The organism is Streptomyces longisporus, assembly GCF_039532765.1.
In the GTDB taxonomy this organism is placed as follows: domain Bacteria; phylum Actinomycetota; class Actinomycetes; order Streptomycetales; family Streptomycetaceae; genus Streptomyces; species Streptomyces longisporus.
This window is the reverse complement of the sequence record NZ_BAAASG010000003.1, coordinates 1-57,460: the sequence shown is the minus strand read 5'-3', so window position 1 is coordinate 57,460 and position 57,460 is coordinate 1. Positions and strand designations below refer to the sequence as shown.

At 69.7% G+C, this 57,460-nt stretch carries 49 protein-coding genes (1 of these 49 cut by a window edge); 23 read left to right on the top strand and 26 right to left on the bottom strand.

All coding sequences use genetic code 11. The features are described from left to right. The 6 genes from ABD355_RS06350 to mce all read right to left on the bottom strand — a co-directional run. Positions 1-37, bottom strand: partial view of an ABC transporter ATP-binding protein gene (locus ABD355_RS06350; protein WP_344399095.1) — the start only. 1,178 nt of this gene lie to the left of the window's left edge; the window shows 37 of its 1,215 coding nt (coding positions 1-37); its start codon is at positions 35-37; its stop codon lies beyond the left edge, outside the window. Positions 38-182: 145 nt separating this feature from the next. Continuing rightward, positions 183-953, bottom strand: a complete 771-nt coding sequence (locus ABD355_RS06345) for an ABC transporter permease (protein ID WP_344399094.1) — start codon at positions 951-953, stop codon at positions 183-185. Between the two features lie 2 nt (positions 954-955). Continuing rightward, entirely contained in the window at positions 956-1,981 is a 1,026-nt protein-coding gene (locus ABD355_RS06340) for an ABC transporter ATP-binding protein (RefSeq protein ID WP_344399093.1), read from the bottom strand. 155 nt (positions 1,982-2,136) lie between these two features. Further along, positions 2,137-3,072, bottom strand: coding sequence for a coiled-coil domain-containing protein (locus ABD355_RS06335; RefSeq protein WP_030950047.1), 936 nt, complete (start codon positions 3,070-3,072; stop codon positions 2,137-2,139). Positions 3,073-3,255: 183 nt separating this feature from the next. Further along, positions 3,256-7,134 carry a polarized growth protein Scy gene (gene scy / locus ABD355_RS06330; protein ID WP_344399092.1) on the bottom strand — a complete coding sequence of 1,293 codons (3,879 nt, stop codon included), beginning with the start codon at positions 7,132-7,134 and terminating at the stop codon, positions 3,256-3,258. A 211-nt stretch (positions 7,135-7,345) separates the two neighbouring features. Further along, positions 7,346-7,786 carry a methylmalonyl-CoA epimerase gene (gene mce, locus ABD355_RS06325; protein ID WP_099931336.1) on the bottom strand — a complete coding sequence of 147 codons (441 nt, stop codon included), beginning with the start codon at positions 7,784-7,786 and terminating at the stop codon, positions 7,346-7,348. A 147-nt stretch (positions 7,787-7,933) separates the two neighbouring features. On the opposite strand from mce, the gene ABD355_RS06320 reads away from it, so the two are divergent. The 3 genes from ABD355_RS06320 to ABD355_RS06310 all read left to right on the top strand — a co-directional run bounded on the left by ABD355_RS06320 (position 7,934) and on the right by ABD355_RS06310 (position 11,610). Further along, positions 7,934-9,136: an acetyl-CoA C-acyltransferase gene (locus tag ABD355_RS06320; RefSeq protein ID WP_115905843.1), complete on the top strand. Its 1,203-nt coding sequence runs from the start codon at positions 7,934-7,936 to the stop codon at positions 9,134-9,136. Positions 9,137-9,172: 36 nt separating this feature from the next. Next, the gene (gene meaB / locus ABD355_RS06315) at positions 9,173-10,129 is read left to right on the top strand and encodes a methylmalonyl Co-A mutase-associated GTPase MeaB (protein ID WP_344399091.1); all 957 of its coding nucleotides are present in this window, start codon (positions 9,173-9,175) and stop codon (positions 10,127-10,129) included. 188 nt (positions 10,130-10,317) lie between these two features. Continuing rightward, positions 10,318-11,610, top strand: a complete 1,293-nt coding sequence (locus tag ABD355_RS06310; RefSeq protein ID WP_344399090.1) for an MFS transporter — start codon at positions 10,318-10,320, stop codon at positions 11,608-11,610. An 89-nt stretch (positions 11,611-11,699) separates the two neighbouring features. On the opposite strand, the gene ABD355_RS06305 is transcribed toward ABD355_RS06310, so the two are convergent. The 4 genes from ABD355_RS06305 to ABD355_RS06290 all read right to left on the bottom strand — a co-directional run bounded on the left by ABD355_RS06305 (position 11,700) and on the right by ABD355_RS06290 (position 14,353). After that, positions 11,700-12,176, bottom strand: coding sequence for a MarR family winged helix-turn-helix transcriptional regulator (locus tag ABD355_RS06305; RefSeq protein ID WP_344399089.1), 477 nt, complete (start codon positions 12,174-12,176; stop codon positions 11,700-11,702). Between the two features lie 95 nt (positions 12,177-12,271). After that, positions 12,272-13,072: an AIM24 family protein gene (locus tag ABD355_RS06300; protein ID WP_344399088.1), complete on the bottom strand. Its 801-nt coding sequence runs from the start codon at positions 13,070-13,072 to the stop codon at positions 12,272-12,274. Next, positions 13,069-13,719: an AIM24 family protein gene (locus ABD355_RS06295; RefSeq protein ID WP_344399087.1), complete on the bottom strand. Its 651-nt coding sequence runs from the start codon at positions 13,717-13,719 to the stop codon at positions 13,069-13,071. The genes ABD355_RS06300 and ABD355_RS06295 overlap by 4 nt, the downstream gene beginning before the upstream one ends. A 1-nt stretch (position 13,720) precedes the next feature. Then, positions 13,721-14,353: an AIM24 family protein gene (locus tag ABD355_RS06290; protein ID WP_344399167.1), complete on the bottom strand. Its 633-nt coding sequence runs from the start codon at positions 14,351-14,353 to the stop codon at positions 13,721-13,723. A 160-nt stretch (positions 14,354-14,513) separates the two neighbouring features. Here ABD355_RS06290 and ABD355_RS06285 point away from each other — a divergent pair, with 160 nt between their 5' ends. The 4 genes from ABD355_RS06285 to glxA all read left to right on the top strand — a co-directional run bounded on the left by ABD355_RS06285 (position 14,514) and on the right by glxA (position 19,088). After that, a complete protein-coding gene (locus ABD355_RS06285; RefSeq protein ID WP_115905837.1) occupies positions 14,514-14,858 on the top strand; it encodes a DUF3817 domain-containing protein in 345 nt (114 codons plus the stop codon). Continuing rightward, on the top strand, positions 14,855-15,148 hold the full coding sequence (locus ABD355_RS06280; protein WP_344399086.1) for an MTH1187 family thiamine-binding protein: 294 nt from the start codon (positions 14,855-14,857) through the stop codon (positions 15,146-15,148). The genes ABD355_RS06285 and ABD355_RS06280 overlap by 4 nt, the downstream gene beginning before the upstream one ends. Before the next feature lie 144 nt (positions 15,149-15,292). After that, a complete protein-coding gene (locus tag ABD355_RS06275; RefSeq protein WP_344399085.1) occupies positions 15,293-17,089 on the top strand; it encodes a glycosyltransferase family 2 protein in 1,797 nt (598 codons plus the stop codon). 88 nt (positions 17,090-17,177) lie between these two features. Further along, a complete protein-coding gene (gene glxA, locus ABD355_RS06270; RefSeq protein ID WP_344399166.1) occupies positions 17,178-19,088 on the top strand; it encodes a radical copper oxidase GlxA in 1,911 nt (636 codons plus the stop codon). A 28-nt stretch (positions 19,089-19,116) separates the two neighbouring features. Here the strand turns inward: glxA and ABD355_RS06265 are convergent, their stop codons facing one another. Then, a complete protein-coding gene (locus ABD355_RS06265; protein ID WP_344399084.1) occupies positions 19,117-20,115 on the bottom strand; it encodes a glycoside hydrolase family 6 protein in 999 nt (332 codons plus the stop codon). Positions 20,116-20,455: 340 nt separating this feature from the next. On the opposite strand from ABD355_RS06265, the gene ABD355_RS06260 reads away from it, so the two are divergent. The 4 genes from ABD355_RS06260 (at position 20,456) to ABD355_RS06245 (ending at position 24,248) form a co-directional block, all read left to right on the top strand. Then, positions 20,456-20,965, top strand: a complete 510-nt coding sequence (locus ABD355_RS06260) for a MarR family winged helix-turn-helix transcriptional regulator (protein WP_344399083.1) — start codon at positions 20,456-20,458, stop codon at positions 20,963-20,965. A gap of 43 nt (positions 20,966-21,008) precedes the next feature. Then, a complete protein-coding gene (locus tag ABD355_RS06255; protein ID WP_344399082.1) occupies positions 21,009-21,347 on the top strand; it encodes a DUF3817 domain-containing protein in 339 nt (112 codons plus the stop codon). Between the two features lie 87 nt (positions 21,348-21,434). Beyond that, positions 21,435-23,135: a coenzyme B12-dependent isobutyryl-CoA mutase large subunit gene (gene icmA, locus ABD355_RS06250; RefSeq protein ID WP_344399081.1), complete on the top strand. Its 1,701-nt coding sequence runs from the start codon at positions 21,435-21,437 to the stop codon at positions 23,133-23,135. A gap of 111 nt (positions 23,136-23,246) precedes the next feature. Beyond that, entirely contained in the window at positions 23,247-24,248 is a 1,002-nt protein-coding gene (locus ABD355_RS06245; protein WP_344399080.1) for a trypsin-like serine peptidase, read from the top strand. Positions 24,249-24,285: 37 nt separating this feature from the next. Here the strand turns inward: ABD355_RS06245 and ABD355_RS06240 are convergent, their stop codons facing one another. Then, positions 24,286-24,915, bottom strand: a complete 630-nt coding sequence (locus tag ABD355_RS06240) for a TetR/AcrR family transcriptional regulator (protein WP_344399078.1) — start codon at positions 24,913-24,915, stop codon at positions 24,286-24,288. Positions 24,916-25,174: 259 nt separating this feature from the next. On the opposite strand from ABD355_RS06240, the gene ABD355_RS06235 reads away from it, so the two are divergent. The 4 genes from ABD355_RS06235 (at position 25,175) to ABD355_RS06220 (ending at position 29,424) form a co-directional block, all read left to right on the top strand. Beyond that, on the top strand, positions 25,175-26,155 hold the full coding sequence (locus tag ABD355_RS06235) for a tetratricopeptide repeat protein (protein ID WP_344399077.1): 981 nt from the start codon (positions 25,175-25,177) through the stop codon (positions 26,153-26,155). Between the two features lie 623 nt (positions 26,156-26,778). After that, positions 26,779-27,411, top strand: coding sequence for a DUF6230 family protein (locus ABD355_RS06230; RefSeq protein WP_344399076.1), 633 nt, complete (start codon positions 26,779-26,781; stop codon positions 27,409-27,411). 131 nt (positions 27,412-27,542) lie between these two features. Continuing rightward, on the top strand, positions 27,543-28,100 hold the full coding sequence (locus tag ABD355_RS06225) for a DUF6114 domain-containing protein (RefSeq protein WP_344399075.1): 558 nt from the start codon (positions 27,543-27,545) through the stop codon (positions 28,098-28,100). Next, positions 28,090-29,424 (top strand): hypothetical protein, encoded by a 1,335-nt coding sequence (locus tag ABD355_RS06220; RefSeq protein WP_344399074.1) that lies wholly within the window; start codon positions 28,090-28,092, stop codon positions 29,422-29,424. The genes ABD355_RS06225 and ABD355_RS06220 overlap by 11 nt, the downstream gene beginning before the upstream one ends. A gap of 362 nt (positions 29,425-29,786) precedes the next feature. Here the strand turns inward: ABD355_RS06220 and pyk are convergent, their stop codons facing one another. The 3 genes from pyk to pta form a co-directional block, all read right to left on the bottom strand. After that, a complete protein-coding gene (gene pyk, locus ABD355_RS06215; RefSeq protein WP_344399073.1) occupies positions 29,787-31,217 on the bottom strand; it encodes a pyruvate kinase in 1,431 nt (476 codons plus the stop codon). A gap of 139 nt (positions 31,218-31,356) precedes the next feature. Then, a complete protein-coding gene (locus ABD355_RS06210) occupies positions 31,357-32,562 on the bottom strand; it encodes an acetate kinase (protein ID WP_344399072.1) in 1,206 nt (401 codons plus the stop codon). After that, a complete protein-coding gene (pta, locus tag ABD355_RS06205) occupies positions 32,559-34,649 on the bottom strand; it encodes a phosphate acetyltransferase (protein ID WP_344399071.1) in 2,091 nt (696 codons plus the stop codon). The genes ABD355_RS06210 and pta overlap by 4 nt, the downstream gene beginning before the upstream one ends. 252 nt (positions 34,650-34,901) lie before the next feature. Here pta and ABD355_RS06200 point away from each other — a divergent pair, with 252 nt between their 5' ends. Continuing rightward, positions 34,902-35,927: an ATP-dependent 6-phosphofructokinase gene (locus ABD355_RS06200; RefSeq protein ID WP_344399070.1), complete on the top strand. Its 1,026-nt coding sequence runs from the start codon at positions 34,902-34,904 to the stop codon at positions 35,925-35,927. A gap of 30 nt (positions 35,928-35,957) precedes the next feature. Here the strand turns inward: ABD355_RS06200 and ABD355_RS06195 are convergent, their stop codons facing one another. Next, a complete protein-coding gene (locus ABD355_RS06195) occupies positions 35,958-36,680 on the bottom strand; it encodes a helix-turn-helix domain-containing protein (protein WP_425585706.1) in 723 nt (240 codons plus the stop codon). Positions 36,681-36,867: 187 nt separating this feature from the next. On the opposite strand from ABD355_RS06195, the gene ABD355_RS06190 reads away from it, so the two are divergent. Then, positions 36,868-37,308: a PPOX class F420-dependent oxidoreductase gene (locus ABD355_RS06190; protein ID WP_344399068.1), complete on the top strand. Its 441-nt coding sequence runs from the start codon at positions 36,868-36,870 to the stop codon at positions 37,306-37,308. A 19-nt stretch (positions 37,309-37,327) separates the two neighbouring features. On the opposite strand, the gene ABD355_RS06185 is transcribed toward ABD355_RS06190, so the two are convergent. The 5 genes from ABD355_RS06185 to ABD355_RS06165 all read right to left on the bottom strand — a co-directional run bounded on the left by ABD355_RS06185 (position 37,328) and on the right by ABD355_RS06165 (position 43,194). Then, on the bottom strand, positions 37,328-38,167 hold the full coding sequence (locus ABD355_RS06185; RefSeq protein ID WP_344399067.1) for a carbohydrate ABC transporter permease: 840 nt from the start codon (positions 38,165-38,167) through the stop codon (positions 37,328-37,330). A gap of 8 nt (positions 38,168-38,175) precedes the next feature. Further along, positions 38,176-39,126, bottom strand: a complete 951-nt coding sequence (locus ABD355_RS06180; protein ID WP_344399066.1) for a carbohydrate ABC transporter permease — start codon at positions 39,124-39,126, stop codon at positions 38,176-38,178. A gap of 13 nt (positions 39,127-39,139) precedes the next feature. Next, on the bottom strand, positions 39,140-40,522 hold the full coding sequence (locus ABD355_RS06175) for an extracellular solute-binding protein (protein WP_344399065.1): 1,383 nt from the start codon (positions 40,520-40,522) through the stop codon (positions 39,140-39,142). A gap of 94 nt (positions 40,523-40,616) precedes the next feature. Continuing rightward, positions 40,617-41,327, bottom strand: a complete 711-nt coding sequence (locus ABD355_RS06170; protein ID WP_344399064.1) for a response regulator — start codon at positions 41,325-41,327, stop codon at positions 40,617-40,619. A gap of 217 nt (positions 41,328-41,544) precedes the next feature. After that, on the bottom strand, positions 41,545-43,194 hold the full coding sequence (locus ABD355_RS06165) for a sensor histidine kinase (protein WP_344399063.1): 1,650 nt from the start codon (positions 43,192-43,194) through the stop codon (positions 41,545-41,547). A 218-nt stretch (positions 43,195-43,412) separates the two neighbouring features. On the opposite strand from ABD355_RS06165, the gene ABD355_RS06160 reads away from it, so the two are divergent. Together ABD355_RS06160 and ABD355_RS06155 are read left to right on the top strand one after the other, a co-directional pair. Further along, on the top strand, positions 43,413-44,798 hold the full coding sequence (locus ABD355_RS06160) for a cation:dicarboxylate symporter family transporter (RefSeq protein ID WP_344399062.1): 1,386 nt from the start codon (positions 43,413-43,415) through the stop codon (positions 44,796-44,798). Between the two features lie 242 nt (positions 44,799-45,040). Further along, positions 45,041-45,823, top strand: a complete 783-nt coding sequence (locus tag ABD355_RS06155; protein WP_344399061.1) for a DUF2127 domain-containing protein — start codon at positions 45,041-45,043, stop codon at positions 45,821-45,823. 29 nt (positions 45,824-45,852) lie between these two features. On the opposite strand, the gene ABD355_RS06150 is transcribed toward ABD355_RS06155, so the two are convergent. Further along, complete coding sequence (locus ABD355_RS06150; RefSeq protein ID WP_344399060.1) at positions 45,853-46,293, bottom strand: MarR family winged helix-turn-helix transcriptional regulator; 441 nt, start codon at positions 46,291-46,293, stop codon at positions 45,853-45,855. Between the two features lie 84 nt (positions 46,294-46,377). On the opposite strand from ABD355_RS06150, the gene ABD355_RS06145 reads away from it, so the two are divergent. From ABD355_RS06145 to ABD355_RS06130, 4 genes are all read left to right on the top strand, one after another. Beyond that, the gene (locus ABD355_RS06145; RefSeq protein ID WP_344399059.1) at positions 46,378-47,064 is read left to right on the top strand and encodes a maleylpyruvate isomerase family mycothiol-dependent enzyme; all 687 of its coding nucleotides are present in this window, start codon (positions 46,378-46,380) and stop codon (positions 47,062-47,064) included. A gap of 169 nt (positions 47,065-47,233) precedes the next feature. Next, on the top strand, positions 47,234-47,620 hold the full coding sequence (locus tag ABD355_RS06140; RefSeq protein WP_344399058.1) for a MerR family transcriptional regulator: 387 nt from the start codon (positions 47,234-47,236) through the stop codon (positions 47,618-47,620). Beyond that, a complete protein-coding gene (locus tag ABD355_RS06135; RefSeq protein ID WP_344399057.1) occupies positions 47,617-47,931 on the top strand; it encodes a thioredoxin family protein in 315 nt (104 codons plus the stop codon). Before ABD355_RS06140 ends, ABD355_RS06135 begins: the two co-directional genes overlap by 4 nt. A 156-nt stretch (positions 47,932-48,087) precedes the next feature. Continuing rightward, positions 48,088-50,310, top strand: a complete 2,223-nt coding sequence (locus ABD355_RS06130) for a HelD family protein (protein ID WP_344399165.1) — start codon at positions 48,088-48,090, stop codon at positions 50,308-50,310. Between the two features lie 151 nt (positions 50,311-50,461). Here the strand turns inward: ABD355_RS06130 and glgB are convergent, their stop codons facing one another. The 4 genes from glgB to ABD355_RS06110 all read right to left on the bottom strand — a co-directional run. Further along, on the bottom strand, positions 50,462-53,044 hold the full coding sequence (gene glgB, locus ABD355_RS06125; protein WP_344399056.1) for a 1,4-alpha-glucan branching enzyme: 2,583 nt from the start codon (positions 53,042-53,044) through the stop codon (positions 50,462-50,464). A gap of 33 nt (positions 53,045-53,077) precedes the next feature. Beyond that, positions 53,078-54,466: a maltokinase N-terminal cap-like domain-containing protein gene (locus tag ABD355_RS06120; RefSeq protein ID WP_344399055.1), complete on the bottom strand. Its 1,389-nt coding sequence runs from the start codon at positions 54,464-54,466 to the stop codon at positions 53,078-53,080. A 105-nt stretch (positions 54,467-54,571) separates the two neighbouring features. Continuing rightward, entirely contained in the window at positions 54,572-56,272 is a 1,701-nt protein-coding gene (gene treS, locus ABD355_RS06115) for a maltose alpha-D-glucosyltransferase (protein WP_344399054.1), read from the bottom strand. Continuing rightward, on the bottom strand, positions 56,269-57,460 hold a 1,192-nt coding region (locus ABD355_RS06110; RefSeq protein WP_486388670.1), incomplete at its 5' end, for an alpha-amylase family glycosyl hydrolase. The genes ABD355_RS06110 and treS, both read right to left, overlap by 4 nt.

The following is a 57,460-nucleotide window of genomic DNA, read 5'->3' as shown; positions in this document are numbered from 1 at the left end:
CGCCGTAGCGCTTGGTCAGGCCTACAGCCTCGATCATGCTCCGCACCCATCGAAAGGTTCAGGACAGCGGGGCACACGCCCCCGTAAGGGTTAGGAGGATATCGAGGAGCTGACGGTTCCGCTCAAATGAAAGTAAAGCAATGTGACTCCGCTTCCCCGCGGAGCGATGCCCCGGCGGAGTGCTACGCGTCCCGTCTCTTCAGCAGCACATAGCCGCCCGCGAGGGCCGCGAGCACCCACAGCACCATGATCCCGAGACCGCCCCAGGGCCCGTACGAGGTGTCCTCGTCGATCCGCGGGACCACCTGCATGATCTTGCTGCCGGCCTGGTCCGGCAGGAACCGGCCGATCTTCTTCGTCGCGTCGACATTGCCCAGGATGTTGGAGATCAGGAAGAAGAACGGCATCAGGATGCCCAGCGACAGCATCGGCGAGCGGAGCATGGCGGCGACGCCCATCGAGAACACCGCGATGAGGGTCATGTAGATGCCGCCGCCGATCACGGCGCGCAGCACGTGCGGGTCGCCGATCGAGGCGCGGTGCGCGCCGAGCATCGCCTGCCCGAGGAAGAAGGCGACGAAGCTGGTCGCCAGGGCGACGACGAGCGCGAGGCCGGTCGCCACGGCGATCTTGCTGAACAGGAAGGTGCCGCGCTGCGGTACGGCGGCCAGCGAGGTGCGGATCATGCCGGTGCTGTACTCGTTGGAGACGACGAGCACCCCGAACACGATCATCGCGAGCTGACCGAGGCTCATGCCCGCGAAACTGATGTAGGTCGGGTCGAAGGCCAGCCGGTCCTGCCGGCTCATCCTGTCGAACTCGTGGCCGGTGAGCGCCGAGATCAGCATGCCGAGGGCGATGGTGACGACCACGGCGAGGGAGAGTGTCCACACCGTGGACGCCACCGACCGGATCTTGGTCCACTCGGACCGTACGACCTGCATCGCCGCCATGCTCATCTCCTCTTCCAGTCCTCGCCCCAGTGCTGCCGCTGCGGGGGCGTCTCGAAGGGCGTCTCGTAGCGGTTCTCAAAGGGCGTCCCATAGGGCGTCTCATAGGGGGCATCGAGGGGAGTGTCGGCGTGCGCGTGGTACTCCACCGCCCCCGCGGTCAGCTGCATGAACGCCTCTTCCAGGGAGGCCTGCTGGGGGCTCAGTTCGTGCAGCACGATCTGGTGTTGGGCGGCCAGTTCGCCGATCTGTTCGGCCTTGCCGCCGTCCACCTCGAGCGCCCCGCTGCCGGACTCGATGACGGTGACGCCCTCCTCGTGCAGCACGTCGAGCAGCCGTTCGCGCTGCGGGGAGCGGATCCGGATGTACGAGCGGGAGTTCCGCTCGATGAAGTCGGCCATGGAGGTGTCGGCGAGCAGCCGGCCCTGTCCGATGACGACGAGATGGTCGGCGGTCAGCGCCATCTCGCTCATCAGATGGGAGGAGACGAAGACCGTACGTCCCTGGGCCGCCAGGGACTTCATCAGATTGCGGATCCAGTGGATGCCCTCGGGGTCGAGGCCGTTGACCGGCTCGTCGAACATCAGGATCCGCGGGTCGCCGAGCAGCGCGCCCGCGATCCCGAGCCGCTGCCCCATGCCCAGCGAGAACCCCTTGGCCTTCTTTCTCGCGACCGCCGTGAGGCCCACCGTGTCGAGGACCTCGGCCACCCGTCGGCTCGGGATGCCGTTGCTCTGCGCGAGACACAGCAGATGGTTGAAGGCGCTGCGGCCGCCGTGCATGGCCTTGGCGTCCAGCAGGGCGCCGATGTAGCGCAGCGGGTCCTTGAGGTGGTCGTAGTGCCTGCCGTCGATCCGGACGTCCCCCGCGGTGGGCCGGTCGAGCCCCAGCATCATCCGCATCGTCGTCGACTTGCCGGCGCCGTTCGGCCCGAGGAACCCGGTCACCATGCCGGGTCTGACGGTGAAGGTGAGGTTGTTGACCGCCAGTTTCTCGCCGTACCGCTTGGTCAGGCCCTCGAGCTCGATCATGACGTCACGCTAAGACGGGGGTGCGGGGGCTGCCACTTGAACGGGCTCGGGGCTCGTCGTGCGGACGAGGGCGGCGCCCGTGCCGCCACCGCACCCGACGACGAAGGCCCGTACCTCCGGGGGAGACGGTACGGGCCTTCGAACGTGCTTACTGACTAGCGGGTCTGCTGCGCCGGAACCCCACGGGAGATCGGCTCGTCCTCGGCCGGCGAACCGGCGGCAGCCACTGCCGCACCGGTGAGCGTCGCGAGCATCTCGCGGACGTTCGTCAGCTGGGCGTTGATGCTGTCGCGGCGGTTGGTGAGGGCGGCCAGCTCGCGCTCGGATTCCGAACGGATCCGGTCGGCCTTGGCGTTCGCGTCGGCCACGATGTCCTCGGCCTGGCGCTGGGCCGTCTCCACCGTCTGGCGGGCGCGGCGCTCGGCGTCCGTGCGCAGCTTCTCGGCCTCCAGGCGGAGCTGCTCCGCACGGTGCTCGATCTCCGCGAGGCGCTTCTCGGCCTTGGCCTGACGGGACGCCAGGTCGCGCTCGGACTGCTCGCGGCGCTTGGCGAGGTTCGTCTCGAAGTCGGCGGCGGCCTGGGCGGCCTTGGCGCGGGTCTCCTCGAAGAGGGCGTCGGCCTCCTCGCGCTTCGACTGCGCGTCCTTCTGCGCCTCGGAACGCAGCTGCGAGGCGTCACTCTTGGCCTTCTCGACGATCCGGACGCCCTCGTCCTCAGCCTTGGCCTTGCGCTCCGCAGCGAACGATTCTGCGTCGTTGCGGACCTGCTGGGCCGCCGACTCCGCAAGTTCGCGGTGCTGCTCGGCCGCGCGACGGGCCTCCTCGCGCAGATCCTTGGCCTCTTCCTCGGCGAGGCGGAGGATCTTCTCGACACGCGCGCCGAGACCGGCGTACGACGGCTCTGCGTCGGTTACTTGGGCCTGGGCGTTCTGCGTCTCGAGGTGGAGCTCCTCGATGCGCTTTTCCAGAGCGGTGATGCGGGCGAGAGCGCTGTCACGGTCGGAGACGAGCTTGGAGATTCGTTCGTCCACCTGAGCGCGGTCGTACCCACGCCGCACAAGCTCGAAGCCGTAGGGGGAAGTGTCGCTCATGGGGTTCCTGTCAAATGAGACCGGTGAGGTGATAGGGGGAATCCTAGGGGCCGAAGCGGTGTGTCATCGAGCGGATACGTGTTTGATCTGGAGAATGAGACCCCTTTTGGGTGGCTGACCCTCGGACCACTTGCCAAAAAATTGGTCAAAGGCCCCAGATGGCGCCGCATATGACCCTGTCGATCAGCTGTCCGACGGCTTACCCGAACGGGGGGCGCCGACCGTGGCACCCGCCTTGACGCCACCGTCCTTGCCCGCAGTCGGGGCCTCGAAAGACTCCAACGCCTCCAGGACGTCCTGGACACGGGAGATCTCGGCGTTGATGTCCTCGCGCCGGCGCACCAGGATCTCCAGCTCGCGCTTTCCTTCCTCGACCGTGCGCTTGGCCTCGCGGATCGCCTCGGCCTTGAGCTCCTCGGCCTCCTTCACGAGCGCCGCCTTCTTCTGCTCGGCCTCCTTCAGGAGCCCCTCGGCCTTCTTCACGGCGGCGATACGGACCTTGCCCGCCTCGGAGTTGGCCTCCGAGACCAGCTCCTTGGCCTTCGCCTGCGCCTTGGCCAACTGCTCCTCGGCGGCCTTGATGAGCGCGTCGCAGCGGTCGCCCGCCGACTTCATCGTCTCCGCGGACTCCCGGCGGGCCCGCTCGTGCAGCGCCTCGATCTCAGCGGTGATGCGCTCGCGCAGTTCCTCAGCGCGCTCGCGGATGGAGGTGGCGTCCCGGCGGGCGCCGACGAGCAGTTCGTCCGCGTCGGCACGGGCCTTCTCCACCCGCGCGTTGCCCTCGACCGTCGCCTCCGAGACCAGGCGCTCGGCCTCCTTGCGGGCCGCACCCACCATGGTGTCGGCCTGCGCCTCGGCGTCGGCGGTGGTCTTGTGGGCCTGCTGCTGCGCCTCGGAGAGCAGCTTGTCGGCCTCGGCGGTGGTCTCCGTGATGAGGGTGTCGACCTGCTCGGCCACGTCTTGGCGCCGCTTGTTGGCGTCCTTGCGGGCCTCGTCGAGGGTCCGCTCCGCCTCCTCGCGCGCGGCGTTGACCAGCCGCTCGGCCTCCGCCGCCGCCTCCGCCTTGACCCGCTCCGACTCGCTGCGGATCCGCTCGGCGTGCTGCTGCGCCGCCCCGACCGTGTCGGCGGCCTCGGCACGCAGCCGCTCCGCGTCCCCGGTGGCGTCCGTGATGAGCTTCTCCGCCTTGGCGACCGCCTCGACGCGCACCCGCTCGGCCTCCGCGACCGTCTCGGTGCGCAGTTGGTCGGTGTCCCGGACCGTCTCCGTGGTGAGCCGCTCGGCCTCGGCGCGCGCCTCGGTGATGAGGGCGTCCGCCTGCGCCGCCGCGTCCGAGCGGATGCGGTTGGCGTCCTCTCGGGCGTCCGCCCGGGTGCGCGCCGCCGCCTGGTCGGCCTCGGCGATCGCGTCCGAGGCCTCCGTACGCACCCGCTGCGCGTACTCGGCCGCGTCCGAACGCAGTCGCTCCGACTCCGCGATCGCCTCCGCGACCGTGCGCTCGGCGAGCGACTTGGCGGCGTCGGTCTCCTCGTTCGCCTCGCGCCGGATACGGCTCGCGTCCTCGCTGGCCCGCTCCCGCTCGGCGTAGGCGTCGGAGCGGACCCGGTCCGCCTCCTCCTGCGCCTCGCGCCGGGTACGGTCCGCCGCGTGCTCGGCGGCGCTGCGCAGCCCGGTGATCTCCTCCTGGGCCTGCTCGTGCAGCCCGGCCACCGAGTCCCGCACCTGCTGGGCGTGTTGCTCGGCGCCCGACACCATCTCGGTCGCGCGCCGGTCGGCCTCCTCGACCAGCCGCACGGCCTCGGCCTGCGCCTCCTCCACGCGCTTGCGCGCCGAGGCGAGCAGCTCCTCGCTCTGCTCGCGCGCCCGCTCGCGCTCCTGGTCGGCCTCGGTGCGCGCCGCACCGAGGGTCTCCTCGGCCTCGCGACGGCGCCGGTTGGCCTCCTCCTGCGCGGCGGCCAGCGTCTCGGAGGCCTCGGTGCCGAGCCGCTCGGCGGTGGCCAGCGCCTCCGCCCGCACCCGGTCGGCGCTCTCCTGCGCCTCCGACTTCAGCCGCTCCGCCTCCGCGGCCGCCTCGGACCGCAGGCGTACGGCGATGGCCTCGCCCTCGGCCCGGGACGCGGACGCGTCCGACGCGGCCTCGTTGCGCAGCCGGTCCGCCTCCGCCTCGGCCTGCGCCTGCAGGGTGCGGATCCGCTCGGCGGCCTCGGCGCGCAGCCGCTCGCTCTCCTCGGCGGCCTCGCGGCGGATCCGGGAGGCCTCCTCGCGGGCCTCGGTCAGGGCCTGCTCGGCGGCGGCGAGGCGCTCCTCGGCCTCCGTGTGCAGCCGGGTCAGCTCCTCGGCCGCCTCGGCGCGGCGGGCCTCCATGGCCCGCTCGGTCTCCTCCTGCAGCTCCCGGGCGACCCGCTCCGCCTCGGCCTTGATGCCCTCGGACTGCTCGACGACCTCCTCGCGGTGCCGCTCCGCCTCCTGACGGGTGCGCTGGAGGGTCTCCTCGGCCTGCCGACGCAGTGTGGTCGCCCGCTCGATGGCCTCCGTACGGACCTTCTCGCTGTCCGCGGTGGCCTTCTGACGCAGCTCGTCCGCGTCCTGCCGGGACTTCGCGAGCAGCTCCTCGGCGGTCTTGGCCGCCTCCTCGATCTGCTGGACGGCCTCCTTGCGGGCCTCCGCGCGGATCTTCTCGCCCTCGGCGACCGCGTCGGCACGCAGCTGCTCGGCCTCGCCGCGCAGCCGGCGGGCCTCCTCCTGCAGCTCGACCGTCTTGGCGCGGTACTCCTTGGTGTCGTCCTTGGCCGCGCCCTTGAGCTGCTCGGCCAGGTCGTGCGCCTCGGCGCGCAGCCGGTCCGCCTCGGCCTCGGCCTCGGAGCGGATCCGCTCGGCCTCCTCGGCGGCGGCCTTGGTGGTGTTCCGCGCGTCCTCCTGCGCCCGGTTGAGGACGTCCTCGGCGGTCTTGGCCGCCTTGGACAGCTGGGTCGCGCTCTCCTCGGCCGTGATCGTGCGGGCCTTCTCGGAGGCCTCGGCGACGATCCGCTCGGCCTCGGAACGGGCGTCCGCGACCACCTGCTCGGCGTCCGACTTGGTGGCCTCGGCCTCCTTGGTGGCCTCCTCGACCAGCCGGGCGACCTGCTCCTTCGCCGTACGCGTGCGCTGCTCGTTGGTCGACTCGGCGCTGGCGAGGGCCTTCTCGGCCGCCGCCGTGGCCTCGGTGACCAGCTTGTCGGCCTCGGCCTGCGCCTTGCGCAGTGCCTCCTCGGCCTGCGCCATGCGCTGCTCGGCGGCCCTGCTCAGCTCCTGCGCCTGGCGGCGGGCGGAGTCCGACTCGGTGGCGGAGGAGTTGCGCAGCTGCTCGGCGTGGTCGGCGGCCTCCTGGGCCTGCGTGGACGCGGCGTTCAGCAGCCGCTCGGCGTCCGCACGGGCCCGGCGCAGCAGCTGGTCGGCCTCCGCGCGGGCCTCCTCGGCCTCGCTCTGCAGACGCTGCCTGGCCTCGCTCGCGACCCGCTCGGCCTCCGCGCGGGCGGCGGCCAGGGCCTGCTCGGCCTCGGCGCGGGACTCGTCGAGCAGCCGGCGCGCCTGGGACTCGGTGCGGGCGCGCAGCTGCTCGGCCCAGGCCACGTTCTCGTTGACGTGCGACTCGACGGTCTGCCGGCGCTCGGCAAGCTCCTGGTCCAGCTGCTGGCGGCGGGTGACCGCCTCCTGGTGCAGCTCGGCCTGCAGCCGGGCGGCCTGCTCCGCGTGCTCCTGGAGGATGCGCTGCGTCTGGGCACGGGCCTGGCTGAGCTCGCGCTCGGCGTCCTGACGCAGCTGGTCGGCCTGGATCTGCGCGTTCCGCAGCAGCTGCTCGGCCTGGTAGCCGATGTCACCGCCGTCGAAGGAGGGCCGGGACATGATGGTGCGGCGCGCCTCGTGCAGCTTGGCGCGCAGCACCTCGACCTGGTAGCCGAGGTCCTCGGCGTGCTGGATCGCCTTTTCCCGCTCGGTCTTCAGCCGCTCCATCTCGGCCTCGAACCGAGAGAGGTGGTCGACGTCAGCCGCCGGCTCTCGCTCCTGGCGTTCGTAGCCCCGCACTGCGCGGTCCCATCCGTCCCCTGGTCGCAAGTCTGGCCAAACGAGCTCCGTCCATCCGCCGAACGGGGCCCCCGGGGAATGGTGTCAGATCAACGGCGGAGCATGGGCTGCTGCCCCGACGCTCGCCCCCCGAAACCCGGACCCCGGCGTGCGGTCACCCCCCTGGAAAGCGGCGACCGCCCCCAACCCTACCGGCCCATATGTACGGGGGTCAGTGCTCAGGTGACTCAACAGGCGCGGAAGTGACCAGTTCTGTCAGAACGCCGTGGCAGTCCTTCGGGTGCAGGAACGTGATTCGTGACCCCATGGAGCCGCGCCGGGGCTCTTCGTACAGAACGCGTACGCCCTTTTCCTTGATGTCGGCCGCGTCGGCGTCCACATCCGCCGTGCCGAAAGCGATGTGGTGGACACCCTCGCCGTTCTTGTCGAGCCACTTGGCAACGGTCGAGTCCGGTCGCGTCGGCTCGAGAAGCTGCAGGTAGGAGGCCCCGCCGTCGGAGGTGTCGTTGATCTTGAGCATGGCCTCGCGGACGCCCTGCTCCTCGTTGACCTCGGAGTGGAACACCTCGAAGCCGTATGTGGCCCGGTAGAACTCGACGGTCTTGTCGAGATCGAAACAGGCGATTCCGATGTGGTCGATTCGCGTCAGCATGGTGTTAGTGCAGCGCGACGGGGATGGTTACGCAACGTGCCAGCGATCACACCGGCTGCCGGGTGACGGCACGGAGTGCCACTCAGTACATTCGAAGTAAACCCTCGTTCACTCCTCGGCAGTGCAGCCGGAAGGGGATCGCAGCTCATGTCTGGATCGAACAGCACGACCTCGGTGATCGTCGCGGGGGCGCGTACGCCCATGGGACGGCTGCTGGGCTCCCTCAAGTCCTTCTCCGGAGCCGACCTCGGCGGCTTCGCGATCAAGGCCGCCCTCGACCGTGCGGGGATCGGTGGCGACCAGGTGCAGTACGTGATCATGGGCCAGGTGCTGCAGGCCGGGGCGGGGCAGATCCCGGCACGCCAGGCCGCCGTCAAGGCGGGCATCCCCATGAACGTCCCGGCACTGACCGTCAACAAGGTGTGTCTGTCCGGCCTCGACGCCATCGCGCTCGCCGACCAGCTGATCCGCGCCGGCGAGTTCGACGTGATCGTCGCGGGCGGCCAGGAGTCCATGACCAACGCGCCCCACCTGCTGCCGAAGTCCCGCGAGGGCTTCAAGTACGGCGCGATCGAGATGCTCGACGCGATGGCGTACGACGGCCTGACCGACGCCTTCGAGAACATCGCCATGGGCGAGTCCACGGAGAAGCACAACACCCGCCTGGGCATCCAGCGCCCCGAGCAGGACGAGATCGCCGCCCTGTCCCACCAGCGGGCGGCCGCCGCGCAGAAGAACGGCATCTTCGAGGCCGAGATCACCCCGGTGGAGATCCCGCAGCGCAAGGGCGAGCCGGTCCTGTTCAGCAAGGACGAGGGCATCCGCGGCGACACGACGGCGGAGTCCCTGGGCAAGCTGCGCCCGGCCTTCACCAGGGACGGCACGATCACGGCCGGTTCCTCCTCGCAGATCTCCGACGGTGCGGCGGCCGTGGTCGTGATGAGCAAGGCCAAGGCGCAGGAGCTGGGCCTGGACTGGATCGCCGAGATCGGCGCCCACGGCAATGTGGCGGGCCCGGACAACTCGCTCCAGTCGCAGCCGTCCAACGCGATCCTGCACGCCCTGAAGAAGGAGGGCCTGGGGGTCGAGGACCTGGACCTCATCGAGATCAACGAGGCCTTCGCCGCGGTGGCGGTGCAGTCAATGAAGGACCTCGGAGTTTCAACGGAAAAGGTGAATGTCAACGGCGGCGCGATCGCCCTGGGCCACCCCATCGGCATGTCCGGTGCCCGGCTCGTGCTGCATCTGGCGCTGGAACTCAAGCGCCGGGGCGGCGGTGTGGGTGCGGCCGCGCTGTGCGGTGGCGGCGGTCAGGGTGACGCACTGATCGTGCGGGTACCCAAGGCCTGAGCCCTTTCTCCACGTACTTCTCTGAACGGAGCTGTGATGCAGGACGTCTCCACACTCGTCGCCCAGGCGAGGGAAGGCCGGCCGCGGGCCGTGGCCCGGCTGATCTCCCTGGTGGAGGGGGCGTCCCCGCAGCTCAGGGAGGTCATGGAGACGCTCGCTCCGCTGACGGGCAATGCGTATGTGGTGGGCCTGACCGGCTCGCCGGGTGTCGGCAAGTCGACCTCCACGTCCGCGCTCGTCACGGCGTATCGCAAGCAGGGCAGGCGGGTCGGCGTCCTGGCCGTCGACCCGTCGTCCCCCTTCTCCGGCGGCGCCCTGCTCGGCGACCGGGTGCGGATGTCGGAGCACGCCTCCGACCCCGGGGTGTACATCCGCTCGATGGCGACCCGCGGCCATCTGGGCGGGCTCGCGTGGGCCGCTCCGCAGGCGATCCGGGTGCTGGACGCGGCGGGCTGCGACGTGATCCTGGTCGAGACGGTGGGTGTCGGCCAGTCGGAGGTCGAGATCGCCTCCCAGGCGGACACGAGCGTCGTCCTGCTGGCCCCCGGCATGGGCGACGGCATCCAGGCGGCGAAGGCCGGAATCCTGGAGATCGGTGACGTCTACGTCGTCAACAAGGCCGACCGCGACGGCGCGGACGCCACGGCCCGCGAGCTCAACCACATGCTGGGCCTGGGCGAGTCCCGCAGCCCGGGCGACTGGCGCCCGCCGATCGTCAAGACGGTCGCCGCGCGTGCCGAGGGCGTCGACGAGGTCGTCGAGGCCCTGGAGAAGCACCGCGCATGGATGGAGGAGCGGGGCGTACTGGCGGAACGCCGCCTGGCCCGCGCCTCCCGCGAGGTGGAGACCATCGCCGTGACGGCCCTGCGCGAACGCATCGGCGACCTGCACGGCGACCGCCGGCTGAGCGCGCTGGCGGAGCGGATCGTGGCCGGGGACCTGGACCCCTACCGTGCGGCGGACGAACTGGTGGCGGGGCTGACGCAGGGCTGAGGCGTTCTCCTGCGTGGCCAACTCCCGGCCCGCGCTGTTACGTTGATTTGCATGTACCTCCTCTTGGCATAGGGCACGCCCAGGCCCGCGTACGGCGAGCGGCAGTCGACCGACGAACCGACTGACCGACCGCTCGGCCGACGCGGCGATCCGACGTCCCCTTTTCCGCCTCGAGCCGAGGAACTCCCGTGTCTTCCACGCCAGTGGGACGGCCGTCGTATGCCGCCGTCCTCCGCATTCCGCATGCCCGCCGCACCTTCGCAGCCGCCCTGCTCGGCAGGCTGTCATACGGCATCGTCCCCCTGTCGGTGATGCTCGCCGTGAACCGCGCCTCGGGGTCGTACACGGTGGCGGGCACCGTCATGGCGCTGTTCGGCGCCACCAGCGTCTTCCTGTCGCCCGCCCGGGCCGCCCTGATCGACCGGCACGGGCCGCGCCGCACACTCGTCCCGATGGTCACGGCGTACGCGGCCCTGCTGGTGCTGCTCACGCTGCTCGTCCGGCGCCCCGGTGCCGTCTCACCGCTCGTCCTGGGCGCCGTGACCGCCGCGGCGGGCGCCTGCACCCCTCCACTGGGCCCGACGATGCGCGCCGTCTGGGGCAGGCTCGCCCCGGACCGCGCCCTGCTGCAGCGCGCCTACAGCCTCGACGGCGTCGCCGAGGAACTCCTCTTCGTCTCGGGCCCCCTCCTGGTCGGCATCCTCACGGCCTTCGCCCCACCAACGGCCGGCATCGCCCTCGGAACCTTCCTGATCGTGGCGGGCACGGCCGGTTTCACCACATCACCGGCTGTCGGGGCGATGAGACCCGCCGAGGCGGGCACGGGGCGGCGCGGGGGCAGGCGGGGCGGGGGCGTGGGGCGGGTTCCGGGCGGGCGGGGTGTGTTGTGGGGGATTCTGCAGCCCGTTGTCGCCGCCGGTGGTGTGGGGCTGACGCTGGGGGTGGTGGATCTGGTGGTGGTGGCCTTTGTGGAACAGCGGCACTACGGGGAGGGGGCTGCGGCCTGGGCCCTGGCTGCGTTGGCCGCCGGGAGTGCCGTCGGCGGTCTGGTCAACGGGGCTGTCCACTGGCGTGTCCCGGCCCCGGGGCGGCTGCCCCTGGCGGCGGCGGGCCTCGGAGTGGCGTTGCTCGGCGCCGGGTTCGCCCCCGGGCTCGGCACGCTCGCCGTCGCGCTGGCGGTCGCGGGATTGTTTGTCTCGCCGGCGCTGACCACCGCCTATCTGATCGCCGATGACGCGGCGGCGCCTCAGGCGCGGGTCCGGGCCGGTGCCTGGGTCAACACCGGTGTGAACGCGGGCAGTACGGTCGGAGCGGCCGTCGCGGGGCCCCTGGTGGGCGGGCTGCCGACCGCGCTGTGCTTCGCGGCGGCCGGCACGGCGGCCCTGCTGACGGCCCTCGCGACGGTGCGGCGCAGCCGTGGGGGGAGCACCCCTCGGGCAGTGCCGGAGCGGGGCGACGCGGAGAGCGTCCCCGCCGCCTGACGGGCCGTCGGCCGGCAGACACGACCCCGCGGGACGCACCGGCAGCGGGCCCCGTTCGGACTCCGCCCGCCGTTTGCGCCGTAGGACCGCTAGGGACGCCCCCGCTGCCCGCGCAGGTGCTCAGCGATGGGCTTCAGGGCCTTGTCGAGCTCCGCCATGGCCTCGGGGGACAGCAGGTCGATGAAGTGCCTGCGCACGGACGACACATGGTGCGGGGCGACCTTCTTCATCGTCTCCATGCCGTGGTCCGTGAGGACCGCATAGAGCCCGCGGCGGTCGGACTCGCAGTTCTCACGGCGGACCAGGTTCGCGTTCTCCATCCGGGTGATCTGGTGGGAGAGGCGGCTCTTGGACTGGAGGGTGGCGGACGCGAGGTCGCTCATCCGCATCCGTACGTCCTCCGACTCCGAGAGGTTCACCAGGATCTCGTAGTCGTTCATCGTCAGTCCGAACGGCTGCAGGTCCCTCTCGAGCTGGTACGTCAACAGCCTGTTGACCTCCAGGTGGGTGCGCCAGGCGCACTGCTCCGCATCGGTCAGCCAGCGCGTGGCCGTCTCGGTCTCCATGAATGAAGTCTACCTAAAATGTTGAAAGGCGAACTAGTGAGGGTGGTGTGGTGTCGGCGTGCACACGTTCGACGTCACACTCCGCAGACTACCGCTCACAGCCCGAAGCGACGCTGGAGGTCTCCCAGCTGTCCGGGAAGGCGCGGTGTGCCGGCTTGCTGTGAAGGGCCCATGTGTGCCCCGCCGCCACCGGGCACGCCGGGCTCCGGTGGAACCGCCCCCGTGGCCTGCTCGGCCATGAGGGTTTCCGAGGACTGGAGCAGGACGGTGCCGGCCCCTACGAACTCGAACTGGTGCTCCTCCCCGGAGGCCCCGCCGAGGCCCGTCATCGCACGTAGACCGCCCATTACGCCCGTCAGGTAACCGTGGTCGTAGTGGTGGCACGGTGACGGGCAGTCGGCCCAGCCGACGAGCGCCTGCGGGTCCACCCGGATCGGCGGTTCCATGAACACCACCGGACCGTTAGATGCGGCCACGAACTTTCCGGTTCCGATGAGTGTCAGAAAACCCGGCACGATTGATTGCTTGAGCGCGAGACTTGGCTGAAAAGCGAGCAGATTGCCCGAGCGAATGGTCAGATTGCCGTTGTCCAGGTCGTACGAGTTCACATCGAAGGCCCGGTCGGCGAGGAGCATCTTGCCCGAGCCCTCCGCCACCACCCAGTCGCTCGCATGCAGTGGCGAATGAAAGGACGTACGGACAAGACGGTCGAGTCGGCCGTGCCCGATGCCGTTGAACTCCATCGAGCCGTAGTAGGCGATCATCTTCCCCTTCTGCAGGAACCACTGGCTCCCCTTGAGCTCCACGCAGAAGGTGTACTTGTTGACGTTGTCGTCCACCGGCAGCGTCATCGGGTCGAAGACCGTCGGGCCGCCCGGAGTCCCGTACGCGCTCACAGCTTCTCCTCCGAGGCCTGGACATACACCGTGCCGTTGCCGCTGAGCTCCAGCTGGAAGGCCTCGCCGGAGCCGCGTCCCACCATGTCGCGCCAGCCCAGCGCCGCGGACAGCTTGTTGCGGACGTCCCCGTGGTGCGCGACGTACGCCTGCGGGTCGACGTGCACGGGCCGCTGGGGGGTGATCGGGATCTCGAAGACTCCGCCGTGGGCCATCACGGCCACCGAGCCGTGTCCCTTGAGAGTGGTCGTGAACAGCCCCTGGCCGGTGACCTGGCCGCGGACCATGCCCATGACCCCGCCCTGCGAGCCCATGAACATCGTGCCCTGCTGGAGCGTGCCCTCGAAGGCGAGCAGCCGGTCCGCCTCCACGTAGAGGGTGTCGCCGGTGAGGTTGATCACGTGGACGTGGTGACCGCCGTGCCCGAACATCACCGTGCCGTTGCCCTCGACGCTCATCAGGGGAGTGGCCTCGTTCGCGACCCGGCGCCCGATCATCGACATGATCCCGCCCTGGCCGCCCTGGATGTTGGGCGTGAAGGAGACCTCGCCCTTGTAGGCGAGCATCGCGCCGCGCTGACTGAACAGCCGCTGGCCGGGCAGCACCGTCGCCTCGACCATCTTGGAGTTGATCTCACGGAAGGGCATGTCACACATCCCCCGCGATCGTGTTCCGCTCGCTCGGCTGTACGTACACCAGCCCGTCCCCCTCGAACCGGATCTGGAAGGCCTCGCCGCCGCCCTCTCCGAAGAACGTGCGGAACGTCACACCGGACTGGAAGGACTGCCGCAGATTCCCCTGGTGCGCGATGTAGGCACCGGGGTCGACCGTGAGCGGGTACTGCGCGCTCACCCGCAGCACCACCGCCGGGCCGTCCGACATGATCGCCGCCTGGCCGTGGCCCTCGACGGTCGTCGTGAACAGCCCGTTGCCCTGCGACGCGCCGCGCAGGCCGGTGAAGGTCGTACCGGTCCTCAGGCCGGCGTCGGTCGCGAGCAGATTGCTCGACTCCACATACAGCTTGTCCCCCTGGAGACTCACGAGGTTGATCTCGGAGGCCCGGTCCGCGAACCAGCACGTCCCGTGCCCCTTCACCTCCATCACCGTCATCTGCTCACCGGTGAGCCGCCGGGTCACCATGCCCCGGATGCCCTCACCGCCGCCGGTCATCTTCTTGAAGGCCATCTGCCCGTCGTACGCGACCATCGAGCCGTTCTTCGCCTTCACGGCGTCCCCGGTCATGTCGACGGCGAGCACCTTGCTGCCTTGAAGTCGAAACATCGCCACGCTGCGAAAGGTAGCCGTCGGGTGGGTGCGGCGCACAGGGCCCGTGGGTGGAGAAGCACCCTGAGCGCACCCCTAGGGGAACCGTTTGTCACAATGGGCGGACGCTTGTGCTTCCGTTCACAAAGAGCGATCCGTCTCTGACCGAAGGTGACCCGTGGACATCAAGACCGCCACCGCCCTCCGCCGCCTGCGCCTCGTCTCGGCTCCCGAGGCCGTGTCCTTCCTCCTGCTGCTGGTCTGCTCCGTGCTGAAGCGGACCACGGACTTCAATGCGGTGCCGGTGATGGGCATGGTCCACGGCGTCCTGTTCATCCTGTACGTGATCTTCTGGGCCGACGCCTGGAACCGTACGAAGTGGGACAAGAAGACCGCGGGGCTCTACTTCCTCCTCTCCGTTCTGCCGACCGGCGGTTTCTTCGCCGAGCGCAAGCTCAAGCGCGCCGCCGAGGATGCCGTCATCGCCTCCCGTGCCCGCCAGGAAGGAATCGTGAACGCATGATCGTCGCCTTCTCCGTGACACCGCTCGGCGTCGGCGACGACGTGGGGGAGTACGTCGCCGACGCCGTCCGCGTCGTCCGCGAGTCCGGCCTGCCCAACCGCACCGACGCGATGTTCACGAGCATCGAGGGCGAGTGGGACCAGGTGATGGAGGTGGTCAAGCGTGCCGTCGCCGCCGTCGAGGAGCGGGCGCCCCGGGTGTCCCTGGTCCTGAAGGCAGACATCCGCCCCGGAGTGACCGACGCTCTCACCGCCAAGGTGGAGACGGTGGAGCGGTACCTCGCCGGCTAGGGCCGAACTGCTCATGGTGGGGCGGGAGATGCGGCCGTCCCACCCGCCTGGACGTCTCCAGGTCGCCCTGCCCCCGAAACTCCAGTTGTGTAGGGGGTGATCGGTACTCCTCTGCCGATCACACCTCACTCACTGGAGGGCGCCGTGCAGTCGGAGGGCTACGCATACGACACCCACAGCCGACTGGCCGGACCTCTCACGGAGCCCAGCGACGCCTCGTACCAGGTGCAGTACACCTCGCTGCTGTCCAGCGAGCCGCGCCGAATACAGGCCGTCCTGCTGATGACCCTCGCGCCGCTGCTCACCGGCACGCTACTGGTCTACCTCGTCTGGCCCACGCACTGGGTGGAGCGCGACGGCGGGGAGAGCTGGCTGGTCGGGCTCGATGTCACGATGCTCATATCCATCGGGCTCATCGAGTTCTTCATGGTGGTCAACGTCGCCTCCGTCGCCCACGCCACGCTGGTCGCCCGTGACCCCGTCCCGGTCGTCCCCGAAGCCGGTACCCGCGTCGCCTTCCTCACCACGTACGTCCCCGGCAAGGAACCCCTCTCGATGGTCCGCGCCACCCTCGAGGGAGCCGTCCGGATCACCCACGCCGGGCCCGGCAGCGTCCTCGACGTCTGGCTCCTCGACGAGGGCGACGACGAACAGGCGAAGGCCCTGTGCGCGGAGCTCGGGGTCCGGCACTTCACCCGGCGCGGCGTTGCGCAGTGGAACCAGGACCACGGCCCCCACAAGGCCCTGACCAAGCACGGCAACTACAACGCCTGGATCGCCATGCACGGCGACGAGTACGACTTCTTCGCCTCCGTCGACACGGACCACGTCCCGCGCCCCAACTTCCTGGAGCGGATGATGGGTTACTTCCGGGACCCCGACGTCGCCTTCGTGGTCGGTCCCCAGGTGTACGGGAACTATGCCGACCATCCCGTCACCAAGGCCGCCGAGTCGCAGCAGTTCCTCTTCCACGCGCTGATCCAGCGGGCCGGGAACCGGTATCGCTCGCCCATGTTCGTCGGTACGAACAACGTGGTGCGGATCGCCGCCGTGAAGCAGATAGGCGGGCTGTACGACTCCATCACCGAGGACATGGCCACCGGCTTCGAGATACACCAGCGGCGCAATCCCGCAACCGGCAACCACTGGCGGTCCGTGTACACACCGGACGTACTCGCCGTCGGGGAGGGGCCCGCCTCCTGGACCGACTTCTTCACGCAGCAGATGCGCTGGTCGCGGGGGACCTACGAGACGCTGTTCAAGCAGTACCGAAGAGCGCTGTTCAGGATGCCTCCGGGGCGGCTGTTCTCGTACACCCTGATGCTCGTCTACTACCCGATGACGGCCGTCAACTGGCTTCTGGGCATCCTCAGTTGTGTCCTCTTCCTCTGGTTCGGCGCCTCCGGCACGCAGGTCGCCTCCTCGGTGTGGCTGATGCTCTACAGCGATGCCGCCGCCCTGCAGGTCGGGCTGTATCTGTGGAACCGGCGGCACAACATCTCGCCCCATGAGCCGGAGGGCTCCGGCGGGCTCGCCGGCATGGCCATGTCGGCCCTGGCGGCGCCGATCTACCTCAAGTCCTTCGGTGAGGCGCTCGTCCGCCGGCCCAGCAGGTTCGTCGTGACCCCCAAGGGCGCGGACGCCAGTGCCGACCGGCTGCTCACCTTCCGTATCCACCTCTTCTGGGCGATCCTCCTCGCGACCTCCCTGGCCGCCTCGGTCGTCCTGGACCACACCCATGCGGCCATGCGCACCTGGGCGGTCCTGGCCATGGTCATCGCCCTCGCACCGGTAGCGGTGTGGTGCTCCACGCTCCTGAAGGAGCGGCGGGAGCGGCAGGCACCGCACCGGACCACACGTGCCGTCGACGGCACGGAGCCCGCCCTCGCCACCAGCGGCGCGGTTTCCCCGGTCTCCGGAACCACGACAGGAGGCAGCTAGCACCATGGCCCGGAACGCTGAGAACAAGTACCGCAGGAGCCCCCAGAACAGGACGACCAGAAGGGCTGTCCTCGGGATCGGGGGCATCATGGTCCTGGCCGGTCTCAACGCCCCTGCCGCGGTGGAGTTCGCGGGTGAGGAGTACCACGAGTACAAGATCGCCCAGCCCGAGTACCAGGCGAAGTACGGCTCCTGGCAGCGGGTCGACATCCCCGCGAAGTACCGCACCAACGCCATCCACGCGGCGCTCCTGCACACCGGCAAGGTGCTGATCGTCGCCGGGTCGGGCAACGAGCAGAAGAAGTTCAACGCCGGGTCCTTCGACACCGTCCTGTGGGACCCGAAGGCGAACACCTTCAAGAAGATCCCGACCCCCGCCGACTTCTTCTGCTCCGGCCACACCCAGCTCCCGGACGGGCGGCTCCTCGTGGCCGGCGGCACCGCCCGCTACGAACTGCTCGACGGCGAGGTCAAACGGGCCGGCGGCGGTATGCGGATCAAGAACGAGAACCCCCTGAAGTCGGTCTTCCTGAAGAAGGGCACCCGCTTCCGCTCGCCCGCGGGCGTCGAGTACGTCAGCAGCTTCGACGTCACCGTCCCCAAGGCGAAACCCGCAGCCGGCGCGGCAGCCGGGCCGACCGGCGCGGTGCGGCCCGGGCAGGCCCCCGCTCCGGCGCCGGTGGTGGCGGGCGAGGCCCGGGTCTTCGTCGAGGCCGTCGAGGCCGGTCCGCTGTCCGTCACCGAGAAGCAGGCGCAGTACGACATCGTCGGGCTGACCGGCAAGGACGCGGCCAACACCTACGGGCTGAGCGAGAAGATCACCCTCGACAAGCAGGACTTCCAGGGCATCCGCACCGCCTACGAGTTCGACCCCGTGGCCGAGCGGTATGTGCCCGTCGACCCGATGCAGAAGGCCCGCTGGTACCCGACGCTGGTCGGGCTCGACGACGGGCGCGTGCTCGCCGTCTCGGGCCTGGACGACGTCGGCATGATCGACCCCGGGGACAACGAGATCTACGACCCGAGGACCAAGAAGTGGTCGCCCGGCCCGAAGCGGTACTTCCCGACGTACCCCGCACTCTTCCTGACCAAGGGCGGCAAGCTCTTCTACACCTCCTCCAACGCCGGTTACGGCCCTGCCGACCAGGGGCGGGAGCCGGGGCTGTGGGACCTGAAGACCAACACCTTCCGGAAGGTTCCGGGGCTGCGCGACCCCGACGAGACGGAGACCTCCTCCTCCGTGCTGCTGCCGCCGGCGCAGGACCAGAAGGTGATGATCCTGGGCGGCGGAGGCGTCGGCGAGTCCAGGAGGTCGACCCCGCGCACGGCCGTCGTCGATCTCAAGCAGGACAACCCGGTCTTCAAGGACGGGCCCGACCTGCCCCAGGGCACGCGGTACCTGAACAGCGTGATCATGCCGGACGACTCGGTGTTCACCACCAACGGCTCCGAGGACTACCGCGGCCGCAGTGCCAGCAACATCTTCAAGGCGCAGTTCTACGACCCGAAGAGCAACGCCTTCCGTGAGGCGGCCGCGCCCACCGTCGGCCGCAACTACCACTCCGAGGCGCTGCTGCTGCCCGACGGCCGGGTCGCCACCTTCGGCTCCGACCCGCTCTTCGACGACCAGCAGAACACCAAGCTCGGCCACTTCGAGCAGCGCATGGAGGTCTTCACCCCGCCCGCGCTGCACAGGAACGGCGAGATGCGCCCCGTGCTGGAGGGCGGCCCACGGGAGCTCGGCAAGGACCGCCGCGCCACCTACCGCACCGACCACCCCGAACGGGTGGTGAAGGCCCGGCTCATGCGGCCCAGCGCGGTCACCCACACCACCGACGTCGAGCAGCGCTCCATCGAGCTCGGCCTGACCAAGGACGCGCACTCGGTGACGGTCGCCGTACCGGACGACCCGGCCCTGGTACCGCCCGGCTGGTACATGCTGTTCGTGACGGACGCGCAGGGCACGCCCTCCGAGGCCAGATGGATCCAGGTGAAGTGACCGCCCGGCCCGATGCCCCGAACGGCGGCTACGGCTTGGAGTTGCGTGCCAGCTCCAGGGCGTACTCCGGCCACCACTTCCCCGCGGCCGGCCCGCTCCCGCAGGTCCCGTCGGACTCCCCGGGCCGCTTGATCCACAGGTAGGCGTCGAGGATGGGGTCGCCGGTGTCGGTCGTCGGGCGGGTGCCCAGCGCGCGGCCGGGCGGGTTGCACCAGGCGCCGGGCAGCGGGCCGTTGCCGTTGCGGCTGGTGTCGACGACGAAGTGCTTGCCGCCGAGGTCGGCGGAGAGCTCCAGGCCGTACGCCTCGGTGAGCTCGTCCGTCTGGAAGTTGGAGACGTTGAGGGAGAACCCGTCCGCCTTCTCGATGCCGGCCTGCTTCAGCGGGTCGACCAGCTTCCACGGATCGCGGATCCAGGCCGGGTTCCCCGCGTCCAGGTACACCTTGGTGTTCGGCTGCTGTTTCAGGCGGACGACCGCCTCGTTCAGCAGCTGCTCGCGCTCGTCGTGGTAGCCGGCCGGTGTGCAGCCGTCCACGATGTGGGCGACCGCGTCCGGTTCGAGGACGACCAGGGCCTTGCCGTCGCCGAGCGCGTCCGCGAACTTGCCGATCCACTCCCGGTAGGCGTCCGCGTCGGCCGCGCCGCCCGCGGAGTGCTGGCCGCAGTCGCGGTGCGGGATGTCGTACGCCACGAAGAGCGCCGTGCGGTTCTCCTCGGCCGCGGCCTCGATGGCCGCCTTCACGATGGGGCCCGGGTCGATCTCGCCGGGCGGCCACAGCGCCTGGGGTTCGTCCGCGATCCGCTTGAGCAGGTGCGCGTCCTGGGCGCGGCCAGCCCGCCGCCACTCCTTGATCTGCTTGGCGGCCGGGCTGTCCGGGTCGACCCAGAAGTCCAGGGCGCCCGCCCGGGCCGCCTTCTTCGAGGCGCTGCCCGCCGCGGCGGCCGTGTCGATGCCGGACGGGGACGAGCAGCCCGCCGCAAGCCCGAGGACCGCGACGGCCGCGAAGATGTGGATCAGCCGGGACATGCAGCTCCCTGGGGCGAAGGTGACATTTACTGATGATTCGTCAGTAATCGTTGCACAAGGGATTTCAGGCTGCAGGGTTCGACATGGCAGCCGTGGGACGGGTCGGGAGTCCGACGGCACCTCTCGGGGGCGGGGTCGGCGTACACGCCGGGCCCGGACCAGTGGTTCGTGCGGGTCGCGCCCGAGGGGCGCGTCGCGGAGTTCGCGGGGGTGCCGGCCGGCGTGGCGGGGGCCGGAGCGCTGGGCGCGGCGTGCTGCGTACTGCTCGCGCTGGACGCCCGGCGGACCGAAAGGCGAGACGGGGCTGACCAGCATGTGACCGGCCGGTAAGGTCGGTTCCGTGCCGAAGCCGCTCAGTCTTCCTTTCGACCCGATCGCCCGCGCCGACGAACTCTGGAAGCAGCGCTGGGGGAACGTGCCGTCCATGGCCGCCATCACCTCGATCATGCGCGCACACCAGATCCTGCTCGCCGAGGTCGACGCGGTGGTCAAGCCGTACGGACTGACGTTCGCGCGGTACGAGGCGCTGGTACTGCTCACCTTCTCCAAGGAGGGCGAGCTGACCATGTCGAAGATCGGTGAGCGGCTCATGGTGCACCCCACCTCGGTGACGAACACCGTCGACCGCCTGGTGAAGTCGGGCCTGGTGGCCAAGCGCCCCAACCCCAATGACGGGCGCGGCACCCTCGCCTCCATCACCGACAAGGGCCGCGAGGTCGTCGAGGCGGCCACCCGGGACCTGATGGCGATGGACTTCGGGCTCGGTGCGTACGACGCCGAGGAGTGCGCGGAGATCTTCGCGATGCTGCGGCCGCTGCGGGTGGCGGCGAACGACTTCGCCGAGGACTGACCCGGCCCAAGATCTCCCGGAACGGGCGGTTACGCTCGACGCCATGAAGAAGAGCGTGCTGACCCGCTACCGCGTCATGGCCTACGTCACCGGCGTCCTGCTGGTCCTGTTGTGCCTGAGCATGATCGCCAAGTACGGCCTGGACGTCAGCGGCGCCGCGGACTTCACCCGCGTCGTCGCCATCGCGCACGGCTGGCTCTACGTGGTCTATCTGATCTTCGCCTTCGACCTGGGCTCCAAGGCGAAGTGGCCGGTCGGCAAGCAGCTGTGGGTGCTGCTCGCCGGGACGATCCCGACGGCCGCCTTCTTCGTCGAGCGGAAGATCAGCCACGAGCTGGAGACGAAGCTCACCGAGGGCTCGCCCGCGGTCGCCAAGGTGTAGCGGCCGGCGCCTCCGTGAACCGAGGGCGGAGGGCCGCCCTCGGGCTCCCCTCGACATTTACTAGGACGTCCAAGTAAATTCGAGGGTATGGACGCTGACGCCATCGAGGAGGGCCGCCGTCGCTGGCAGGCCCGGTACGACGCTTCGCGCAAGCGTGAGGCCGACTTCACCACGCTCTCCGGGGATCCCGTGGAGCCCGTGTACGGGCCCCGGCCTGGAGACGCGTATGCCGGCTTCGAGCGGATCGGGTGGCCGGGGGAGTACCCCTTCACGCGCGGGCTGTATTCGACCGGCTATCGAGGGCGTACGTGGACCATCCGGCAGTTCGCCGGGTTCGGGAACGCCGAGCAGACCAACGAGCGCTACAAGATGATCCTCGCCAACGGCGGGGGCGGTCTGTCCGTCGCCTTCGACATGCCGACCCTCATGGGGCGCGACTCCGACGATCCGCGCTCGCTCGGCGAGGTCGGGCACTGCGGGGTCGCCATCGACTCCGCCGCCGACATGGAGGTCCTGTTCAAGGACATCCCGCTGGGGGACGTCACCACCTCCATGACCATCAGCGGGCCCGCCGTGCCCGTGTTCTGCATGTACCTCGTCGCCGCCGAGCGGCAGGGTGTCGATCCGCGGGTGCTCAACGGCACGCTCCAGACCGACATCTTCAAGGAGTACATCGCCCAGAAGGAGTGGCTCTTCCAGCCGGAGCCCCATCTGCGGCTGATCGGCGACCTGATGGAGTACTGCGCCGCCGGCATCCCCGCCTACAAGCCGCTGTCCGTCTCCGGCTACCACATCCGGGAGGCCGGGGCGACGGCCGCGCAGGAGCTGGCGTACACGCTGGCCGACGGGTTCGGGTACGTGGAGCTGGGGCTCTCCCGCGGGCTGGACGTGGACGTCTTCGCGCCGGGGCTGTCCTTCTTCTTCGACGCGCACGTCGACTTCTTCGAGGAGATCGCCAAGTTCCGTGCGGCGCGGCGCATTTGGGCGCGCTGGATGCGGGACGTGTACGGGGCGAAGTCCGAGAAGGCGCAGTGGCTGCGCTTCCACACCCAGACCGCCGGTGTCTCCCTGACCGCCCAGCAGCCGTACAACAACGTCGTGCGTACGGCCGTGGAGGCGCTCGCCGCGGTGCTCGGCGGGACCAACTCGCTGCACACCAACGCCCTGGACGAGACCCTCGCGCTGCCGAGTGAGCAGGCGGCGGAGATCGCGCTGCGCACCCAGCAGGTGCTGATGGAGGAGACCGGGGTCGCCAATGTGGCCGATCCGCTGGGCGGTTCGTGGTTCGTCGAGCAGCTGACGGACCGGATCGAGGCGGACGCGGAGAAGATCTTCGAGCAGATCAAGGAGCGGGGGCTGCGGGCCCATCCGGACGGGCAGCACCCGATCGGGCCCATCACCTCCGGGATCCTGCGCGGGATCGAGGACGGCTGGTTCACCGGCGAGATCGCCGAGTCGGCCTTCCGGTACCAGCAGGCCCTGGAGAAGGGCGACAAGCGGGTCGTCGGGGTGAACGTCCACCACGGGTCCGTCACCGGGGATCTGGAGATCCTGCGGGTCAGCCATGAGGTGGAGCGGGAGCAGGTGCGGGTGCTGGGCGACCGCAGGGCCGCGCGGGACGAGGCCGGGGTGCGGGCGGCCCTGGACGCCATGCTCGCCGCCGCCCGTTCGGGCACCAACATGATCGAGCCCATGCTGGACGCCGTACGCGCCGAGGCGACCCTGGGCGAGATCTGCGGGGTGCTGCGGGACGAGTGGGGGGTGTACACCGAGCCGGCGGGATTCTGAACGCCTACCCCGCAGAAGCGTTTATAAAAATGTGACCTGCCTCCTTTTCCGCGATCGTTCCCGTGCATAGCATCGGCCCGTCGAGTCCACCGATGCTCAGGGGAACTGACGGTGCGTAGGTTTTTCAGACCCAGAGTGGTACGGGCCGCGCTCGCGGTCGCGGTGGCCATGCTGCCGTGCGCCGCGCTCGTGCCGGTCGCGTCCGCGCATTCCGTTGCGCCGCCGGTGAACCCGGTGGCGCAACGGCTGGACGCGTACTGGAACCCGGCCCGGCTGACGGCCGCGCTGCCCGTCGACACCGGCCTGGACAAGGACTCCGTCTACTCCACCGCCCCGGACACCGGCGCCGCCGCCTCCTCCGCGGTGGACGGCCCCATGCCCGGCGAGTTCATCCCGCCCAGCCACAGCTTCGACGGCATCCCCCAGACCGGCACCTTCTTCTGGACCGACACCAGCGGCACCGGGCGCACCTGCAGCGGTTCCGTGGTGCGCAGCCCGGGCCACGACCTGGTGCTGAGCGCGGGCCACTGTCTGAGGGGGTACTCCGGCGCCTCCCCGCGCCGCAATCTGGCCTTCGTGCCGCAGTACCACGACGGACTCAAGCCGTTCGGCGTGTTCCCGGTCCGGGTCAACGGCGTGTACGTGCCGCAGCAGTACTACGACCTGAAGGAGCACGCCGGCGCCCAGTACGACTACGGCTTCGCCGTCACCGAGCCCAACCAGGACGGCAAGCTGGTGCAGGACGCGGCCGGCGCGGTGCAGTTGCTCACCGACACGGGGTACCACCACGCCCCGGTGCGGCTGATCGGCTACCCGGGGGGCGCGGACAAGCCGCTGGAGTGCTGGAGCCGCACCACCCGTTACGACAGCGACGACCCGGACGAGCCCGGCAGCTATCCGCGCATCGCCTGCGACGCCTTCGTGGACGGCACCAGCGGCGGACCGATGCTGGTGCCGTGGAAGGGCGGCTGGGCGGTGGTGGGCGTCATCGGCGGCTTCCACACCGGCGGTTACACCCCGCAGATCTCCTACAGCGCCTACTTCGGCAAGAGCGTCGGCCAGCTCTACGGCGACGCGGTCACCGGCGCCCCGCCGGCCGGTCCCTCGTCGTAGACCTCCGTAGAAGCGGACCTCGTAGAAGCGGGAGCGGCTACGGCTCCTGGGTGCCCGCTCCCAGGCCGCCCAGGAGCAGGGTCGTGAACTCGCGCACCCACTCCTCGTCCGCCGGGTGCCCGCTCACCAGGGTGCGGTGCACCACCGCGCCTGCGACCACGTCGAAGATCAGGTCGACCGTGCGGGCCGCCTCGGCGGGGTCCGTCTCCGAGGGCAGTTCGCCGCGGGTCTGGGCGCGGGCGCGGCCCTCCAGGACCAGTCTCTTCTGGCGCTCCACGATCGAGGAGCGGATGCGGTCGCGCAGGGCGTCGTCGCGGGTCGACTCTGCGACCACCGCCATCAGGCCGCTCGCGGCCTCCGGGCGGGCCAGGATCGCCGCGAACTGCAGGACCACGCCCTCGATGTCGTCGGCCAGGCTGCCGCGGTCGGGGAGGACCAGTTCGTCGAAGAGTTCGGCCACCGCGTCGACGACGAGTTCGTTCTTGCCGGACCAGCGGCGGTAGAGAGTGGTCTTTGCAACCCCCGCCCGCGTCGCGACGTCTCCCAGGGTGAGCTTGGACCAGCCCAGCTCCACCAGGGCCTCCCGGGTGGCCGCGAGGATCGCGGCGTCGGCCTCGACGCTGCGCGGGCGTCCTGAGGCGCGGGTGGCGGGGCTGCGGCTCTGCATCCCACGACCATAACCGGCAGTTCCTGTGAGGTCGTGAGGGAGATCACCAGCGGGTGGTACCGGGGAGGCACTCGGTGCCATTACGCTACGACTCGTAGCGAAAGCTCGTGAGTGACTCCACGGGCGGCAACCACTGACGTGGGGTGGGGACCCGGCGTCGAAGCAGAACGCAACAGGACCGGCTTTCTCAACGCACGTGGTCCGGGGGTTTCCCCGGAGTATGCAGCACTGATGCGCGGGAACGGGGGAGGATAGACGCATGCAGCCACGGAACATGTCCATGAGCGGAGTCGTCGACCTCGCCGCGGTGAAGGCGGCCCAGGAGGCCAAGGCGAAGGCGGAGCAGGCGCGTGCCGAAGCGGCCCGCCAGGGCGGCGGCCCGGGAGCCGTCTCCCCGGCCGATCTCGTCATCGACGTCGACGAGGCCGCCTTCGAGCGCGACGTCCTGCAGCGGTCCACCGAGGTGCCCGTCGTCATCGACTTCTGGGCCGAGTGGTGCGAGCCCTGCAAGCAGCTGAGCCCGGTCCTGGAGCGGCTCGCCGTCGAGTACAACGGCCGCTTCCTGCTCGCCAAGATCGACGTCGACGCCAACCAGATGCTGATGCAGCAGTTCGGTATCCAGGGGATCCCGGCCGTCTTCGCCGTGGTGGCGGGGCAGGCGCTGCCGCTCTTCCAGGGGGCCGCCGGCGAACAGCAGATCCGCCAGACCCTCGACCAGCTCGTGCAGGTGGCCGAGCAGCGTTTCGGCCTGACCGGTCTGACGGTCGACCCCGACGCCGAGCCGGGCGGCGGCCAGGCCGCGGCCGAGGCGGCGCCGGCCGGACCGTACGACGCGCTGCTCGAAGCGGCCGTACGGGCCCTGGACTCGGGGGACTTCGGCGGTGCGGTGCAGGCGTACAAGAACGTGCTGAGCGAGGACCCGGGCAACCCGGAGGCCAAACTGGGCCTCGCCCAGGCCGAGTTGCTGCAGCGAGTGGGCGGCCTCGACCCGCAGCAGGTGCGCAAGGACGCCGCCGAGAAGCCGGCCGACGTACAGGCGCAGATCGCGGCGGCCGATCTGGATCTGGTCGGCGGTCATGTGGAGGACGCCTTCGGGCGGCTCATCGACACCGTCCGGCGCACGGCGGGTGACGACCGCGACACGGTACGTCTGCGACTGCTGGAGCTCTTCGAGGTCGTCGGGGCGGATGATCCGCGGGTGGCGGCGGCCCGCAGGGCGCTCGCGCGAGCGCTGTTCTGACCAGTCGCTAAACACCAGGGCATGTGATGCCCGAGTGAAAGATTTGCCGAAGGAACGTCAGTGCGGCCGCGCTTTACCAAATCTTGGTAAACGCGGCCGCTGTTACTGCGAGTAAGTTCCGGCCGTTGATCTGTCGGTTTCTGTCCAGCGATCAACAGTTTTGTCCGGGCCCCTGGCTGCACCCTCCGTCGCCACCCGAGACCTGTGGGTCGTCCTTCGGTTATCCCCCCGTTACTACCCAGTAACGAAGCCCCTTGTGCGGGCGGCGAGAATGCACCACGATCGGCGACGCTCGGTCCTTTCCCGTACCCCGACAGCCGGTTGGGTCGCGGGAGTTCCTGGGTCCCCACCGAGCAGAGCCTGTGTCACTGGCACCGGCTCTTGGGCAGGGGGGTCTTCGCCGGCTCGGCGAAGCCTGTCCAGCAAGGTTGTGCGTGATGTGTGTCAGGCGCGACCAGTGGTTGTCGCTCGGGGGTGATCGCCGGTGATCGGTGCGCGGTTTGCGCCTCCGAGTGCGGGCGCTCTCCTTCCCGAGGACGTAGCACTTCTCCCATCCCTGCCCGGCTGAGCCGCCGACAGGCAGCAGTCAGGGCCAGGAGATGTACGTCCGAGAAGGAGGAAATATGGAGTCCCAGGTGCGTGGCGGGACCAGATGGAAGCGGTTCGCTGTGGTCATGGTGCCCAGCGTCGCCGCTACGGCCGCGATAGGTGTCGCCCTCGCGCAGGGCGCTCTCGCCGCGTCGTTCAGCGTGTCCGGCCAGCAGTTCAAGGTCACGGCCGACCAGCTCGAAGGTGATGGCTTCTCGCAGTACGGAGCCCTCGACTCGGGGTACAACCTCGACGGCAGCAAGACGGTCCACCCGGTCGCGGTCTCGGCGTTCAAGTCCGCGTCCATCAAGAACCTGTGCCAGTCCGTCGTCACCCCGAACATTCCGATTCTGGGTAGCGTCAGCCTGATCCTGAAGGCGGGCGGCGGTGACACGCCGGTCCAGGCCGACAACCTGTACATCGACCTGAACGACCTGTCCGCCGACGCGACGTTCACCGGCATTGACATCGGTGTGGCGGCCAAGGACGCCAGTAAGGGTCCTGGCATCAAGAGCGGTGACACCGCGAACCCGAACGGTTTCGCACAGCAGGCGGAGCACGCTTCGCTGAGCCATGTGAAGCAGACGGCGTGGGCGACCACCGCCGGAACCTTCAAGCTCAGTGGCCTGCAGATGTCCGTGCAGACGGGCACTCACGAGTGCTACTAGGCACTCGGTGACGGGCGGGGGAGCCGATGGCGCCCCCGCCCGTCCACCTTCCACCACATTCTTCACACGTACTGCAACTCACCACCACAGCACCATCACCACAGCAAAGCCGCACCAGGGAGCTGTTTTCCATGAGCGCCGAGACTCCTGCCGTACCCGCCGGCCAGTTCAGTCGCCGGAGGGTGCAGTTCCGCGCCTGGCGGGGCACGCGGCCGTTCTGGGCCGGCCTGTTCGTCATGATTGCCGGACTCCCCATCGCCTACTTCCCGTACGCCCATCTGCAGGTGGGGCATCTGACGCTGGCGATGGCCACCACTGCCGGTGCCGGGTCCCTGATCATCGGCGTGCTGCTGATCGTCCTGGGCTTCAGCCTCTGGTTCCAGAAGCACGTGCGTACCTTCGCGGGTGTCGCGGCGATCCTGCTGGGGCTGGTGTCCATCCCCGTGTCCAACCTCGGCGGCTTCGTGATTGGCTTCCTGCTCGCTCTGGTCGGCGGGGCGATGGCCGTGGCCTGGTCGCCGGGCGAGCCGCCGGCCGAGGCGGCGCAGGAGGACGCGCCCGGAGCGGGCGGTGCGCCGCAGGCGATGGACACGGACACCACCATCCTCAAGCCCGTGGTGGGCGAGCCGAACGATCTGTCAGGAACGAGCCCGGCGAACGGGGCGAACGGGAGGCACAGTGCCGGCTGACGAGGTGACCCACGGGACTGATGTGGACGAGTCCCGTGTGAGAACCGGGCCGCGCCATGCGGCACCCAAGAAGCCGCTGTTCACCAGGTTCCACATGCCGGCCGGCAAGGCGATAGCCACGGTGGCGATGCCGACCGCGGTCCTCATGGGAATGGGGTTCACGTCGTCGCTCGCGCTCGCCGCCGGCAGCGGCACCCCGTCCCCGTCCTCGAAGAGCCTGACCGCGGACGAGTACAAGAACTGTGTGGCCGCGCTGGGCGACAACGCGTCGGCCTCGCCGTCGCCGTCCGCCTCGGCGAGCTCAAGTGCCACGGCCGACAAGGCGACGCCCTCGCCCTCGTCCTCCGCCGGCACGTCCAAGGACTCCCCGGACTCGACGTCGGGCAAGACGGGTTCGTCCGGTTCGTCGGATTCAGGTTCCGGCGACAAGGCGACGCCCACCCCGTCCGCCTCGCAGAGCTCGGGCAAGGACACGTCGGGCGACACCGCCACGCCGAGCCCCTCGGCCTCGGCGAGCAGCGGCGGCGGTCTGCTGGGCGACCTCGGCGACGCGATCGGCAGCATCTTCACCGGCGGCAAGGACAGCTCCACGTCGAGCGCGAGCCCGACGCCCACGCCGTCCGCCTCGGCGAGCGCGAGCAAGGACTCGTCGTCCACGAGCGCCTCGGACACCGTCAAGGAGACGACCAAGAAGGTCACCGACACGGTGGGCAAGACCGTGAAGGACACGACCGACACGGCGACCAAGGCGGCCGAAACGGCCACCAAGGCGGCCCAGAAGGCGGCCGATTCGGCCACCTCCTCGCCCAGCCCGTCGGCGAGTTCGCCCCCGGACGCTTCGAACTGCCCGGCCGCCACGAACGACACGGGCGGCGTCGACAACAAGGTGCCGGTGGCGGACGACCCCTGGTACCTGAACGCCAGCTCGCTGACGCTGAAGGGCGCCGACTACCAGGGCATCGTCAAGGTGAGGACGGCCAACGGCACGATCAAGCGGGTGCTGAAGTACGTCATCTCCGGTGGTACCGACATCGGCGACCTGCACCAGACCGTCAAGGACCACGACATCGACAAGACCTACCACGTGCAGGCCGGGCGGGGCACGACGTCCACGATCACCGGCGGCGCGACGACGATGTACACGGAGTCCATCTCCGGCAACCTGCTCGGTCTGATCCCGCTCACGTTCACCCCGGACAGCCCGCCACCGCTGAACATCCCGTTGATCTACTTCACCAACGTGAAGGTCGTCCAGGCCGCCCAGTTCGGCGGCACCCTGCACGTGCCCGGCATGCACGTCTACACGACCGACGGAACCGGCTGAGCGCCGTCACAGACCCGTTCGGGAGCCGCACAAGACTGAGGGCGCCCCCTGTTCGCAGGGAGCGCCCTCAGTGCTGTGGAACGGCCTTACGGGCCGTCGGTCGGCGCCGCTGAGCGGGTACCTGAGGTCAGTCGTCCTGGTCCTCGCCGTCCTCGTCGTGGTCGAAGCGCGGCAGGACGTTGGTGTCCATGCCGAGTTCGCCGAAGAGGTCGACCAAGGCTCTGGTCATGGCGTCCAGGCCGCCTTCATGAAATGTAAAACCGGTAGGGGTTTCTCCGTCTCGATGGTCACCGCACATGCGTGAGGGCGCCCCCTGTCGCAGGGGATGCCCTCAGCGCCGTACAAGAGCCTTTGTGGCTGCGTCAGTTGGCGCCGCCGCCCGCGATGTGGTGGACGCGGAGCATGTTGGTGGTGCCGGGGACGCCGGGGGGCGAGCCGGCGGTGATGATGACGATCTCGCCCGGGTTGAAGCGGTTGATCTTGGCGATCTCCTGGTCGACCATGTCGACCATCTCGTCCGTGGTGTTGACGAACGGCACCACGTGCGACTCCACGCCCCAGCTGAGGGTGAGCTGGTTGCGGGTGTTCTCGTCGGTGGTGAAGGCGATGATCGGCTGCTGGGCGCGGTAGCGCGACAGCCGGCGGGCGGTGTCACCGGACTGCGTGAAGGCCACCAGGCCCCGGCCGCCCAGGAAGTCCGCGATCTCGCACGCGGCGCGCGCGACCGAACCACCCTGCGTACGCGGCTTCTTGCCGGGCACCAGCGGCTGCAGGCCCTTGGAGAGCAGCTCCTGCTCGGCCGCGGCGACGATCTTCGACATCGTCTTCACGGTCTCGACCGGGTAGGCGCCCACGCTGGACTCGGCGGACAGCATGACCGCGTCCGCGCCGTCCAGGATCGCGTTGGCCACGTCGGAGGCCTCGGCGCGGGTGGGGCGGGAGTTGGTGATCATCGACTCCATCATCTGGGTCGCCACGATCACCGGCTTGGCGTTGCGGCGGCACAGCTCGATGAGGCGCTTCTGCACCATGGGGACCTTCTCGAGCGGGTATTCGACGGCGAGGTCGCCGCGGGCGACCATCACGGCGTCGAACGCCATCACGACGGCCTCCATGTTGTCGACCGCCTGCGGCTTCTCCACCTTGGCGATGACGGGGACGCGACGGCCCTCCTCGTCCATCACCCGGTGGACGTCGTCCACGTCCTTGGCGTCGCGGACGAAGGACAGCGCGACCATGTCGCAGCCCATGCGCAGCGCGAAGCGGAGGTCCTCGACGTCCTTCTCGGACAGCGCCGGTACGTTCACGGCCGCGCCGGGCAGGTTGATGCCCTTGTGGTCGGAGACGACGCCGCCCTCGATGACGATCGTCTTGACCCGGGGGCCCTCGACGTCCAGGACCTTCAGCTCGACGTTGCCGTCGTTGATCAGGATCTGGTCGCCGCGGTCGACGTCACCGGGCAGGCCCTTGTACGTCGTACCGCAGATGGACTTGTCGCCCGGGACGTCCTCGGTGGTGATGACGAACTCGTCACCGCGCTCGAGCTCGACCGGGCCTTCCGCGAAGGTCTCCAGACGGATCTTCGGGCCCTGCAGGTCGGCGAGCACGCCGATGGGGCGCCCGGTCTCCTTGGAGGCGGCGCGGACGCGGTCGTACCGCGCCTGGTGCTCGGCGTGGGTGCCGTGGCTGAAGTTGAACCTGGCCACGTTCATTCCGGCCTCGATCATCGAGACCAGCATTTCGTGGGAGTCGACCGCGGGGCCGAGAGTACAGACGATTTTCGAACGGCGCATGGGGCGATCCTATCGGTTTGTTTCGCCGCGGAATATTCCGTCTGGCGGAAGATACAAATGGGCGGGTCCGCGCTCAGGCGTGTTACTGCGGTGTATTCCTCGGGGTTCTTCAGCCGGCCATGCGGCGAAGCCGCATTCGTTACTGCCCGACCAGTGCATAGGTCTGTGTGGCGATCTCCAGTTCCTCGTCGGTCGGCACCACGGCCACCGCCACGCGCGCCTGCGCGGGCGAGATCAGCCGCGGCTGGTCACTGCGTACGGCGTTCAGCTCGCTGTCCACCGCCAGGCCCAGCTCCTGAAGGCCCGCAAGGGCAGCCTCCCGCACCGGGCCCGCGTTCTCCCCGACTCCCGCCGTGAAGGCGACCGCGTCCACCCGGCCGAGTACGGCGTAATAGGCGCCGATGTACTTCTTCAGCCGGTGAATGTAGATGTCGAAGGCGAGCTGTGCCTCTTCGTCACCTTCTTCGACCCGGCGGCGGATCTCCCGCATGTCGTTGTCACCGCACAGCCCGATCAGCCCGCTCTTCTTGTTGAGAAGAGTGTCGATCTCGTCGGTGGACATTCCGCCAACACGCATCAAATGGAAGATGACGGCCGGATCCATGTCCCCGGATCGCGTACCCATCACGAGCCCCTCCAAAGGCGTCAGCCCCATGGAGGTGTCCACGCACTTCCCGCCCCGCACGGCAGAGGCGGACGCGCCGTTGCCGAGGTGCAGCACGATGACGTTGACCTCCTCGGGCGCCTTGCCGAGCAGCTCGGCGGTGGCCCGGGACACATACGCGTGCGAGGTGCCGTGGAAGCCGTACCGCCGGATCCGGTGCTCGTCGGCGGTCTTCACGTCGATCGCGTAGCGGGCGGCCGACTCCGGCATCGTCGTGTGGAACGCGGTGTCGAAGACGGCGACCTGCGGCAGGTCGGGCCGCAGCGCCTGCGCGGTGCGGATGCCCGTCAGGTTGGCAGGATTGTGCAGGGGTGCCACCGGTATCAGCCGCTCGATCTCGGCGAGCACGGCCTCGTCGATGACGGTCGGCTCGGTGAAGGACTTCCCGCCGTGCACGACCCGGTGCCCGATCGCGGCGAGCTCGGGGGAGTCCAGCCCCAGCCCGTCCTTCGACAGCTCCTCCGACACGGCCTTCAGGGCCGCCTCGTGGTCGGCGATCGACCCGCTCCACTCACGGGTCTCGCCGCCCGTGCCGAGCGGCGTGTGCCTGATCCGCGAGGTCTCCTCGCCGATCCGCTCGACGAGGCCCATGGCGAGCCGGCTGCCGTCCCGCATGTCGAGCAGCTGGTACTTCACCGACGAGGAGCCGGAGTTGAGGACGAGGACACGGGTCGGACTCACTGGGCGGACGCCTTCTCGTTCGGGTGCTGGGCCTGTATGGCGGTGATGGCGACGGTGTTGACGATGTCCGAGACGAGAGCGCCCCGGGACAGGTCGTTGACGGGCTTGCGCAGCCCCTGCAGCACCGGCCCGACGGCGATCGCGCCGGCCGAACGCTGCACGGCCTTGTAGGTGTTGTTACCTGTATTGAGGTCGGGGAAGATCAGAACCGTTGCCTGCCCGGCGACCTCGGATTCCGGCAGCTTGGTCGCCGCGACCGTCGGCTCCACTGCGGCGTCGTACTGGATCGGCCCCTCGATCTTCAGGTCGGGTCGCCTTCCGCGGACCAGTTCCGTCGCCTCCCGCACCTTGTCGACGTCGGCGCCCGAGCCGGACGTACCCGTCGAGTACGACAGCATCGCGATCCGCGGCTCCACACCGAACTGCTCGGCGGTGGCGGCCGACTGGATGGCGATGTCGGCGAGCTGCTCCGCGTCCGGGTCCGGGTTCACGGCGCAGTCGCCGTAGACGAGGACCTTGTCGGCGAGGCACATGAAGAAGACGGACGAGACGATGTCGGCGTCCGGCTTGGTCTTGATGATCTCGAAGGCGGGGCGGATGGTCGCGGCCGTGGAGTGCACGGACCCGGAGACCATGCCGTCCGCCAGCCCCTCCTGGACCATCAGCGTGCCGAAGTAGTTGACGTCCGAGACGACGTCGTACGCCAGCTCCACGGTGACGCCCTTGTGGGCGCGGAACTGCGCGTACTTCTCGGCGAAGGCGTCGCGCAGCTCGCTGGTGGCCGGGTCGATCAGCTGGCACTCGCCCAGGTCGATGCCGAGGTCGGCGGCCTTCTTGCGGATCTGGTCGACCGGGCCGAGCAGGGTGAGGTCGCAGACCCCGCGGCGCAGCAGCACCTCGGCGGCGTGCAGGACGCGCTCCTCGGTGCCCTCGGGGAGGACGACCCGGCGCTTGTCGGAGCGGGCCTGTTCGAGCAGCTTGTGTTCGAACATCATCGGGGTGAGGCGGTCGCTGCTGGGCGCGGAGACCCGCTTGATGAGGTCGCCGGTGTCGACGTACCGCTCGAAGAGGCCGAGCGCGGTCTCCGCCTTGCGTGGCGTCGCCGCGTTCAACTTCCCCTCCAGCGCGAAGAGTTCGGCGGCCGTCGGGAAGCTGTTGCCGGACACCGAGAGCACCGGGGTGCCCGGGGCGAGGCGGGCGGCGAGGGTGAGGATCTCGTCGCTCGGCACCTCGTTCAGGGTCAGCAGCACGCCGGCTATCGGCGGGGTGCCGGCGCTGTGCGCGGCCAGCGAGCCGACGACCAGGTCGGCGCGGTCGCCCGGGGTCACCACCAGACAGCCCGGGGTGAGGGCGGGCAGGAAGTTCGGCAGCATCGCACCGCCGAAGACGAAGTCCAGGGCGTCGCGCGCCAGCCCCGAGTCGTCGCCGAGAACGACCTTCGCGCCGAGCGCCTGGCCGATCTGGGACACGGTGGGGGCGGCGAGGGCGGGCTCGTCCGGGACGACGTAGCAGGGCACGGGCAGGCGGGAGCCGAGCTTCTGCGCGATCTCCTCCCGGTCCTCGCGCGCGACCCGGTTGGTCACCATGGCGAGGACGTCGCAGCCCAGGCTCTCGTATGCGCGGAAGGCGTTGCGTGTCTCGGCGAGCACGGACTCGGCGGTCTGCCCCCGGCCGCCCACCACCGGGATCACCGACGCGCCGAACTCGTTCGCCAGCCGGGCGTTGAGGGAGAGCTCGTCGGGGAGCTGGGTGTCGGCGAAGTCGGTGCCCAGGACGAGGACGACCTCGTAGTCGCGCGCGACCACGAGGAAGCGTTCCACGAGGGTGGACACCAGTTCGCCCGTCCCCCGCTCGGCCTGCAGGGCGGACGCCTCGTGGTAGTCCATGCCGTAGACGGTGGCCGGGTCCTGGGAGAGCCGGTAGCGGGCGCGGAGCAGCTCGAACAGGCGGTCGGGCTGGTGGTGGACGAGCGGCCGGAACACCCCGACCCGGTCGACCTGCCGGGTCAGGAGCTCCATGACCCCCAGCTCCACGACCTGTCGGCCGTCGCCTCGGTCGATCCCGGTCACGTACACGCTGCGCGTCACGCGTGCTCGCCCCTTCCTTGCGCCGTTATAAAAATCGCCCACCGAGGTGAGCAGAACCCTCTTGACAATACCCCTGGCGCTGGATAAGGCGCCCGTCAGGACCGGGGCCGGGACCGACGTCCCGATAGGGCCAATCGGGTCATAGCTGACAGAAGGGATATCGTCCTGTCGGGCATGAAACAATCGGACCGGCTCACCGGAAAACACCGGGCTGGCTCACCGGTAACGACAGCGAGCAGGAGACACAGCACGATGCGCATCGGAGTTCTCACCGCAGGCGGCGACTGCCCCGGCCTGAACGCCGTGATCCGGTCGGTCGTGCACCGAGCGGTCGCCCAGTACGGCGACGAGGTCATCGGCTTCGAGGACGGCTACGCCGGTCTGCTCGACGGCCGCTACCGCTCCCTCGACCTGGACGCGGTCGGCGGCATCCTGGCCCGCGGCGGCACCATCCTGGGCTCCTCCCGGCTGGAGCGGGACCGGCTGCGCGAGGCCTGCGAGAGCGCGGCCGACATCGCCCGTGACTTCGGCATCGACGCGCTCATCCCGATCGGCGGCGAGGGCACGCTGACCGCGGCCCGGATGCTCAGCGACGCGGGCCTGCCGGTGGTCGGCGTCCCGAAGACGATCGACAACGACATCTCCTCCACGGACCGGACCTTCGGTTTCGACACCGCGGTCGGGGTCGCCACGGAGGCGATGGACCGCCTGAAGACCACGGCCGAGTCGCACCAGCGCGTGATGGTCGTCGAGGTCATGGGCCGGCACGCGGGCTGGATCGCCCTGGAGTCAGGCATGGCGGCCGGTGCGCACGGCATCTGCCTGCCCGAGCGCCCCTTCGACCCGGCCGACCTCGTCAAGATGGTCGAGGAGCGCTTCTCCCGCGGCAAGAAGTTCGCGGTCGTGTGCGTGGCGGAGGGCGCCCACCCCGCCGAGGGCACCATGGACTACGGCAAGGGCGAGATCGACCAGTACGGCCACGAGCGCTTCCAGGGCATCGGCACGGCACTGGCGTACGAGCTGGAGCGGCGGCTCGGCAAGGAGGCCAAGCCGGTCATCCTCGGCCATGTGCAGCGCGGCGGCGTCCCCACCGCCTACGACCGCGTCCTCGCCACCCGCTTCGGCTGGCACGCGGTGGAGGCGGCGCACCGGGGTGAGTTCGGCCGGATGACGGCCCTGCGCGGCACGGACATCGTGATGGTGCCGCTGGCGGAGGCGGTGACCGAGCTCAAGACGGTCCCGAAGGACCGGATGGACGAGGCGGAGTCGGTCTTCTAGAGCCGGTCTTCCAGAGCCCCCGGGTCCGCCTCATCCGGTGTTGTCCTGGACCGCCGCCCAGAAGTGGTCGACGATCCGGTCCAGGAACTCGCGGCCGGCGTCGCTCGACTCGCTGGCCGCGTTTGCGGCGCCCCAGCTCAGCGAGGCGGCCATCTGACCCTGGTAGTCCTGGTGCAGCGCCTGGAGGGCGTCCTCCAACAGGTGCCGGTCCAGGGGTACGGTTTTGGCCACCGGGCGGACGTACGCCTGCCAGCGCGTGGTCACCGCACTGCGCAGCAGCTCGGCCAGCTTCGGCTCGCGTCCCGTGACGGTGACGAAGTCCGGGAGCGAGAGGGCGAGCGCGTCGGCGAGGATGGCCGACTGGCGCTCGTTGCCGCGCCAGGCGTTGTGCTCCTCCATGTGCATATAGGCGAGGAACTCCAGGCCGACGGTGCGGGCGACGTCCTCCGGGGCGAGCCCGCGGGCGATGCGGTGCTCGCGCAGGGTGCGCGGCGGGCCGGTGATCTCACCGGGGGAACACCACAACACGCCCGCGAGAGCGGTGAGTTCGGGGCTGGAAGGGGCGACGGAGCCGCGCTCCCAGGCGAGGACGAGATCCGGGGAGACGTACGGCAGCCCGTATGAGGCGCGCAGGCCGTAGGCGACATGTTCGGGGCCCATGTTGAGGGCCGTGCGGAGCCGGCGGGCGGCGGGGGCGTTGAAGGGCGGGGCGGGCTGGTTCGAGCGGGCTGGACGATGGCGCACGGGCCACAACGTAGGCGGCCCGTGACGCGATGACTACGGTCTGTTCGGCCAGGATCACGGATTGTAGGAACGTACGGATTCGGCCACCCGTGCGGATTGGACGGCGGTGGCCGAAGATCGTCTGTCGTCGCGGCGGGCGTGCTGGCGAGGATGGCGCGAAGCCGTCCGGGCGGGCGGCCCGAGAGGCGGTGACTTTGTGAACGTCAAGCTCGAGGGGCATATTCGCGAGCGTCTGCTGGCGCCGAACTTCTGGCATCTCGCCACGGTGGGCGCGGACGGGATGCCGCACGTCTCGCCCATGTGGGCGGACATCGAAGACGAGTACGTCATGGTCAATACGTCGATCGGCCGCGTGAAGATCGACAACCTGCGGCTCAATCCCAACGTCTCGCTCTCCCACCACGACGCCGGCAACCCGTACGACCGGGCCGAGATCCGCGGGCGGGTCGTCCGGTTCGTGGAGGGGGAGGAGGCGGAGCGGGGCATGGACCGGCTGGCCCGGAAGTACATCGGCGAGGACCGGTACCCGTGGCTGCTGCCCGGGGAGCGGCGGGTGATGCTGCTGATCGAGCCGGTGCGGGTGCGGAGGGTTGTGGGGGTGGAGCCGTTCCGGGCGGGTGTGCTGCCGCAGGCCTGAGCGGGGTTCCCGGACAGGTTCACCCCTTGACCGCCCCGCCCAGCGCGAACCCGCCGCCCAGCCGCCGGGCGATCAGCACGTACAGCAGGATCACCGGCGTCGAGTAGACGATGGAGAACGCCGCCAGCTGCCCGTAGGCCACCATGCCCCGGTTGCCGAAGAACTCGTTGATGCTCACCGAGGCCGGCATCTGGTCGGGGGTCAGCAGCAGCATGAAGGGGACGAAGAAGTTCCCCCACATGACCACGAACGAGAACACCGTCACCACCGCCACCCCCGGACCCATCAGCGGCAGCACGATCCGTACCAGCGACTGCATCGACGACGCCCCGTCGGTCCACGCCGCCTCCTCCAGTTCCTTCGGCACGCCGTCCATGAAGTTCTTCATCAGCCAGATGGCGAAGGGGAGTTGGGAGGCGGCGAAGAAGAGGATCGTGCCCTGCATGGTGTCGATCAGGTTCACCTGAACGAACAGCGCGTACACCGGCACCATGATCGCCGTGATGGGCAGACTCGTCGCGAAGAGGATGGTGAGGAGGAACGGACGGTTCAGCCGGGACCGGAAACGGGAGAGCGGGTACGCCGCCAGGGCCGCGCACACCACCGTCAGCAGCGTCGCGCCGCCGCACAGGATCAGGCTGTTGAGGAGCGGTGTGAAGGTGATGTCCGAGGTCAGGATCGCATCGAAGTGGGACCAGGTGAAACCGTCGGGGGCCTTCACCTTCAAGTTCGCGTGCGGGTCCACCGAGGACAGCAGCACCCAGGCGAGCGGCAGCGCGAAGGCGGCGGCCACCACGAGCAGGCCGGCGTCGGCGGCCAGCCGGCGGCCGCGGCGGCGGGAGGCGAGTGTGCGGGCCATGGTGGGGGTCAGACCTCCGTCCGCAGCAGGCGCAGATACACCAGGGAGAACAGCGAGCCGACCAGGAGCAGCAGCAGGGCGACGGCGGTGCCGTAGCCGATCATGCTGTTCTGGAAGGCCTGCTCGTACATGAAGAGCGGGAGGGTCTGGCTCTTGTTGCCCGGGCCGCCTCTCGTCATCACCCAGATCAGACCGAAGACGGACAGGGTCTGGAGGGTGTTCAGCATCAGGTTCGTGCCGATGGAGCGGCGGATCATCGGAAGGGTGATGTGCCACATTCGGCGCCAGCCGCCCGCGCCGTCGACCTCGGCGGCCTCCGTGATCTCCTTCGGGATCTCGCCCAGTGCCGCCGAGTAGACCAGCATCGAGAAGGCCGTGCCCCGCCAGACGTTCGCGAAGGACACGGCCAGGATCGGGAGGGTGAACAGCCAGTTCTGGGACGGGAGATGGAGCCGGTCCAGGACGGCGTTCAGGGTGCCCTCGCGGCGGAAGAAGGCGTAGAGGAGGAACCCGGCGACGACCTCCGGCAGGACCCACGCCGTGACCACGATGCCACCCGTCAGCGTGCGGACGGGCTTCGATGCACGCTGCATCAGCGCCGCCAGCGCCAGCCCTAGGGTGTTCTGGCCGAGCAGCGACGACACGACCGTGAACACCAGCGTCAGCCATACGGCGTTGAGGAACTCCTCGTCCTTGAAGGCCTTGCGGAAGTTGGCGAGGCCGACGAAGGACGAGTGGGCCTGGCCGGTGAGCTGGAGGTCGGTGAAGGCGAGGTAGGCGCAGTAGGCGATCGGACCGGCGAGGAACAGGAGCAGCAGGACGACGGCCGGGGAGAGGGGAAGCAGGCGGGCGAGGGCGCGGGGGAGCGTCCGGCGGGGCCGGCGCTCGGACGGGACGGGCGGGCGCGAGGGCGACTTGGCCGCCTCCGCGCCTGCCGTGTGCGGGGTCGCGGCGGTCATGCGTGGCCGCCGGTCACTTCTTGACGACCTGGTTGTCGGTGGCGTCCTTGAGCGCGTCGTCGTAGCCGCTCGCCGCCTTGTCGACGGACAGATCGCCGGTCGTGACGCCCTCCATGGCCTCCTGGATGGCGGTGGAGACCTTGGGGTACGCCGGGTAGGCGGGCCGGTAGTGGGTGCTCGACACCAGGTCCGTGAAGAACTTGATGCCGGGCTGGGCGCTTGTGTACGACGGGTCGCGGGCCACGTCGTCGCGTACCGCGATACCGGAGTTGGCGATGTACCACTTCTCCGCGTTCGCCTTCGTCTGCATCGTCCTGATGAAGTCGAAGGCGAGGTCGGGGTTGCCGGCCTTGGCGGGGATCGCCCAGGTCCAGCCGCCGGACATGCTCACCTTGCCGGGGGCCTGGCCGTGCTGGGTCGGCATGTACGCCAGCCCCAACTCGCTGGACCACTGCGGCCATTCGTGGCCGCTGCCCTTCAGCCAGGCCTGCGGCAGCCACGAGCCGTCGAGGGCGATGCCCAGCTTGCCCTTGGGCAGCAGGTCGCCGGCCACGATGGTCTGGATGTTGGGGTCGAGGGCGTCGGAGACGTCCGGCCCGAGCTTCTCCTTGTACACCGTCTCGACGAACCGGAGCGCGTCCTTGAAGCCCTGGCTCCCGGCGATCCACTTCTTGGCCGACTTGTCGTAGAGGGGGTCGGTGGTGCCGTCGCCGGTGCCGTAGAGCAGCATCTCGAAGGTCTGCATGGTGGCGGCCTCACCGGCCGGTTTGCCGGTGTAGACGTTGATGGGGGTGACCCCGGGGACCTTCTTCTTGATGGCGCGGGCGGCTGCGAGCACCTCGTCCCAGGTCTTCGGCTGCCAGTCGGCCGGCAGCCCGGCCTTCTTGAAGATGCCCTTGTCGAACCAGAGCCCGCGGGTGTCGGTGCCGTCCGGGACGCCGTACGTCTTCCCGTCCTCGGCCCTGGCCGCGGTCTTCGCCGTGCCGATGAACTGCTTCCAGTCCGGCCACGTGTCGAGGTAGGGGTCCAGCGGCTTCAAGTACCCGCTGGTGATGTCCGAGTTGATGAGGAACGTGTCCTCGTAGACCAGGTCGGGGGCGGTCTTGGGGGAGCGGAGCATCTGCTGGAGCTTGGTGTAGTACTCCGAGTCCGGGGCCTTGATCGGGACGAGTTCGACCTTCTTGCCGGGGTACTTCTTCTCGAACTGCTTCTTGATGTCGGCGAGGAAGCCGTCCATCACCTTGATGGAGTTGTCGGTGGACTGCTTGAAGGAGACCTTGAGGGTGTTCGGACTGCTGCCGGAGCCGTTGCCGCAGGCCGTGAGGGTGGTCGCGGCGAGGGCGGTGGTGAGGAGGACGGGGAGGAGGGGGAAGGCGGCGGTGGGGCGCACGGGCATGACCTCCTGCGGGCTCAACGTCGTTGTCGGCCGAGATGGTTGCCCGGTGAAGGTAGGAGGAGTGGTCTAGTCAGGTCAATGACCGTGCGGCGACCTAACGTCCCCGATCTCCTTCCCCCTTCTCGTTCCGCACCCACCGGTACTGCAACTCCGGCCGCCCCACGGTCCCGTACTGCGGAGCCCGCGCCGCCCGTCCCGCGTCCACCAGGTGCTCCAGATACCGCCGGGCGGTGATCCGCGAGATCCCCACCGCCTCCGCCAGCCCCGCCGCGGTCAGCCCCTCCCCGCAGTCCCGCAACGCAACGGTCACCCGCTCCAGCGTCGGCGCGCTCAGCCCCTTGGGCAGCGCCGCCGGCGAAGGTGCCCGCAGCGTGGCCAGCGCCCGGTCCACCTCGTCCTGCCCGCTCGCCTCGCCCACCGCCGCGTGGAACTCCGCGTACCGCACCAGCCGGTCCCGCAGGGTCGCGAAGGTGAACGGCTTCAGCACGTACTGCACGACCCCCAGTGACACCCCCTCCCGCACCACGGTCAGGTCCCGCGCCGACGTCACCGCGATCACGTCCGCATGATGCCCGGCCGCCCGCAGCGAGCGGGCGAGCTGCAGCCCGTGCACATCCGGCAGATGCAGATCCAGCAGCAGCAGGTCCACCGGCGTACGGTCCAGCAGCCGGCGGGCCTCCGCGCCCGTGTGCGCCTTGCCGACGGCCACGAAGCCCGGAACCCGGCCCACGTACATGACGTGCGCGTCGGCGGCCACCGGGTCGTCCTCGACGACCAGGACGCGAATGGGCTGCCGGGTCGTCATGCGTCACCTCTCGTTGCGGCGTGCCCGGTCGTTCCGGTGGGCCGGGCGGCTGCGCCCCGAGGCAGTACCGCGCCGGACGCGGCACCCCGTTCCGCGCTTTGCGCGGCGGGCCGTGTGCGCTGGTCCCCTTGGCCGGCGGTGCCCGGAGCCCGGCCGATGTGCGGGTTCGGCGCCACGGGGGCGTACGCGACCGGAACGTGGATGGGCTGCCGGGTCGTCATGCGTCACCTCTCGCCGTGGCGTGCCCGGTCGCCGCGGCCGGAGTGACGTCCGGGTCCAGAGGCAGCCGCACCTCGAACACCGCACCGCCCTCCTCGCCTTCCGCCACCGTCAACGTGCCCTCCTGCCGGGTGACCGCCTGCCGTACCAGGGCCAGCCCGAGGCCCCGCCCGCCCGGGCCGGCCGGTTTCGTCGAGAACCCCCGTTGGAATACCAGCTCGGCATGGGCGGGATCCACCCCCGTGCCGGTGTCCGCGACCCGCATCACCAGCTCCGTGCCCTCCGCGTACGCCGTCACCGTCACCCGGGCGCCGACGCTGCCCTGGGCCGCGTCCACCGCGTTGTCGATCAGATTGCCGAGGATCGTCACCAGGTCGCGGGCGGGGAGGGTCGGCGGGAGCAGGCCGTCGTCGAGGCGGCTGTCCTGCGACACCACCAGCTCCACGCCCCATTCGTTCGCCTGCGCTGTCTTCCCGAGCAGCAGAGCCGCCAGCACCGGTTCGCTCACCGCCGCCACCACCTGGTCGGTCAGCGCCTGCGCCAGCTCCAGTTCCGCCGTCGCGAAGTCCACGGCCTCCTCGGCGCGGCCCAGCTCGATGAGGGAGACCACCGTGTGCAGCCGGTTGGCCGCCTCGTGCGCCTGCGAGCGCAGCGCCTGGGTGAAGCCCCGCTCGGAGTCCAACTCACCCATCAGGGACTGGAGTTCGGTCACATCGCGAAGGGTCACCACGGTGCCCCGCCGCTCGCCGCCCGACACCGGGGAGGTGTTGACGACGAGAACACGGTCCGCGGTCAGATGCACCTCGTCCACCCGGGGCTCGGACGCCAGCAGCGCCCCCGTCAGCGGGCCGGGCAGCCCGAGGTCCGCCACCGACCTGCCGACGACTTCCCCCTCCGGGCCGACGCCCAGCAGCTCCCGGCCGCCGTCGTTGATCAGGGCCACCCGGTACTGCCCGTCCAGCATCAGCAGCCCCTCCCGCACCGCGTGCAGCGCCGCCTGGTGGTAGTCGTGCATCCGGCTGAGCTGGGTCGCGTTCATGCCGTGGGTGTGCCGACGCAGCCGGGCGTTGACGACATACGTACCGATGGCACCGAGGCCGAGCGCCCCGGCCGCGACGCCGAGCAGGGCCGTCACCTGGTCCTGCACCCGCTGGCTGATCGCCTCCACCCGGATGCCGGCGCTCACCAGACCGATGACCCGGTTGCCGTTCCACACCGGAGTGACCGCCCGCCAGGACGCGCCGAGCGTGCCGGTGTACGTCTCGGTGAAGGTGTGGCCGTGCTGGGCGGGGCCGATGTGGCCGAGGAAGCGCTTGCCGATCTGCGACCGGTCCGGGTGGGTCCAGCGGATCCCCGAGGGGCTCATGATCGTGATGAAGTCCACCTCGGTGTCCTTCTGGACCTGCAGGGTGTACGGCTCCAGTCGCGCCGTCGGGTTCGAGGTCCCGATCGCCTCCCGCACGGAGGGCGAGTCCGCGACCGAGCGGGCCACCGCGGTGGCCTGACGGCGCGCGGCGTCCTCGGCCTGGCGCTGGTCGCTGACGTAGGTGAACAGCGCATATCCGGCCACGACGACCGCTATCAGCACGGCCTGCATGGCGAAGAGCTGTGCGGCCAGGCTGCGGGGGCGCGGTACGGGGATGCGCATGTCGTCAGTGTGCCCTGCCGGTTAAGCATGAACTAAATGAACGGAAGGGTGACCGCCCTCACAGGCGCGGGGGATAGTCACCGCATCGAGGAAGCAGTGGAAGCAGGACATACGGTTCCGGCCACCGCCTCCCGTGCACAGAACCGCACCCCCATCCCCATCCCCCGGACGTGAGCCGCACGCCGGTGATGCCGACGAAGACGTCAAGGAGGGCAGCCGTGGCCGCCAGCACCCCCGATACGGCACCTGCCGCACCCGCTGGGAAGCGGGACCGCACCCACTATCTCTACATCGCCGTCATCGCAGCGGTGGCCCTCGGTATCGCCGTGGGTCTGATCTGGCCGAGCGTGGGCGTCGAGCTGAAGCCGCTCGGTACGGGCTTTGTGAACCTGATCAAGATGATGATCTCCCCGATCATCTTCTGCACGATCGTGATCGGCATCGGCTCCGTACGGAAGGCCGCGAAGGTCGGCGCCGTCGGCGGTATCGCGCTCGGCTACTTCCTGGCGATGTCGCTGGTCGCCCTGACCATCGGCCTGGTCGTCGGCAACATCCTGCACCCGGGCGACGGGCTGCACATCACCAACGCGATCAAGGCGACCGGACACGCACAGGTGGACAGCGAGGCGCTGCCGCCGGTCGACTTCGTGCTGTCGATCATCCCGACGACCTTCATCTCGGCCTTCACCCAGGGGCAGGTGCTGCAGACCCTGCTGGTCGCCCTGCTCGCCGGTTTCGCCCTGCAGGCCATGGGCTCGGCCGGGCAGCCGATCCTGCGCGGTGTGGAGCACCTCCAGAAGCTCGTCTTCCGCATCCTCGGCATGGTGATGTGGGCCGCTCCCGTCGGTGCCTTCGGCGCCATCGCCGCCGTCACCGGGTCCGCGGGTTTCGACGCGCTGAAGCAGCTGGCCATCCTGATGCTCGGCTTCTACGTCACCTGTTTCCTCTTCGTCTTCATCGTGCTCGGCGCCCTGCTGCGGATCATCGCCGGACTCAACATCTTCACGTTCTTCAAGTACCTGGCCCGTGAGTTCCTGCTGATCCTGTCGACCTCCTCCTCCGAGTCCGCGCTGCCGCGCCTCATCGCGAAGATGGAGCACCTCGGTGTCAGCAAGTCGGTCGTCGGTATCACCGTCCCGACCGGCTACTCCTTCAACCTCGACGGCACCATGATCTACATGACCATGGCCTCGCTGTTCATCGCCGACGCCATGGGTACGCCGATGGCGATCGGCGAGCAGATCCCGCTGCTGCTCTTCCTGCTGCTCGCATCCAAGGGCGCGGCGGGCGTCAGCGGTGCCGGCCTCGCGACCCTGGCCGGTGGTCTGCAGTCGCACAAGCCCGCCCTGGTGGACGGCGTCGGCCTGATCGTCGGCATCGACCGCTTCATGAGCGAGGCGCGCGCCCTGACGAACTTCGCCGGCAACTCCGTGGCCACGGTCCTGATCGGCACCTGGACCAAGGAGATCGACAAGGAGCGCGTGGGCCGGGTCCTCGCCGGTGAGCTGCCCTTCGACGAGACGACCCTCCTGGACGACGAGGAGGTCCGGCCGCTCGCCGGGGTGCCGGAGCAGGGCGGCGAGAAGGAGCTGGCGAAGGCCTGAGCACCGCCGGGACTCCGGGCGGCTGAACGCTCCCCCGTCGATCAGCAGCCCGGCCAAGAAGCCGAGCGGTCGGGTTCCTCCCCCGTGGACCCGGCCGCTCGGCTTCGTCGTTTCCTCGGGAACTCCTCCGACCTGGAAGGACGCCCGGCGATCCTCACCGATCTCTTACCGAAGTCCACTAGCGTTCGGCGCCGGTCCAGTACAAGCGCGGCGCGTTCGCCGGTTGGTTGGAGGCACGGGGGATGAAGATCGACTGGGATCGGCGCACGTGTGCCCGCAAGGGGCACGTGACGTATGCGCCGGACGAGCCGGGGCTGAAGGCGCGGCTGCACGCGCAGACCGCTCTCGGGGACGTCTGGCGCTGTCTGCGCTGCGGCGACTTCGTGCTCGGCGAGCCGCACGGCTCGGGACCGGCGGAGCAGGCGCCCCTCGTGCCGCGCGGCAAGGTCCTGCGCGACCTGTTCATCCTGCGCTTCCTGGCGATCGAGCGGGCCGTGCGCGGTGTCTTCATCGTGCTGGTGGCGCTCGCCGTGTGGAAGTTCAGCAACAGCCAGGACTCGGTGCGCCGGCTCTTCGACGAGTACCTCGACGTGTTCCGGCCCGTCTTCCGGCACTTCCACTACGACCTCGACCACTCGCCGATCGTCGGCACGATACAGAAGACCTTCGGCTACAAGCACTCCACGCTGCTGCTGGTGGCCGTACTGCTGCTGGCGTACGCCCTGATCGAGCTCGTCGAGGCGGTCGGCCTCTGGTACGCCAAGCGCTGGGCGGAGTACCTCACGGTGGTCGCCACCGCCGCCTTCCTCCCCCTGGAGATCTACGAGCTCACCGAGCACGTCAGCTGGCTGAAGATCGGCACGCTGGTCCTCAACGTCCTCGCCGTCCTCTACATCGCCCTCGCCAAGCGGCTGTTCGGCCTCCGGGGCGGCCGCAAGGCGTTCGAGGAGGAGCGGGAGAGCGCCTCGCTGCTGGAGGTCGAGGAGTCGGCCGGGGTGCCGGCCCACACCGCGCCGGCCGTCTGAACCGTCCGGGCCGTTCCGGCCGGCAGGTCCTAGGCCCAGGGGTCCGTGATCTCCCGCAGTGCCGTCAGGGCCTCGCGCAGCTGCTTCATGCGGCGTTTGCCGAGGTGGGCCTCCCATTCCTGCTCCACTTCGGCGACCACGCCGTCGGCGATCTCCTTGGCCGCCCAGGCCCGCTCCGCCAGGCACACCAGCCGGGCCCGCTTGTCGGTCGGGTCCGGGGTGCGCCGTACATAGCCGGCCTTTTCCATCTGGTCGACCAGGAAGCCGGCCGTCTGCTTGGTGACCTGGGCCTGTTCCGCGAGCTCGGTCAGCCGGGTGCCGTCCGGGCCGACGCGCTGCAGCACCCGGGCCTGAGCGGGCGTGACGTCGTCGTACCCGGCCTCGGCGAGGGTGGCGAAGATACGGTTCTCCAGGGCCCGGTAGGGGAGGAACAGGAGCACTCCCGTATTGAGCTCGCTCTCCGCCGCCATCGTCGACGCTCCTTCCCCGCACCCTTGACATTGGTCAGAGTCTCTGACTAATTTGGTCAGAGAAGCTTACCACTTGAGTGGGCGGTGATCCCTGTGGGCGTGGCTTTGGAGACGGACGAGCTCTGGCGGGTCGTGGACCGGGAGCGGGCAGGTCTGGCCGATCTGCTGGCGGGGCTCGGTCCCGAGGAGTGGGAGACGCCGACCCGCTGTGGCGACTGGCGGATCCGGGACGTCGCCGCGCATCTGACGCTGGGGGCGCGTTCCGACCACCGATGGGTGCTACGGGAGTTGGTCCGGGCCCGCGGCAACATGGACCGGATGATCCACGACGCCTCGGTCCGGGCGGGCCAGGCGCCGGTCGAGGAGATCCTCGCCGACCTGCGCTCCCTCGTCGGCTCGCGCCGCACGGCACCGTTCACCACGCCTCGTGAGTCCCTGCTCGACGTCCTCGTCCACGGCCAGGACATCGCCCTCGCCCTCGGCCGGATGCGTGAGATGCCCCGCGCGGCCGCCCGTGACGCCGCCGACCGCGTGTGGACCATGCGGGTGCCGCCCCGGCCCTGGCCCCTCCCGCAGGCCCGGCTCGTCGCCACCGACATCGAGTGGGCGCGCGGGGCGGCCCGGGAGGAGATCCGCGGGCCGATCGCCGCCCTCCTCCTGCTGCTCACCGGGCGACCGGAGGCGGCCCGCCCCTGGTTCGAGCGCGCCGGGGCCGGCGAGGCGCAGGAGCCGCCCTGGACGGCGGCGTCCGCCACCGCGCACGAGCAGTGAGGCGGACGGGCGCACCACGAAGGACCGACGGGGGAACCTCGGGGGAACGAAGCGGCGGGTCCGGAGTCGGACCCGCCGCTTCGGACGTGTGCGCAGACCTCAGGGGCCGTGGGCCCGGCCGTGCACCTGGCTTGCCCTGACGTCGGCGTCAAGGATTACGTTCGTACGCATGCGAATCGGCGAGCTGGCCGAACGGGCCGGGACCACGACGCGGACGCTCAGGTACTACGAGTCGCGCGGGCTGCTGCCCGCGCGGCGCGGCGGGAACGGGTACCGCACCTACGACGAGAGCGATCTGAAGCTGCTCCGGCAGATCCGGACGCTGCAGGACTTCGGGTTCGACCTGGAGGAGACACGGCCGTTCGTGGAGTGTCTGCGGGCAGGGCACCCGGAGGGGGACTCCTGCCCGGCCTCGCTCGCGGTCTACCGGCGCAAGCTGGACGAACTCGACGCGCTGATCGGCGAGTTGCAGGCCGTGCGGGCACGGATCGCGGTGCGGCTGGCCATGGCCGACGGGGAACCACCGTTGTGCGAACTGGGAGGGCAGGAACTGTGATCGACGTGACGGACGAGGATTTCGCGGCGCAGGTGATCGGGTCCGAGTTGCCGGTGCTGGTGGAGTTCACGGCGGACTGGTGCCCGCCGTGCCGGCAGATGGGTCCGGTCCTGCACGCCCTGGCCGCGGAGGAGGCCGGTCGCCTCAAGGTGGTGCAGTTGAACGTGGACCGCAATCCGGAGACCACGAACGCCTACAAGGTGCTCTCGATGCCCACGTTCATGGTCTTCCGCGACGGTGAGCCGATCAGGGCGATGGTGGGGGCGCGGCCCAAGCGGCGGCTGCTGGCGGAGCTGGCCGACGTCATCTGACCTCACGCAGTACAGAAGAAATCCCCCGGGTAATTGCGCCCGGGGGATTTCTCTGTGTAAGTTTAATGATTCGCGACTTCAAGGGGATTGGGTCGCAAAGAAGTTCACTGGCGTCATTGTATCTGCCCGGGAGTGGAATTGTCAAACAGCGATGAAATTCGCAGGGAACAGGAATTCATCGACGCCCTGTACACGCGCGTGGACGCCCTGCGCGGCCATACCGAGGCCGGGGTCACGGATGCGCTCGCACAGGGCAACACGCCCATGCAGGCCCGGCTGGAGCGGGACATCCTGGTCGCCGAGCGGTCCGGGCTGCTCGCCGCGCTGAACGCCGTCGACGGTTCGCTCTGCTTCGGCCGTATCGACCTCACCTCGGGCACCCGGCACCACATCGGCCGTATCGGGCTGCGCACCGACGACGCCGAGCGCACTCCGGTCCTGATCGACTGGCGTGCCGACGTCGCCCGTCCCTTCTACCTGGCCACCGGCCACACCCCGATGGGCCTGCGCCGCCGCCGGCACCTCACCACCGAGGGGCGTCGGGTCACCGCCCTGCACGACGAGATCCTCGACCTCGGGGACCAGGAGCGGACCGGGCACGAGGACCCGACCGGCGACGCCGTGCTGCTCGCCGCACTCGACGCCGCGCGCACCGGCCGTATGCACGACATCGTGCAGACCATCCAGGCCGAGCAGGACGAGATCATCCGGGCGCCGCACCGGGGCGTGTTGGTGGTCGAGGGCGGTCCGGGCACCGGGAAGACGGCCGTCGCCCTGCACCGGGCCGCCTATCTGCTCTACGAGCACCGGGAGCTGCTCGCCAAGCGGGCCGTGCTCATCGTCGGCCCCAACCCCGCCTTCCTCGGCTACATCGGCGAGGTGCTGCCCTCGCTCGGTGAGACGGGCGTGCTGCTCGCGACGGTCGGGGAGCTGTTCCCCGGGGTGAAGGCGACGGCGAGCGACAGCCGTGCGGCGGCCGCGGTGAAGGGCCGCGCCGACATGGCGGACGCGCTCGCCGAGGCCGTACGCGACTGGCAGGCGCTGCCCGACCCGGTGATCGCGATCGAGCACGACCGGGAGATCCTGATGCTCGACGACGGCCTGGTGAAGATGGCCCGCGAGCGCACCCGTGCCGCCCGGCTGCCGCACAACGTGGCCCGGGAGCACTTCGAGGGGCACATCCTCAACACGCTCACCGAGATGTACGCCGAGCGGGTCGGGACGGATCCCTTCGACGGTACGAGCCTGCTGGATGCGAGCGACATCACCCAGATCCGCGACGAGATCGCCGAGAACCCCGAAGTGTGGGCCGCCATCGACCAGTTGTGGCCGCGGCTGACCCCGCAGCGCCTGGTCGCGGACTTCCTCGCCGATCCCGTCGGTTACCTCCCCGACGAGGACGCGGCCGCGATCCGCCGGCCGGTGACGCGGGCGTGGACGGTGGCGGACGTACCCCTGCTCGACGAGGCCGCCGAACTGCTCGGCGTGGACGAGCGGGTGGCGCGGGCGCGGGCCGAGCGCGAGCGGGAGACGCAGGTCGCGTATGCGCAGGGCGTGCTCGACGTCTCGTACGCCTCGCGGACCTACGAGTTCGAGGACAAGGACGAGGAGGACTCCGAGGTCCTGTCCGCGCACGACATCATCGACGCCGAGCGGTTCGCCGAGCGGCAGGAGGAGGACGACCACCGCAGCGCCGCCGAGCGGGCGGCGGCCGACCGGACCTGGGCGTTCGGGCACATCATCGTCGACGAGGCGCAGGAGCTGTCGCCGATGGCGTGGCGGTTGCTGATGCGGCGCTGTCCGACGCGGTCGATGACGCTGGTGGGGGATCCGGCGCAGACGGCGGAGGCGGCGGGGGTCGGTTCCTGGGCGGGGATCCTCGAACCGTATGTCGAGGACCGCTGGGAGCATGCCCGGCTCGGCGTCAACTACCGCACGCCTGCCGAGATCATGGAGGTCGCGGCGGCCGTGGTGCGGGCCGAGCAGCCGGACTTCTCGCCGCCGAGTTCGGTGCGGTCGACCGGGGTACGGCCTTGGGCGCGGGCGGTGGATGATCTGCCGGATGCCGTGGCCAAGGCCGTGGAGGAGCTGACGCCCGCGGAGGGGCGGCTTGCGGTGATCGCGCCGCGGCATCTGCATCGGAAGTTGGCCGCGCGGCTGGACGGGGTGACGGCGGGGGGCGAGCCCGATCTGACGCGGAGTGTCGTGCTGCTCGATCCGCGTCAGTCGAAGGGGCTGGAGTTCGACTCGGTGCTGGTGGTTGAGCCGGGGCTGTATGGCACGAGTGATCTGTACGTGGCACTGACTCGGGCTACGCAGCGGTTGGGGGTGCTGCACAGCCGGGCGTTGCCTGCGGCCTTGGCTGCGGCGCTGGGGTAACGGCTGATTTCGCCCCCGCCGCCCCTTCCCGTCCCGACCCGGGGGCCAGCCCCCGGACCCCCGCTCCTCAAACGCCGGAGGGGCTGAGTCTTTCAGCCCGCCCGGCGTTTGAGGACGAGGCCGTTCAGGCCGAAAGCGCCCCCGGGAAAAGTCAGGCCGGGCGTAGCCACACCGTTGCCAGTGGGGGCAGGGTCAGCCTGATGCTGGCCGGGCGGCCGTGGTGGCCGTGGGGTTCCGGCTTGATGATGTCCGGGTTGGTCACGTCGCTGCCGCCGTATTTCGCGATGTCCGTGTTGAGGGTCTCGTGCCAGGCAGGGACGTCGTCGGGGACGCCCAGACGGTAGTCGTGGCGGACCACGGGGGAGAGGTTGGCGACCGCCAGGAGCGGGGTGCCGTCCGCGGCGAGGCGCAGGAACGCGAAGACGTTGTCCTCGGCCGCGTCACCCACGATCCACTGGAAGCCGGACGGGTCGGTGTCCCGCTGCCACAGGGCCGGGGTGTGGCGGTAGACGATGTTGAGATCGCGGACCAGGTCACGGACCCCGCGGTGGTCGGCCTCGGCACCGTACGCCGGGTCCAGGAGCCACCAGTCCGGGCCGTGCGCCTCCGACCACTCCGCGCCCTGCGCGAACTCCTGCCCCATGAAGAGGAGCTGCTTGCCGGGGTGGGCCCACATGAAGCCCAGATAGGCGCGGAGATTGGCGCGCTGCTGCCACCAGTCGCCCGGCATCTTCGAGACCAGCGAGCGTTTGCCGTGGACCACCTCGTCGTGCGAGATGGGCAGCACGTAGTTTTCGCTGTACGCGTACACCATCGAGAAGGTCATCTCGTTGTGGTGGTACTTGCGGTGGATCGGCTCGTGGCTGATGTAGTCGAGGGAGTCGTGCATCCAGCCCATGTTCCATTTCAGGCCGAAGCCGAGCCCGCCGAAGCCGCCCGGGCCCCGGTGGTGCGTGGCCCGGGTGACGCCGTCCCAGGCCGTGGACTCCTCGGCGATCGTGACGACGCCCGGCACCCGCCGGTACACCGTCGCGTTCATCTCCTGCAGGAACGCCACCGCGTCCAGGTTCTCCCGGCCGCCGTGCTCGTTCGGGGTCCACTGGCCGGGCTCGCGCGAGTAGTCGAGGTAGAGCATGGAGGCGACCGCGTCGACGCGCAGGCCGTCGATGTGGAACTCCTCGCACCAGTAGATGGCGTTCGCGACCAGGAAGTTGCGTACCTCCCGGCGGCCGTAGTCGAACTCCAGGGTGCCCCAGTCGGGGTGTGCGGCGCGGAGCGGGTCCGCGTGCTCGTACAGGGGCCGGCCGTCGAATTCCGCCAGGGCCCAGTCGTCGCGCGGGAAGTGCGCCGGCACCCAGTCCATCAGGACGCCGATGCCCGCCTGGTGCAGCGCGTCGACCAGGTACTTGAAGTCGTCGGGGGTGCCCAGGCGGGCCGTGGGGGCGTAGAAGCCGGTGACCTGGTAGCCCCAGGAGCCGCCGAAGGGGTGCTCCGCGATCGGCATCAGCTCGACGTGCGTGAACCCCAGGTCCTTGACGTAGGCGGGGAGCTGCTCGGCCAGTTGACGGTACGTCAGTCCTGGGCGCCAGGAGGGGAGGTGGACCTCGTAGACCGAGAACGGTGCCTCGTGCGCGGGTACGTTCGCACGCTGCTCCAGCCACTGCGCGTCCTGCCACTCGTGGTGGGAGGCGGTGACGATCGACGACGTGTTCGGCGGGGCCTCGGTGCGGCGGGCCAGCGGGTCGGCGCGCAGGGTCTTCGAACCGTCGGGCCGGGTGATCTCGAACTTGTACAGCTCGCCCTCGCCGATCCCCGGCGCGAACAGCTCCCAGACACCGGAGGAGCCGAGCGAGCGCATCGGATGGCCGGTGCCGTCCCAGAAGTTGAAGGTGCCGGCCACGTGCACACCGCGCGCGTTCGGCGCCCACACGGAGAAACGGGTGCCGGGCACGCCCTGGTGTGTCATCGGGTGCGCGCCGAGCACCCGCCACAGGTACTCGTGCCGCCCCTCGCCGATCAGGTGCAGGTCGAGCTCGCCCAGCGTGGGCAGGAAGCGGTACGCGTCCTCGGTCTCCAGGACCGCCTCCTCGTACCGCACGAGGAGCCGGTACTCGGGGACTTCGGTCAGGGACACCAGGGCGGAGAAGAACCCGTCCCCGTCGTCGTGCAGCTCGGCCCGCAGATCCGCGGCGACGACGGTCACGGACAGCGCGTACGGCCTGAAGGCCCGGAAGGCGACCCCGCCGGGTACCAGGTGGGCGCCCAGCACCGTGTGCGGGTCGTGATGCGTACCGGCGAGCAGCCGTTCGCGGTCACCGACGGGCACCTCCGGCGATGCGGCCGGAACCGGTGCGGTGAGCTTCTTCGCGGCGGTGACGGTCTTCTTGGCGGGAGCCTTTGCGGCCGTCGTCTTCTTGGCCGCGGTCTTCACGGCGGCTGTCTTCTTGGCCGCGGTCCTGACCGTCGTCTGCTTGGTCGCTGTCTGTTTGGCGGCCGTCTTCTTCGCGGTCGTCTTCTTCGCCGTGCTTTTCTTCGCCGGGCTCTTCTTCGCTGTTGTCTTGGCCGCCGTCGTCTTCGCCGCGGCGGCCTTTTTCGTGACTGCCTTCTCGGCGGTGGTCTTCGCCGCCGCCTTCTTCACCGATTTCTTGGGCTCGGTCGCCTTCTCCGCGGCCTTCGCGGCACTCTTCTTCGGCTTCTTCGGATCCGAACCGCTGGGCGTGGGGCGGGGGGTCACGGGCGGCGCCTCCTCGGCGAAGGTGAGGTCGGGTCAGTGGGGGTCGGACGCGGCGTAACGCTCTATCGCCGCCATGGGAACGGGCAGCCAGTCGGGGCGGTGACGGGCCTCGTAGACGACTTCATAGATCGCCTTGTCTGTTTCATACGCGCGCAGCAGTACCGGGTCCGTGCGCGGATCCCGGCCGCTGACCTCGGCGTATCCGGAACAGTAGGCGGCCCGGCAGGCCTCGGCCCAGCCCTGCGCCTGAGATACGGCGGAGTGGGCCGCGTAGTCGAAGGACCGCAGCATCCCCGCGATGTCCCGTACCGGCGGCTGGGGCATCCGCCGTTCCGCCAGCGGCTTGGACGGCTCGCCCTCGAAGTCGATCAGCCACCACTGACCGGCCGGCGAGCGCAGGCACTGCCCCAGGTGCAGGTCACCGTGGATGCGCTGCGCGGTCCAGGTGCGGCCCTCCGAGGCCAGGTCGGCGAGCGCGGTGAACGCGGAGTGCAGGGCGGGAGCGTACGGCCGTAGCGCGGGCACCGCCTGCGCGGCCACGTCGAGGCGCTCGATCATGCCGTCGGCCAGCAGCTGCAGCTGGGTGTGGCCCAGGGTGACGGTCGGCAGGGCGCGGGCGAGTGCCGTGTGCACCTCGGCCGTGGCGCGGCCCAGCGCCCGTGCCTCGGCGCCGAAGTCCTCGCCCTTGGCCAGTTCGCGCAGCGCCAGCTCCCAGCCGTCCGTCGCACCCTGCAGGAAGGGCTGGAGCACACCGAGTACATACGACTCCCCGGCCAGCTCCGCCCGCAGCCACGCCGTCGGCGCGGGCACCCGGGGGCAGCCCTCGCGGGCGAGCGCCAGCGGCAGTTCCAGGTCGGGGTTGACGCCGGGGACGACCCGGCGCAACAGCTTGAGGATGAACGTATCTCCGTAGACGACCGACGAGTTCGACTGCTCGGCCGTCACCAGCCGCGGGACCAGCCCGGTCCGGATCTCCTGTCCCGGCTCCCGCTCGAAGCGCAGCCCGCCGATGCGGGCCTGGGTGCGCAGCGCCTCCAAAAGCACCTCGGCGGGCCGGGCGTCGTACAGGGCGTCGTACACCGTGCGTCCGGCAAGGGGGCCCTGGTCCACGTGTCCGATCAGCGCGGGCGCCAGCCGGGGCGGCAGCGCCTCGCGCACGCCTATCAGCAACTGGTAGCAGTCGCCGGGGTGGGGCTCGGCGCCGAGTGTGAGCGGCTGATGGGCGCGCACCAGCAGATGGAACAGGCCCAGCCTGCCGTCGGCCGGCAGCAGTTCGGTGGCCGCGACCAGCGAGAACCCGGTGACCGGCCGCCCCTTGCCGGCGAACCAGCGCTGCCGCGGCAGCCATTCCCGCAGCAGGGGATCGAGGGACGCGAGCAGGCCAGGACTTGTCTTGCCGGAAAGTGTGACAGTTTCCGCCATGGTGTCACATTCCTTTCCCCGGGTGGGCGGGGTGTTACTGATGCGTGCCCCGGGTGGGACAGGAGAAACCGCCCCACCCCGGGTTCTGCGCGGCGCCGCGCGGCGCTACGCGGGGTCCTTGCGGAGCCGGAACCAGTAGAAGCCGTGCCCCGCCAGTGTCAGCAAGTACGGCAGTTCCCCGATGGCCGGAAAGCGCACCCCGCCGAACAGCTCGACCGGATGCCGCCCGTTGAAGATCCGCAGATCCAGCTCGGTGGGCTGCGCGAACCGCGAGAAGTTGTGCACGCACAGCACGAGATCGTCCTCGTACTCCCGCAGGAAGGCCAGTACCGCCGGGTTGGAGGACTGGAGTTCCGTGTAGGACCCGAGACCGAAGGCCGGGTTCTGCTTGCGGATCTCGATCATCCGGCGGGTCCAGTGCAGCAGCGACGAGGGCGACGACATCGACGCCTCGACGTTGGTGACCTGGTAGCCGTAGACCGGGTCCATGATGGTCGGCAGGAACAGCCGCCCGGGGTCACAGGAGGAAAAACCTGCGTTGCGATCCGGTGTCCACTGCATCGGGGTGCGTACGGCGTCCCGGTCGCCGAGCCAGATGTTGTCGCCCATGCCGATCTCGTCGCCGTAGTAGAGGATCGGCGAGCCGGGCAGGGAGAGCAGCAGGGCGGTGAAGAGCTCGATCTGGTTGCGGTCGTTGTCGAGGAGCGGGGCGAGCCGGCGCCTGATGCCGATGTTGGCGCGCATACGCGGGTCTTTCGCGTACTCCGCCCACATGTAGTCGCGTTCCTCGTCGGTGACCATTTCCAGGGTCAGCTCGTCGTGGTTGCGCAGGAAGATGCCCCACTGGCAGCCCGCGGGGATGGCGGGGGTCTTGGCGAGGATTTCCGAGACGGGGTAGCGGGATTCCCGTCGTACGGCCATGAAGATGCGGGGCATGACGGGGAAGTGGAATGCCATGTGGCATTCGTCGCCGCCGCTCTGGAAATCGCCGAAGTAGTCGACGACGTCCTCCGGCCACTGGTTGGCCTCGGCCAGCAGGACCGTGTCCGGGTAGTGCGCGTCTATCTCCTTGCGCACCCGCTTGAGGAACTCATGGGTGGCCGGCAGGTTCTCGCAGTTCGTGCCCTCCTGCTGGTAGAGGTACGGCACCGCGTCCAGGCGGAAGCCGTCGATGCCGAGGTCCAGCCAGAAGCGGAGGGCGGAGATCATCTCCTCCTGGACGGCCGGGTTCTCGTAGTTGAGGTCCGGCTGGTGGGAGAAGAAGCGGTGCCAGTAGTACTGCTTGCGGACCGGGTCGAAGGTCCAGTTGGAGGCCTCGGTGTCGACGAAGATGATCCGCGCGTCCGGGAACTGCTTGTCGTCCTCGGCCCAGACGTAGTAGTCGCCGTAGGGGCCGTCGGGGTCCTTTCTCGACTCCTGGAACCACGGGTGCTGGTCGCTGGTGTGGTTCATGACGAAGTCGATGATGACGCGCATGCCGCGCTGGTGGGCGGCATCGACGAATTCGACGAAGTCGGCGAGGTCACCGAACTCCGGGAGGACGGCCGTGTAGTCCGAGACGTCGTAGCCGCCGTCGCGGAGCGGTGACTTGAAGAAGGGCGGCAGCCACAGGCAGTCGACGCCCAGCCACTGCAGATAGTCGAGTTTGGCGGTGATGCCCTTGAGGTCGCCGACTCCGTCGCCGTTGCTGTCCTGGAAGGAGCGGACGAGGACCTCGTAGAAGACCGCGCGTTTGAACCAATCCGGGTCCCGGTCCTTGGCGGGGGTGTCCTCGAAGGTGTCCGGAACGGGTTCGTTGACGATCATGTTGTGGGTGACCCTCCGATCTGCGGGGTGGACGGTCGCAGGACGCGGAAGACGTGCGCGGGTCGGGTACCCGGCTCGAGGCGCACATAGTTCGACCTGCCCCAGTGATAGGTCTCGCCGGTGAGTTCGTCCCGCACCGGCACCGACTCGTGCCATTCCAGGCCGAGTTGCGGCATGTCCAACGAGACCGTGGCCTCCTGGGTGTGGTGAGGGTCGAGGTTGGCGACCACCAGAACAGTGTTCGAGCCGCTCCGCTTCGAGTACGCGATCACCGCGTCCTTGTCCGCGTGATGGAAGTGGAGATCACGCAGCTGATGCAGGGCAGGGTTGGCGCGCCGGATGGCGTTGAGCCGGGTGATGAGGGGGGTGATGGTGCGGCCTTCGCGTTCGGCCTTGTCCCAGTCGCGGGGGCGCAGCTGGTACTTCTCGGAGTCGAGGTATTCCTCGCTGCCCTCGCGCAGGGGGGTGTTCTCGCACAGTTCGTAGCCGGAGTAGATGCCCCAGGTGGGGGAGAGGGTGGCGGCCAGGATTGCGCGGAGTTCGAAGGCGGGGCGGCCGCCGTGCTGCAGGAAGGCGTGGAGGATGTCGGGGGTGTTGACGAAGAAGTTGGGGCGCATGTAGGCGGCCGCCTCGCCGGACAGTTCGGTGAGGTAGTCGGTGAGTTCCTGTTTGGTGGTGCGCCAGGTGTAGTAGGTGTAGGACTGCTGGAAGCCGATCTGGGCCAGGGTGTGCATCATGGCGGGGCGGGTGAAGGCCTCGGCCAGGAAGATCACGTCGGGGTCGGAGGTGTTGATCTCCGCGATGACCTTCTCCCAGAAGAGGACGGGTTTGGTGTGGGGGTTGTCGACGCGGAAGATCCGCACGCCGAGGTCCATCCACAGCCTGAGGACCCGCAGGGTTTCGGTGATCAGGCCGTCGAGGTCGGCGTCGAAGGCGATGGGGTAGATGTCCTGGTACTTCTTGGGCGGGTTCTCGGCGTAGGCGATGGTGCCGTCGGGGCGGTGGTGGAACCACTCGGGGTGTTTGTGGACCCAGGGGTGGTCGGGGGAGCACTGTAGGGCGAAGTCCAGGGCCACTTCCAGGCCGTGCTGGGCGGCCTGGCGTACGAACCAGGCGAAGTCGTCGAGGGTGCCGAGCTGGGGGTGGACGGTGTCGTGGCCGCCTTCGGGGGAGCCGATGGCCCAGGGC

What these genes read in the sequence shown, in the direction of transcription:
- ABD355_RS06345 (WP_344399094.1), bottom strand. Translation starts at nt 953, where the DNA reads ATGGCGGCGATGCAGGTCGTACGGTCCGAGTGGACCAAGATCCGGTCG.
- ABD355_RS06340 (WP_344399093.1), bottom strand. Translation starts at nt 1,981, where the DNA reads ATGATCGAGCTCGAGGGCCTGACCAAGCGGTACGGCGAGAAACTGGCG.
- ABD355_RS06335 (WP_030950047.1), bottom strand. Translation starts at nt 3,072, where the DNA reads ATGAGCGACACTTCCCCCTACGGCTTCGAGCTTGTGCGGCGTGGGTAC.
- mce (WP_099931336.1), bottom strand. Translation starts at nt 7,786, where the DNA reads ATGCTGACGCGAATCGACCACATCGGAATCGCCTGTTTCGATCTCGAC.
- ABD355_RS06320 (WP_115905843.1), top strand. Translation starts at nt 7,934, where the DNA reads ATGTCTGGATCGAACAGCACGACCTCGGTGATCGTCGCGGGGGCGCGT.
- meaB (WP_344399091.1), top strand. Translation starts at nt 9,173, where the DNA reads ATGCAGGACGTCTCCACACTCGTCGCCCAGGCGAGGGAAGGCCGGCCG.
- ABD355_RS06305 (WP_344399089.1), bottom strand. Translation starts at nt 12,176, where the DNA reads ATGGAGACCGAGACGGCCACGCGCTGGCTGACCGATGCGGAGCAGTGC.
- ABD355_RS06295 (WP_344399087.1), bottom strand. Translation starts at nt 13,719, where the DNA reads ATGCCCTTCCGTGAGATCAACTCCAAGATGGTCGAGGCGACGGTGCTG.
- ABD355_RS06290 (WP_344399167.1), bottom strand. Translation starts at nt 14,353, where the DNA reads ATGTTTCGACTTCAAGGCAGCAAGGTGCTCGCCGTCGACATGACCGGG.
- ABD355_RS06280 (WP_344399086.1), top strand. Translation starts at nt 14,855, where the DNA reads ATGATCGTCGCCTTCTCCGTGACACCGCTCGGCGTCGGCGACGACGTG.
- glxA (WP_344399166.1), top strand. Translation starts at nt 17,178, where the DNA reads ATGGTCCTGGCCGGTCTCAACGCCCCTGCCGCGGTGGAGTTCGCGGGT.
- ABD355_RS06265 (WP_344399084.1), bottom strand. Translation starts at nt 20,115, where the DNA reads ATGTCCCGGCTGATCCACATCTTCGCGGCCGTCGCGGTCCTCGGGCTT.
- ABD355_RS06255 (WP_344399082.1), top strand. Translation starts at nt 21,009, where the DNA reads ATGAAGAAGAGCGTGCTGACCCGCTACCGCGTCATGGCCTACGTCACC.
- icmA (WP_344399081.1), top strand. Translation starts at nt 21,435, where the DNA reads ATGGACGCTGACGCCATCGAGGAGGGCCGCCGTCGCTGGCAGGCCCGG.
- ABD355_RS06240 (WP_344399078.1), bottom strand. Translation starts at nt 24,915, where the DNA reads ATGCAGAGCCGCAGCCCCGCCACCCGCGCCTCAGGACGCCCGCGCAGC.
- ABD355_RS06235 (WP_344399077.1), top strand. Translation starts at nt 25,175, where the DNA reads ATGCAGCCACGGAACATGTCCATGAGCGGAGTCGTCGACCTCGCCGCG.
- ABD355_RS06230 (WP_344399076.1), top strand. Translation starts at nt 26,779, where the DNA reads ATGGAGTCCCAGGTGCGTGGCGGGACCAGATGGAAGCGGTTCGCTGTG.
- ABD355_RS06225 (WP_344399075.1), top strand. Translation starts at nt 27,543, where the DNA reads ATGAGCGCCGAGACTCCTGCCGTACCCGCCGGCCAGTTCAGTCGCCGG.
- pyk (WP_344399073.1), bottom strand. Translation starts at nt 31,217, where the DNA reads ATGCGCCGTTCGAAAATCGTCTGTACTCTCGGCCCCGCGGTCGACTCC.
- ABD355_RS06200 (WP_344399070.1), top strand. Translation starts at nt 34,902, where the DNA reads ATGCGCATCGGAGTTCTCACCGCAGGCGGCGACTGCCCCGGCCTGAAC.
- ABD355_RS06185 (WP_344399067.1), bottom strand. Translation starts at nt 38,167, where the DNA reads ATGGCCCGCACACTCGCCTCCCGCCGCCGCGGCCGCCGGCTGGCCGCC.
- ABD355_RS06180 (WP_344399066.1), bottom strand. Translation starts at nt 39,126, where the DNA reads ATGACCGCCGCGACCCCGCACACGGCAGGCGCGGAGGCGGCCAAGTCG.
- ABD355_RS06175 (WP_344399065.1), bottom strand. Translation starts at nt 40,522, where the DNA reads ATGCCCGTGCGCCCCACCGCCGCCTTCCCCCTCCTCCCCGTCCTCCTC.
- ABD355_RS06170 (WP_344399064.1), bottom strand. Translation starts at nt 41,327, where the DNA reads ATGACGACCCGGCAGCCCATTCGCGTCCTGGTCGTCGAGGACGACCCG.
- ABD355_RS06165 (WP_344399063.1), bottom strand. Translation starts at nt 43,194, where the DNA reads ATGCGCATCCCCGTACCGCGCCCCCGCAGCCTGGCCGCACAGCTCTTC.
- ABD355_RS06155 (WP_344399061.1), top strand. Translation starts at nt 45,041, where the DNA reads ATGAAGATCGACTGGGATCGGCGCACGTGTGCCCGCAAGGGGCACGTG.
- ABD355_RS06150 (WP_344399060.1), bottom strand. Translation starts at nt 46,293, where the DNA reads ATGGCGGCGGAGAGCGAGCTCAATACGGGAGTGCTCCTGTTCCTCCCC.
- ABD355_RS06140 (WP_344399058.1), top strand. Translation starts at nt 47,234, where the DNA reads ATGCGAATCGGCGAGCTGGCCGAACGGGCCGGGACCACGACGCGGACG.
- ABD355_RS06120 (WP_344399055.1), bottom strand. Translation starts at nt 54,466, where the DNA reads ATGGCGGAAACTGTCACACTTTCCGGCAAGACAAGTCCTGGCCTGCTC.
- treS (WP_344399054.1), bottom strand. Translation starts at nt 56,272, where the DNA reads ATGATCGTCAACGAACCCGTTCCGGACACCTTCGAGGACACCCCCGCC.